Raw genomic sequence first — 57,671 nt, 5'->3', positions numbered from 1 at the left:
TATTGGCAGGTATGATAAATGTCTCACCCTGACCATATTTTTTTAAATCACCTTCAGACGAAACAGATAACCGTTCTTGCGCAACAAAAATCATACTTAAATAAGAGGATTGATATTCAACTTCAGTATTTTCATCATTGAGCATAAGTTGACTTAAATTAAATGCTTTTGTGCCACCATGTGGATATCGTCGAATATTTACTTCGCCTTCAATTTCCGTTGGTGATAATAGTTTCGGAGCAACCTCGCAGTAATCAATCAAACGATGCACTTCATCAAGATCGACGTGTAATTTCGTAGGCCCGATACGTACCACATTATCTGAATTCGACATAATTTCTATATTCTGTCCAGCAAGATAAGCATGGGGGATCCCTGCACTCTGGTAGATCCCCTTACCCACAGGTACATGAACGATGTTCATCATGAACATGGCAACTAAGCCGCGATCGTAGCCACTACGATGCATCAGCACCGCACGACAAGCCCAGTACTCCGGCTGCTGTTGGCAAATGTGGCCACGTGTATATCGCTCTTGGTGAGTATCAATGATTTCACCTAATAGCATATTAATTTCAGACTGCGGCATTCGCATCAATAATTCAAAAGCGGCCTGAACTCCAAACAAGCGCAGCTGATCACACAGTTGCCCAAAAGAGGAATACACTGAGAAACGGTTGATTATCGTCTCTGCTGCCATAAAACCATGTGCTAACCAACAGGGCGTCAACGCGACCATCATCTCAGGCTTATCGTTACGATCTCGATATGTTCGCTCAGATGCCGTTCGTGCAATACCAAGCTTGTCCTGCCTTTCGAACCCTTCTTCAGCCTGAGCTTTAGTCGGGTGTACCTGAATCGCCAGCATTTGATTGACATCGAGGATTTTCATCAAAAAAGGAAGCGGAAATTCCCCTTGCCGTTCCTCTTGCGCTTGCGCCTGTTGGTTCGACTTCAGCCACTCAAGTAACGGCTCCTGCTCACCATTGACCTCTACCAATGATGAATCATCAGGGTGCGCGCCTAACCACCACTCTGCAAAGGGTTTGGAATCCGTATTTTTCACACCGACGAGAGATGGAATAAAATTCATCCCTCCCCAAGCATAGTGGCGAGGCTTACCTAATATCGAATAAGTTCCCATAATCATTACAGCCACATCGTTGAGAAGAAAGGAACAAATGTAATCAGCAACAACGACACAATCATGCCTAAGACGAGAGGAAATGCGCCTTTGAATACTTGAGGTACCGAGGTATTACTTAGCTGATTGGCAATGAACAAATTGCCACCAAAAGGTGGTGTCACAAAACCAATTCCCAAGTTAATAATCATCATAATACCGAACTGATAAACCCCCATTCCGAATTGTTGCAATAGTGGATATAACAGTGGCGTCAGAATAATAATTGCCGCCAGTGTATCCATAAAACAACCGACAAATAATAGGAAAAGGTTAATCATCAGCAATGTCATTAACATCGTACTGACGTTATCTGACATCATACCCGCAACGATTGCCGGTACATCCTGAGAGGTAAGTACTTTACCGAACGCCGTTGCAAAGGTCATCAGGAACATGGCGACAACAGTAATCATGGCGGCTGTTGACAGCACTTTGAATGTATCTTGTATTTTCAAATCTTTATGAACAAATACACCAATAACATACGAATAGAAACACGCTACAGCAGCTGACTCTGTTGGCGTAAAAATACCTGAATAAATACCACCAAGAATAATAACCGGAGTCAAAATGGCCCAGCGTGCGTGTTTAAATGCCGCCCAGCGAGTCTCGAAGGTGCCTTTCTCACGGTGCGCCCCCCAGCCATTTAGACGAGAGATCCACCATGCAGGTACGGCCATTCCAACGGCTAATAAGAAACCAGGAATAATACCGGCTAAGAACATATTGGAAACCGATGTGGCATACTGAGTAAGTGAATAGATGATCATCGGATTACTTGGCGGGATAATGATGGCAATAACACCAGAACACGCCGCGACCCCAGCCGCAAAGCCAGGGTTATAACCTTGCTTTATCATGGCAGGTATCGTGATACTTCCCACCGCAGCAACAGTAGCCGGCGCTGAGCCGGAAAGACCACCAAAGATCACACTTGTCATAATGGTTACAATCGCAAGGCCACCATACATATGACCGAAAAACTCTTCAGACAAGTCCAAAATACGTTGAGCAACGCCACCTGTCGCCATGATGGTTCCAGCCAATACAAACATCGGTATTGCCAAAAGCGGGAAACTGTCTATTGACTGAAAAGTATCTAACGCCATCTCGAATATTTCGAGGCCGAGTAACTTGTTATAAATAATTAAGACAATACCAATTGCTATTGCTACTGGTACTCTGACCATCACCATGGTGATAAAGCCAAAGATTAGCATTAATACCTGTATAGTGGTCATCGCTTACACCTCCTCATGAAGTGCTAGTTTTGTATTTCCAGAGTTTTTATAATCTATTACAGCGGAAATGATTTTTTGAATAATACGAATGCACGTTAAACCAAAAGCAAAAGGTAACATTGAAAGTTGTATCCAATATTCAAATCCCAACGCTTCTGTTTTAGTGCCAAGCATCTGGTGAAACTCAACCGCTTCTAATGCTGCTTGAGTAAATACATATGCAAACATCAAAAATAAAGTATTTGAAACAATATCTAAGATAAGGGTTTTCGTATGTGAAATATCTCTAGGCCATAGATCAATAATAATATGTCTATTTCGTTTTACAGCCCATGGCACTCCGAGGAAAACAATAAATAGCATGAGCATCCTTGCTATTTCATCAGTAAATGCTGATGGCGACATGAAAACGTATCGGTTTAATACTTCAACATTTAAAGAAATCGCAATATAGCCAAGCATTAATGCACAAAAGAACTCTTCAAAGTGCTGGTCAATTTTTTTAATGATGGTCAGTAACATAACTACCTCTACTAATAGTCACCTGCACCGAAGTGCAAGTGACGTTTTTGCAGAATTACTGTGCTGCAGCGGTTTTAATCAACTTGATAAACTCAAGCTCATCATCGCTTAAACCACGTGTTGCTAAAGGTTCAGCGGCTTCAATGGCTGCTCGGCGGAACGAATTTAACTCTTCGTCGGTAGGTTGAATAACCGTCGCACCATTATCCGCAAATGAAGTGAAGGCCAAATCGATTGCATCATAGTGTAGTTGCTTCGTTGTCATTACGGCTTCATCCGCAGCCTGCTGAAGTATTGCCTGCTGCTCTTCTGGTAAACGGTCCCAGAATCTTTTATTAATTACAACAAATGTGGGATGAGCTTGGAAATTAAGGTTATTGAACACCTTAGCTACTTCATTCAAGGCAAACGCTTGAGCTGTTACAGGCGGTATAGCTAGGCCATCAACAATACCTGTTTGTAGGGATGTGTATACTTCTGAAATACCCATTGTGGTACCTGCCGCCCCCCAACTTTCAACGATACCGCGCTCAACAGGGTTGGGGGTAACACGGAATTTCATGCCGGCAACATCATCCATTGTACGAACTTCTTTACCATTGGTAAGGACCCCACGGAATTCGAACGGTGTTGCATAAAGCAGACGAAGGTTCTTCTCGCCTAGAAATGCTTGCAACTTATCTGCAACTTCACCAGAGAGTTGGCCTTCTTGATATAGCAACTCAATACTCTGCTCAGGCCCATCTAGCAAAAATGGCACATCAAATGCTTTAAAAGCATCTGCAACCGTCCCCAAGTTCGCACCTGAAGTTTGTGCTGCATGCACTTGGCTGCCAATCTGGGCTTTCTGCAATAGCTGAGTATCATTGCCTAATGCACCGCCAAAACTCGTCTGAACCGTAATCGCCCCATCAGAGAGTTCTTGTGCTCTTTCCTGAAACGCAATCATTGTCTGAGACATTGGTGTATTTTCTTGCGTTGTATTAGCAATGGTCAAATGAGTGTTCTTAGCAAAGACTGACGTAGAAGTTATTGCCATAGTTAGAGCAGCAGCAAGAACAGTTATAGACCTCTTCATATTATTTCCTTATTCACATTATTTGAATTACATAGTTATTGGTTTGAACTGGCTCATTTGTAATGAGCTCTTTTGTCTGGCTTCCGTTTTTTCTAACTTACCCATTTGCTTGAATGATTTTATCGATGCAGATCACATTAATTAATAATGTGATCTATGTCACCTTGATTTTGTGATCTACAGCAGCAGGACAAAAAACATAACCGTTTGATTTAAAATATTAATATTTATTTAAGTTGATGCCGGTCACTAATTTAAAAAGTGAGGTATTGATCAAACAATGCATTTAGGATGACAATACAGGCTCTGGTTTGAGATTCTGTTGGCTTCCAAATATATTTATTTATGAGGAGCTCGTTTTGAATATTCTATGTATTGGTAATGCCACTTGGGATCGCATATTTAATGTGACTGAAATCCCTTCAGAGGCAACAAAGTACTTTTCAACTTCATATCACGAAATTGGTGGTGGAGTCGCGGCAACAGCTGCCGTGGCAATTGCAACACTTGGGGCAAATGTTTCTTTGGTAGCACGTCTGGGTAATGACAACGTTGGACGTACAATTAAAGAAGATCTTATTAAATGGGGAGTAGACACATCTCTGCTACAGCAATTTGATGACACCATTTCCAGTAACGCTGTAGTACATGTTGATCCTGCTGGTGAGCGTCAAATCACCGTTCATAGGGATCCTAGTTTACCTGTAAACAGTGACTGGATTACTGAATCATTACTTGAAAATGTCGACTGTATTTTATGTGACTGTACCTGGGGTGAAGGTGCAGAAAAACTACTAACCCTAGCCAATAATAAAGGTATCCCATCAGTTATTGACGCTGATTTAGGTGGAGAAACCATGGCCAAGTTAGTTGGTCTAGGTACTGATGTTGCTTTTTCTTACCCTGCACTATGTCAAATGACAGGTGAAACGAACATCGAAAAAGCATTATTAGCAGCGCAACAAAATAGCCAAGGTACCGTATATGTCACCAATGGTGAGCACGGCTGCTATTGGGTTGAAGACAATATTGTTAAGCATGTCTCTGGATATAAGGTAAACGTCGTCGATACCACAGGTGCAGGTGACGTTTTCCACGGCGCTCTGGCCTTTGCCATTGCCAAAAAACTCCGCGGAGAGAATGCCGTTAATTTCGCAAATGCCGTTGCGGCACTCAAATGTACAAAACCTGGAGGCCGAGCCGGTATTCCAGACTACGACCAAGTTATTCACTTTATTAAATCGCATTAAAACAGGATTATATTTATGGCCCTTGTCACACTAAAAGAAGTATTAACTCACGCAAAAATAAATAAATATGCTGTGGGCAGTTTTAATGCTGTTGATTTTAACCTTCTTCGCGGCTTAATTGCTGCAGCGGAAGAAGAAAATTCACCAATTATTATTAATTTAGGTCAAGGTCAATTTAGACTGACTCCACCTGAATTGCTCGCTCCAACTATGGTAAAAATGGCGCAGGAAGCCTCAGTTCCTGTCGTACTACACCTCGATCATGGTAAAGATGTCGAGACCTGTATTCGCGCTTTGCGCCTTGGATTCTCATCAGTAATGTATGACGGTTCAGCATTACCTTTTGAAGAGAATCTAAAGAATACTCAAGAAGTTATTCGCTTTGCTAAATATTATGGGGCATCTGTTGAAGCTGAAATCGGGAAAGTCGGTAATACAGAAACGGGTGATGAAGAAGAAGTTCAGGCTGCTGAAGCACAAACTGAAGATCAGCTCACCAAGCCAGTAGAAGCCAAAGCCTTTGCTGATGGCGCAACAGATCTGGATGCCCTTGCGGTGGCATTTGGTACCGCCCACGGCCTTTACCACGGTGAACCAAAACTTGACTTCGACCGCCTTCGCGAAATTCACAAAACCGTCGATGTACCTCTTGTCATGCACGGGGGATCTGGCTTGGACGATAGCGTTTATCGTGATGCTATTGCCTGTGGCGTGTGCAAGATTAATTACTTCACTAACATGTCGCACGATGTCGGTAAGCAAGTTCAAGCCATGCTGAATAGCAAAGACGAAGCGTATTACCACGAAACTATTCTTTGCGCTATTGAAGCCACTAAACAGCATGCAGCTCGAATTATGCAAGTCTTTGGTAGTAGCGGTCAGGCTGATTAATCCACTGGGTAAATAAAAATTATATTGAGGAAAATATGAAAACAATTCAATTTGAATATGGCCCAGGTTTTATGGCCGCACAATTGCCAGACTCTGCAGACGTATTTATTCCTGGAGAAACAGTCAAAGATCCAGAGGCACTGGTTGACCCTATTTCCGCCACGCGTGACTCAATCCTGAACCCAATTGGTATGCCACCAATCAGTGAGCAGGTTAAGCAAGGTTCAAAGGTTGCTATTGTCTTCCCAGACCGTGTTAAAGGTGGTTGCCACGATACCGCGCATCGCCGAATTTCAATCCCAATCATTTTGGAAGAATGCCGTAAGGCAGGGGTTGAGAAAAAAGATATTTCCCTTATCTGTAGTAATGGTCTGCACCGCAAGAATACAGAAAAAGAGCTGCGTGAAATCTTGGGAGATGAGGTATTCAATGCCTTTTACTGGGAAGGTCAGGTAGTCAACCATGACAGTGAAGACTGGGATAACCTTGTTGACCTAGGTCGAAATGAACATGGCGATAAAGTTGTCATGAACAAAACCGTGTTCGAAGCTGATCTCGCGGTTATGATCGGTCATACCCTCGGGAACCCTTATGGGGGTTACTCGGGCGGCTATAAACACTGTGCGACAGGTATTACTAACTGGGAATGCATTGCCTCACATCACATTCCACGGGTTATGCACCGCGATGACTTCACTCCAGTTTCAAGCAAAAGCCTGATGCGTCAGAAGTTTGATCAAATTGGTAAACATATGGAACTTCGCATGGGTAAGAAGTTCTTTACCTGTGATGCGGTGCTCAATACTTTCTCCCAGCAGCTCTCGGTGTACACCGGTGGCTGTGAAGATATTCAACCATTCTGTTTCGCCGATGCCGACAAACGTACCTATGCCAACTGGGCTGAGAAAAAATACGACATCATGGTCTTTGGTATGCCACAGAACTTCCACTATGGAAACGGCCACGGCACCAACCCCGTACTGATGATGCAGGCCATCGGAGCACAGATCATCCGCCATAAGCGAGTGATGTCTGATAACTGCGTTGTGATCTGCTCTTCACTGTGTAATGGATATTTCCACGATGAAGAATTCCCTTCATACCGTAAGTTATTTGAGCTATTCCAGACGGACTACTGTAATACGCTTGTCGATATCAACAAGCATATCGAATATATCGCCCGTGACGAGGAGATGATCAAACAGTACCGCTTCAATTATGGCTACCACCCTTTCCATGGTTTCTCCATGACATCATGTGGCCATATTGCCGAAATGAATACCAAAGCGGTGTATATCGTTGGTGCTCAGGAACCAGGGCTGGCAAGACAGATGGGAATGAAAACCCGAGCCACTTTCGAAGATGCTTTGGCTGATGCGGTTCGTTACACCGGTGCCAACCCCAATATCCTTGCACTGCCACAGGCATTCACTCGAGCGGCGATGCATTTAGGCAGCAAAGAAGAACTATAACGTAAACAATATTTTCCTTAGTTTGCCACCGTTCCAGCGGTGGCCTTTTTTCCATCCAGATGACAACGCGTGGGGCAAAAATGCATATTCATCTTGATATAATTGGCGGGATTGCTGGAGATATGTTCTCTGCAGCAATGCTAGATGCGCACCCGCATTTAGAGCAACCTCTTCTCGACATGCTCAATTCACTACAGCTTGAAGAGCAAGTGTCAGTAGCACTTAGCCATGGTGAAGATAAAGGACTCAACGGTAAGCGCTTTCGTGTGGACCTGATAGAAAGTTCACACGACCATCACAGCCATCATCATCACCACGATCATAATCATGCTCACCAACACGACCATGATCACCAGCATAATCACGATCACCACCACCATCATGACTGGCAGCACATTCGCCATTACCTGATGAACAGCGCATTGGGCGCTGAAGTAAAAGAAAACGCTATTGGCATATTCAGTTTACTGGCGGCCGCGGAAGCTAAAGTACATAACATGGAGATTGACCATGTTCAGTTTCATGAGGTAGGTGCTTGGGATTGTATTGTTGATATCATTTCGGCAGCCTGGCTCATCCATCATAGCCATGCCACCAGCTGGTCAATGTCTTCATTACCTTGGGGCGGCGGTACGGTTAAATGTGCCCATGGCATCATTCCCGTACCGGCACCGGCAACACTTAACTTGCTAAAAGGCTTCAACTTTATTGATGACGGTGAAGACGGCGAACGTATCACGCCAACAGGCGCAGCTATTTTAGCTTGGTTATCGCCAGAGCAGACAGTTGCAACCGGGAAATTTCAAATGGCAGGCTATGGTTTCGGCACCAGAAAGCTCACGCAGCGCGCCAACGTCGTCAGAGCGAGCTTGATTAAGCCTTCGAAACCTCAATTGAAAGAGCAAATCGCCATCGTTCAGTGTGATATCGATGACATGACAGGCGAGATGCTTGCCAATGCCAGAGAGTCGCTGCGTCAACAGTCCGGAGTATTGGAAATTACAGAAACGGTCGCTCACGGTAAAAAACATCGGCTTATAAGCACACTCACCCTACTATGCCAACCCCATCACCTCAATGAGGTCATCGACGCAATCCTCAGCCAAACGTCCACTCTCGGGGTTAGACACTGGCTTTGTGACAGGGTCAGTCTACCGCGCCTTCACCACCAGATTAGCCATGATGGCAAAGAGTTCAACGTAAAAACCGTCCAACGTCCTGATGGTAGCTACACCAGCAAACTAGAAGCGGATCACCTCAATGAGGCAGGCAACAGCTATCAAAAAAAACAACAGCTAAAACATGCGATAGAACAACATGCTGAGGAGTACAAACTATGAGTATTTCTACAAAATTAAAGGCGTTGCAGGACATATTACAACAAACCGGCAAAGTAACCGTCGCAGTAAGTGGCGGTGTTGATAGCATGACGCTTGCCTACGTGGCTCATAAAACCTTGGGCAACAAGGCCAAAATGGTACATGCGACCTCTTCTGCCGTACCAAGCGCAGATACACGTCGTATCCAGAAATACGCCAAGGAACAAGGATGGCAGCTGGCGTTGGTTCAAGCCGGTGAGATGCAAGATACGGCTTACCGAAATAACCCAGTCAACCGCTGCTATCATTGCAAGTCCGCGCTTTATTCAACCCTGAATTCATTAGATTTTGGCCAAGTGGTGTCCGGTACAAACTTGGACGACCTTAGCGATTACAGGCCGGGGCTGATAGCAGCGAAAGAAAAAGCTATCCGCCATCCATTCGTAGAAGCCGAAATCGACAAAGCCACCATTCGCCAAATTGCCCAGCATTTTCAATTGGCTGATATTGCCTTTCTGCCAGCCTCCCCTTGCCTAGCAAGCCGTGTGGAAACAGGAGTCTTCATCCAACCTGAGCAGCTCGACCTAATCAACCGGGTTGAGACTAGCCTTCGCCAGCAAATCAATGCCGAAAATATCCGCTGTCGTCTGCTCGCCCAGCGACTGGTTTTGCAAATTGATGAAGACAAACTCAGCACACTCCACAAAACGCTGATCGATAGCATCATTGCAGATACAGAATCAATGGCGAACGAAGTTGGCCTGACATTACCGGTAGATGTCGCCCCATACAAACGAGGCAGTGCATTCGTGAGGGTAGCATAATGAGCAATATTACTATGGACTTTGAACGCCGTGCTCGTTGTGGCATTGAAGAAGCGGTTTTCTGTGAAGGTAAAACAGCCGGACAAATTAACACCATCATCAAGATGGCCAACGAACAACAACGCCGATTGTTGCTCACTAGACTTAGCCTGGATAAATTTGAGCAGCTGGAATCTGCTCATCAAGAGCAGCTGATGTTTGACCCTCTAGGACGAACTGCAGTGCTGGGAGACTTGGAGTCTCCCAGCCAAAAGGCAACGGTCGCCATTGTGTCAGGTGGTGCATCTGACGCTGCAGTGTGTAACGAAGTCGCTGTTACCTTGCAATACCACGGTATTCACTTCGAGCGCTATGAAGATATCGGCGTGGCCGCGCTTTGGCGCCTGACCAATCGCTTGGACGAAATACAGCAAGCCCAGATCATTATTGCCGTTGCAGGGATGGAAGCGGCTTTACCTACCGTACTGTCTGGCATGATCGCCAATCCGATCATTGCAGTACCAACTTCCGTTGGCTACGGCGTTAGCGAAGGTGGCCACCTTGCTCTGAAATCCTGTTTAGGCAGCTGCGCAGCCGGATTAACCACGGTCAACATTGACAATGGCTTTGGTGCAGCCTGCGCGGCGATTAAACTCATCAACCAATTCTATCGTTAATACAAAACTTAGCGACTCAACGAGCCCCGCGCACATACCAGGCGCATAGCACCTTCAGGTGTACTGGTTAGGGCCACTTCGGTGGCCCGATTCTTCACCAAGTGACTTTCAATACCACTTAAAAAGCTTATCCGTTACAATATTCAATAATTTGGTTACCAAACAACTATTAAAAGAAGATTAATGTGAAAACAGTCATTTGCATCGGAAACGCAACTTGGGACCAAACTTTTTCGGTCAATACATCGCAACTTCAAGCCGCAAAGTCTTACGCTGAGGGATTCTCGGTCAGTGGAGGGGGTGTCGCCGCCACGGCAGCGGTAGCCATTGCAAATTCGGGTGAGCAGGTCGACTTCATCGGCCGTATGGGTATCGATATGGTTGGTCAACAGATATCAGATGAACTCCTTGCTCATGGTGTCAACATTGAACACTGCCTACGATACGAACAAGTCCAGTCATCAATTGCGACCATCATCCTAGATGAACAGTATTCATCGAAAATCTATGTCTACAACGATCCCTCAATGCCAAAAGACACGTCATCACTCTTTGGTATGGATCTGTCAAACACCGCAGCCATCGTCGCCGACCTGACATGGCCGGAAGGCGCAAAGGTGCTGTTTGAACTTGCCAAGCAAAAAGGTATCCCGACTTTCCTTCGGGTCAGCTACTTTGACAACGCGCTGATTGAGCTTCTAGAACTCGCCGATTGCTGTGTTTTCAACCACCCTTCACTGCTGGCGATGACATCGGACATTCAGCACAAACGGGCTCTGAACAAAGCCATTAAACGTGTCGGTGGATCTGCTGTGGTCACACTCAGCCAGCGCGGCTGTGCTTGGCTACATGAAGGAACCTTTGACAGCCTACCCGGCCACCAGGTCGACGTGGCAGATACGACTGGCGCGGGAGATATTTTCATCGGCATATTGGCGATGCAAATAGGTAAAGGGCTGCCTTTCGAACAATCCATCGACACCGCTAACCATGTGGCCGCACTGAGCTGCGAATTTATGGGAGCCAGACAGCTTTCCGAGTGCGAAAAAGCCCAAGAAGTACTGCGCCACTCTTAATTGTTTAGTTTTCACTTCACGACTGTCCGTAAATATAACCCCTCTAAATAGCCATCTATTTGAGGGGATTTTGTATGGGGTCTTCTCTATGAGCAGTGCTTTTACTTCCTTATCCAACCAAACCTTGGATAATTGCAGTTAGCCCACTTACCAAGCAAAGCAATAACGCAAATACTCTGACTTTTGCCTGAGGCAAATTACTCACAACCTTATTAGCAAGCCAATAACCTAGCAAACCTGCGGGGAGAAGTGGCAGGGTTATAAAAATATGTTCTAGCGTGAAGTGGTCATATAAATAGAGGACAAACAAAGACATCAGTGAGGTAATAACAAAAAATGCAGACAAATTGCCACGTAATTTTGCGGCTTCCTCATGTTGCATTAGCAAGGCCATAGGTGGACCACCTATTGAAGAGCTGGTTCCCATAACTCCAGACATAAAACCAGCAATAAGCATGCGTTTAGGGGTAGGCTTTAATCGATAAGGCAAAGCACTAATACCAACAGCAAGCAGTACCATCCCACCGAGCCAAAGCGATAACGTTGCTCCAGATACGACAGTGAGTAAAAAACCACCGACAAAGGAACCTGGCACCCGACCTATAATTGCAGATTTCAAACCTCCAATTGAAACACTGCTGCGTAACTTAAAAGAATTTATCAAAGAAATAACAAGCGCAACAATGCAAATAGGCGCTGGTACATATTGCGGGGAGATCTGAAACAGTAATGGGGCTGCAACAATCGCTAAACCAAAACCGATAGCCGTTTGCACAAAGGAACCGAGAAAAATCAGAAACGCGGCAAGTAAAACAGTGAACTCAAACATTAATTCATAAAACCCGAAATAAAGAAACAGCGGCTATAACACGACATGCAACATTTTACACTTTCTAATCAGCCAATCTTCTAGCACTTTTCATCCTGCCATTCAATCACCCTATCACAGACATTTCTCAGCAAAGGGTAGCTATGAGAAATGACTAGGGCCCCCATGTTTCTCGCCGCTAGATCCTCCTGTAACACCTGCCATATATCTTGCTGGGTAATCGTATCGAGTTGTGCCGTGATTTCATCACAAATCAAATACTCAGTAGCAGGGGCCAGCGCCCTAACGATATTCAACCTCTGTAGCTCCCCCCCCGAAAGCTGCTTAGGTAACCGTTCTAGCCATTGCGGTTTCACCTGATAACGAGCCAGTACTGCCTCTGATACTGAATAGCTCTCTGCTAAAGACCGAGAAAGGCGCCAGCGGGGATTAAACGCGAACTCAGGAGATTGGCTGACCCATTGAACCGGAGAACCGGTACTGGCTTTTTTCAATGGCTGAGACAGTACTCCATGTGACTGCACAAGCACCCCAGCTAACACCTGCGCCAACGTTGATTTACCACAACCGCTAGGGCCGTATAAACCAACACGCTCACCCGGTTGGATACTGACATCAGGGAAGGATAACCGCTGACGGCCATATTCAAACGCACCATTACGCAGACTTAGCATAGTGGTCCTCGCTTATATCGTGCCAATGCTCTGGGGCAGCTTGCCACAAGGCTTGTGTATATGGGTGACAGTCATTATTCCAACCGGGTTCAATAGTGACATCATCAACCAACTGACCATCTCTAAATACCAACAAGCGCTCTACGTGCCTTGTAAGGGCAACAATATCATGGCTGATAACTATCATTGATTGTCTATTTGCCGCTAATGAAGTCAATAGCGTCAGCAATTGTTCACTTCGAGTATTATCCAAACCAGAAGTAGGCTCATCGGCGATAATAACCTCTTTTCCCTGCACTAAACCTAAAGCTATCAGCGCGCGCTTTGCCATTCCCCCCGATAGCTCACCGGGGTACTTATTTAGCAACGCCTCATCCAATTGGCAATGTTTGATGACCTTACGATATTCATCGTCACTGCGGGACATCTCTGCTAGTTGCCTATTAATTCGTGATGTCGGATTCAGGCAAGCCGCAGATTGAGGGATCAGCGCAATTTCACCGACGGAATCAATGGATCCCCTCATCTCAAACCCTTCAGGACAATAGCCCAGCAGTGCATGCGCAAGAATTGTTTTTCCACTTCCGCTTGCGCCTACTATCCCAACTTTCTCATCGCTATTAACGGTGAATGTAACGCCATCGAGTAAGCAACTTTCCCCGCAACAAATAGCTAATTGATTAACTAACAACATTAGTAGCCCCTTATTTGAGTGACTCGAACTGATGCTTGCCCTATTGATGAAAGCAAGAGCAATACAGCTAGCAAAACCAAGCCTGGGAATACCGCCAACCACCAATTTCCCGATAGCATATAACGACTTGCTTCAGATAGGAGGATACCTATGGAAGGTGTGGTCGGCTCTAAGCCAAAACCGAGAAAGGTCAGCCCCGAAACATGAATCAAAGCATGAGGGATCATCAGCAAGACACCAATCAGGCAGTGGGGGGAAAGGAATGGCAGCACATGATGCCACAGGATAGACCATTTCGGCCGACCAAACTGCCTAGCCAACTGAACAAACTGACACCTTAGTAGTCCGCGCTGCTCCTCCACCAGCAAACGGGTGAGCTTCGGCCAATGAGTCAGGGCAACAGCCCATATGACTCCACTCATCCCTCCCCCCAAAGCAAGCGTCATGATAATCAGCAACAGCAAATGCGGGATGGCCATAAACATATCGATAACCAAAGAAACGCCCCACTCACAGCGTTGATTAAGCCCTGCAACAATCGTCAGCACCAACGCGATAAAACCACTCAGTAGGGCTGAGCCACCGCCAATTTGTATGCTAAGCAGCAGTCCTTTAGCGGTGCGCCCCCACATATCGCGCCCCATGGCATCAGTTCCAAACCAATTATCAACTGATGGCGCCATTAACACCTGATGTAGGTCTATAGCTTGACTCTGTACAGGCAGCACAGAACAATAAAATAAGATACCAATGAAAATAACGGTGAGGATCGTAATATTCTGCTGTAAACGATGAATACTTTTTTCTATTGGATTAGACATGTGCCCTCCCCTCTGGAAGGAGTTTTACACTCACCAAACGGGCAATTCCATTACCGGTAAACACCAATAGCATCGACAACATCGTTACTGCCATAAGGAGCGCTATATCGCCGTTTAACCCGGCAACAACCATTGTCATTCCAATACCGGGAAAATTAAACACTGTTTCAATCAGCGCAGAGCCTCCAAGCAATTCTGACAACCCGGCACATTGCAAAACGATCGCAGGGGTCAGGGTATTTCGTAGCAGGTGCTGACGATATATTACCCACCCTTTTTTACCATGCATCCGGGCATATAAAACATGTTCGCTAGCTAATACCTGAACAGCTTTTTCTCGGGTATGCATCGCGATATGACCCATACCTGTTAGCGATAGAACAATGGTCGGCAGTACCAAGTAAGGCATCTGTTCAATCCAGCTAATAGAATCAGGGGATACGCCAATCGGAGCCCCGCAACATACCGGAGTCCATTGCAGATAAACCCCAAACAGACTTAACGCGAGCAACGCAATCCAAAATGCAGGTGCAGCTGCTGAAACCCAACACACACCACGGATAAACCGGTCAATAGGCCTCCCACGGAAGAAAGCAGCAAAAATGCCGGAGCAATAACCTAATGTAAGAGAGCCTATCCAACCCATAATCATCAGGCGCAGAGTCAAAGGTACTCTCTGCTGTAAAATTTCTGCAACGGGCTGTTGCTGTGAAATAGAATAACCAAGATCCCCTTGTAACAAGTGCCAAAACCAGCTGCCAAATCGTGCTGTAAGGGATTGATCCAATCCTAACTGCGCGGAAAACTGCGCAGTATGTTCGGTGCTCATCGCAAACAAATTTTCACTCGTGTAGTAAAGCACTGGGTCGATAGGAGAAACAGCCAGCAAACTGAAGGTCATGGCCAATACCATGATAACCAATAATAAAAATCGTCCTCCCGTGGCCAAGCTATGGGCTTTATTCCTCATCACTGACATCTCCATTGCCACTGTTCTATGGTACGGGTGACGGGCCAACCATGTTGATGAGGTTCAGGTAGCGGGGTGCCAATATCAAGACATTCATTCACCGCATAAAGGTGGTCAATGTTCACCAACCAACTCCATGGAAGATCTTTCTCTAATTGCTTATAGACCTTGTCCCAGTATGGCTGTGCCGCCTGATAATTTGTGGTTTGTTTAATGGCATTCAATGATGTATCAACCACATTACTGCCATAATAACCCGAGTTGTACCACCCCTCTCCTGCATGCTCACTACCGTATACGAGGAACATCTCGTTAATTGCATGACTGCCAAATCCCATGAGTACAGGGCTTGTCGTCATCACATGTCCAATCTGCGTCCAGCTTGCTCCACGCACTGTCACCTTGATGCCCAGCGGATCGACCATTGCCGCAACCGCCAGTGATAGCTGCTCCCGGAGGCTGTCTCCAGCAGGGTAATAGAGCGTAAAGCTAGCAGTAATATCTTGTTTTACCCTGATGTTACGCTGCTTATCCAAAATCCAGCCAGACTGCTCGAGCATTTGAGTAATGTCACTCGTATCGACGAATTCGCGGTGTTGAAGAGTTGGCCCCCACGGTAAACCGTCAGCAAGAGAGAAAGCTGGGCGGCCGAAGCCTTGCAGAACACTTTCTACCAGCAAATCACGGTCAATAATTTGGTCTACAGCACGGCGAATCGCGATATCAGAGGTGACGTGATTACCTTGTTGCAACGCCGAAGGTGCATTGAAAGGCCAAACGATGCCACGGTTGTCATTAGTCTCAACGGTAACGAGCTGATAGTTATCAGGGACAAGGCGCGCATATCTTTGTGGAATTGAAGCCAAGTGAATTTGGCCACTACGGACCAGTGAAATAAGGCTATCTTCGCTGGCAAATAGGATAATCAGTCTATCAACAGCAGGCAACTGACCGTAATAATAGGGGTTTGTTTCAAGTACTATTTGCTGTCCTTTATCCCAGCGAACAAATCGAAACGGCCCACTGCCCAGTGGTTGCTGACCATAGCTGGGTCCATAAGCCTGTTTCGACACGATACCAACAGAAGCAAGTAAGTCAGCAAATCCTAAATCAGGTGCAGCCAAACGAAAACGTAATGTGTAATTATCTTCGATGATTATTTCGCTAATCATACTGGCATCGTGTAAAGATAAACCCTGTTGAAGCTGACGGTACGTAAAGGCAACATCTTCAGAGGTCAAATTTGAGCCATCACCGAAACGTGCATCCTCTCTTAAAGCAACAGTCCACTCATGACGGTCATCAGAAACCGAAATATGACGGGCTAAATCCGGCTGGAGTGACAAGCCATCTCCTCGCTTTAACAATGTTGACTGAATAAGAGGGTCACCATACCTTCCCCAGCCCATTACCGGATCCAACCCCATTTCAGGCTCTTCACTGAGACCTAAAATCCATTGTTCAGTATTTGTCGCATAAAGCTGGAAAGAAAAAAAGACGCAACAAATTACCGCAAAGATTTGTATAAAATACTTTTTCGATGACATCACACTTTTAATTTTTTAATCGGTAAGTGCAGTTAACACTATCATCAATTCCGTGTTAACGTGAGTGACACAAATCACACAAACAATAAGAGTGATCTATATCACATGAGCAACTCAAAGAAAGAAATTGTCCGATTTTCATTATCCTTTCCCAAACAACTTTATCAGGAAATGATGGATACCCTCGCTGAGCGTCAATATGGCTCTCGCTCTGAATATTTTCGCGATCTATTTCGTGAAAACCGCACAAATGACGACTGGCGAACACCAAACCGTAATGTAGTTGGTGTGTTAAGCATCGTCTACAACCACCACCAGCGGGGGCTCAGTGAAAAAATCAATCACCTTCAGCATGATAGCCGCACTCAGGTTCAATGTACGACGCACGTACACTTACAACAGGAATTATGCCTCGAAAATACGGTGATCATAGGTAAAAGCCCCGATGTACAAGAGCTTGCAAACCAAATTTCCGCCCTAAAAGGTGTTGAACAAGCTCAGTTGATACAACACCTCAATAGGTAATGTGACAGAGATCTCTTTATTTAATTGAGCGACAAAGATCACAAAACAGACCAACCAACACTGATATATTTTCTCCACTTATCCAACCACGATGTGAACAATAGAAATGAAAAAAAACATACTTATCAATTTAAAAAGATTTGAAGTGAACAATGAAAAAGGTGGAGTATGTCCATCAGATAACCCTGTTAAGTGGATAAGAGAAACTATCCAAAGTATTATTAATGCTGGCTGGGGTAAAAATGATAAAATAAACCTCTCCGTATTCGTGCCCGACATTCTCCTACATGCTGCCATCGAACAGTTACATGCCAACCCTGATACGAACATCAGTAATATGTCTATTGGCAGCCAAAGCTGTCACCGCGAAGATGTCACCGTAGGCGGAAATTTCGGTGCCTTTACCTCACATCAGATAGCAGCCACACAGGGAACACTCGGCAGCAAAGCCAGCATTATCGGGCACTGTGAAGAACGCCGCCACCTGAACTTTGTTATCTCTCAATACACTGGCGCAGAAGATTTCTGCAGCGATTCTGCAAACAAGGTCGTGAGTGGAATCATTAGTGAAAAAGCCTGTTGTGCCCTAGAACAGCAAATGAAAGCGGCTATCTGCATTGGCGAAACAGCTGAAGAACGTGGAAACGGGACAGAGGAAGAACAATTAGTACGAGCAAAAAGTACATTAGAAAACCAGATCATTGCCAGCCTCTCCCTAATCCAACCCGAACAACTGAAAGACAACGTACTACTAGCCTATGAACCTGTGTGGGCTATTGGTCCGGGCAAAACACCACCTAACAGCGACTACATTGCCCTTATCACCGACTTCATCAAACAGACGGTAGAAGCCAAGTTCAGCGTATCGCTGCCGGTTGTCTACGGCGGTGGACTGAAAGCTGAAAACGCAGCTATGCTTGCTGATATCAACCAACTTGATGGCGGGTTGATTGCTTTGACCAACTTTACTCAACCAATTGGCTTTCAAGTTGACGAACTTTCAAACATCCTCTCAATTTATACTTCTAATATTCAATAAACTAGAAAATTAATTTTAAAATAGCCCCTCCTAATATCAGAAAATGGAGCGGGCTTTTTTGTAGGTTTTAACTGCCAAACGGTAATCATTAAAATAATGTATAAAGGACTAAGCTCACTAATATAACCATTAACGTAATAATGTAAGTTGTTTTCTCTGATATCTTGCTTAGTAGAGACGCTGCGACAGGTACACCTATGAATGATCCAACAACAAACCAAATTGCGGTATACACATCCGCCTGTCCCCCTTTGGCATAGCCAAGAGCAGCAAAGCCTGATAGGAAAAGTGCCAACACCACAGATGAACCAATCGCTTTCTTGATATCCAAATTTAAGACATTGTTTAACACAGGAAGCAGCAAAACACCGCCACCAACACCGGTTGAGCCGAGAATTGACCCACAAAACATACCTGAAACTAAAGCCTTTTTATCGCTATTATTCACAATTGATGATGTGGGTTTTACTGTTGGTGAGAATTTAAACTTATAAAATACCGATAACAATGAACCAATCATAACGACGGTAACAAGGCTCGTAATAATTGTTTGCGTTGTCTCTTGATGTAATGGGTGCTGATTAAAATAAATAACAACCTGCGTCACCAGCAATGTGACTGGCAAAGCACCAGCAAACAGTATTGAAATTTTCCGCCACGACACATTGTTTGCTTTCACATGAACGATAGATGCATTCACTTTGACCAAAGCGGATATCAAGCTTGCGGTACCCACCGCGAGTACAGGAGGCATACCGCAAAACAACTGGAGCATCGGGATTAATAACACCCCACCTCCAACACCCGTTAGCCCCAGACATAAACCAAAAATACTCCCCAAAGCTATTTTTAGCATTAAGGCCTCTGTTGCTAATACACCCACGAAAAGATCTGCCATATCCATGATATGTGAACCCCAATTAACAGTTGTAATTATATGCTTGTAAACGCTTTCATATTATTTACTTTACGGGATCAGCAAGCTTAGGTTTTATGGTGATGATCATATTTGTTTATCTTATTATCAGGTAAGGTATCCCTAGTGACTTTCTCAGACATAATCTAACAATGGCTATTGATATTCGCAGGCATTTAACTGCCCCCATAGAAACCGTTGGTGTTAGCAAAAAACAAGTCGTTTACCATAATGGCCTGCCTGCTAAGGGGTTTTACTATGTGGAGCAAGGTTTAGTGGGGCTATACCAAGTTTCAGAAAGTGGAAAAGAGTCACTGCTAAGGATCTATGGACCGGGCTCTTACTTTGGCTATCGCTCCCTGTTTACCGCACAAAACTACCCCTCCACAGCCAGAGCGATGTTAGATAGCGTATTGATCCGGGTAAATGTAAACGATTTTAAATCTCTCGACACGACGGCCCCAAATCTAGCCAGTTTCTTAATGCAGGAAGTATGCGCCGAATTAGGCGAAGCTGAAAAGCGCCTCATGCAATTTAATGCCTTCAGTGCCAAGAAACGCATTCTCGATACGATTTTTTATATGTTTCAAACATATCCTCAATATCCTTGGACCTACCGTGAAATTGGTGAATACAGCGGTACAGATACCACGACTGTTATTAGATATTGCAAGACATTGAAAGACACAGGGATTCTTGACAAAAACAGCCGAAAACCGCTTCCAGTAGATCTAAAGCAATTAGCCAGCTACCGAAAATCATTACTGCTCAATTAAGTTATTTATGAAAAACACACAGCAACGTTCTAAAATTGCCTGGCGAAATGAAGGAGAAGCCCCAGACTACCGATTCTCCCTTGCCAACGAGCGCACCTATCTGGCCTGGATACGCACAGCCCTTGCTCTCCTTGCCGGCGCTATCGGTATCGACCAACTCACCCCCGATCTCGCCAACCCTACCGTTCGAATATTGATTTCATCTTTTCTGTGCCTCTGCTCAGGTCTTCTGGCTGTTTTTGCTTACCGCCGCTGGGCACTGAACGAGAAAGCGATGCGCACTAAAGCAGAGCTCCATTACACCGGCTTTCTCAAACTCATCAGCATTATTATGCTGTTTCTCACAGCTGTAGTGATACTGGTCATCACCCTATGAATAAGGATCCAGGCTTACAACCAGAGCGAACTGCTATGTCTTGGCTCAGAACCCAGTTAGTCCTATTTACAATAGGGCTACTATTCCTCAAAGTCACCCAGCAAAGTGTCATCACGTCTTTACCCGTAATGGGTGTTATCGCATTGCTGTCGGCAATATTGGGGATGTTTTACTGCCGCTATCGCTTTACGCAGATATTCGACAATAACACAACAGTTTCAGCCAAAGAGTACTGGGTTAAATCATATCTGTCAGTACTGATTGCACTAATAGCAATTGGTTATTTTGTCTATCTGTGGGCACCAAACACTAAATAGCAATGGCATTTTCTTTGTAGCCATAACCAAAAGTTATCGCTCAAACTTATCTAGGTTATAGCTAATGATTGCGTTATCAAATGTATGGAAAGCGCTCTAAATACCATCAAAAAGCCGTGATCTACCACGACTTTTTTTATTCCTGTCGCTCTACTATGAAAACAAATCACCAAGGCGACGGCTATGAAACAAAAACCAAATATTCTTGTCTTCATGACAGACCAGCAGCGAGGCGATTCAGTCTCCGACCCGAGGATCCACCTTCCCAATATCAGAAAACTGATGGCTGGAGGCTTAACCTTCAGTAACGCGTATTGCCCTTCTCCACATTGTTGTCCTTCTCGGGCAACATTCCTAACAGGGCAGTATCCAACACAGCATGGTGTATGGAATAACGTCTGTGTTCAGAACACCCTTTCTCGATCTTTAAACCCGCAAAGCCAATGTTTTTCTACCCCGCTGGTTGAAAGTGGTTATCGGGCCTTTTTCGCAGGCAAATGGCACGTTTGCTATGACACTGGCCCGGAAGATCATGGATTTGAAGAGCTTTTTGTCACTTGTAATAAAGAGTCCAAGCAAGATCCATCAAGCATTTCAATGTCTCCCGGTTGGGAGATGTACCAACAACTAGCCGCAAACACCATCGCCAAGGAACGCCAACCCGGTGAGATCCTACGTCCTGGCTATCCTGACTACTACCATTACGGCACAACCGATAATCCTTTCAATGATGAAGATGTCATCCATTCTGCGATCGAGAAGCTACGGCAATTACGGCGAAGCAAAGCCCCCTGGTTGATGTATGCCGGAACCTTAGGGCCCCATGACCCCTACTTCGTTCCGCAAGAGTTTATCGATATGTACCAAGATGTAAACATTGAACTGAGTGATATCCACTTCGATACCATGGAGGACAAACCAACCTACAACCGCAAGATCAAAAAACTGTTCGACCAGTTATCATTAGAAGAAAAAAAACAGGCTATACGCCACTACTGGGCCTTCTGCACTTACGAAGACCATTTGCTGGGATTGTTAATGGACGAGCTGGAGTACCATGATTTATCCAATACTCTCGTTGTTGTTACCTCAGACCATGGTGATTACAACGGTGAACATGGCCTGTGGTGCAAGGGCCTACCCGCCTTCAAGGGGGCCTACCATATTCCTTTGGTTATGCATTGGCCACAGGGCATTGTGGATGGAGGACGCGAAATCAAAGAGCTTGTATCACTCGCAGATATTGCACCAACAATTACCGCACTCACCGATACCTCTCTGGATCAAGCGCAGATCGGAAAATCGCTTCTACCCTTTTTGCACAATCAAAAGTCTCAACATCATTCGTACCTTTACACCCAAACGAACGGTAATGAGATATATGGTATTCAACGTGCAGTGTTTAACCATCAATGGAAGTTTGTCCACAACACCTATGATATTGACGAACTCTATGACTTAACCAGTGATCCCTTCGAGATCAATAACTTAGCTAAACACCCAGAATACAGCGGCAAGATCAGGTCGATGTACAAAAAACTTTGGCGTTTTGCAGAACAAGCTAATGATCAGAGCTTGAATCCCTATATCCTAGTGGGTATGGCGCAGTATGGACCCGCAACCGCATTCGAACAAGAATAAGGACATTCCCTATGAACCTCTGGACAGTACTGAGCTTTATTGGCTTTACCGCTATAGTCGCAATCATTTCGTATATAGCCACCAAGCAAGAAGATCTTAAAACCAGTGATGGTTTCTTCCTTGGTGGAAGGAGCCTGACAGGCATATCAATTGGCTTCTCAATCCTGCTGACCAACTGGTCTGCCGAACAATTGATTGGCCTCAATGGACAAGGCTTTTCTGTTGGGCTTTCCAATATGGGATGGGCCGTGACCTCTGCCATTGCGTTTGTCATGATGGCCTGCATTTTTTTGCCATTTTTTATTAAAAAACGTATCACCACCATTCCTGACTATATTGAAAGCCGTTTTGGGCCACTTGCCAGGAATATCATCGCATGGTGTATCTTAATCAACATGGCTGCAATTGCATTACCCACCGTGGTGTATGCTGGGGCTCTTGGCATGAGTAAAATATTTGATATTTCAACACTTTTCAATATGTCTGACTCTGCAGCACTGACGCTCTCCATCATCTTTATCACGGTTATCGGAGGCGTATACGCGATTTTCGGTGGGCTAAAAGCAGTTGTGGTTTCAGACACCATTAATGGTATTGGATTTTTCATCGGCAGTATTCTGGTCCTCGTGCTAGGATTAAGCGCCCTTGGTAATGGCAGCGCCGCGCAAGGTATGGTAGAGCTGGTTACCCGAGAGCCCCAAATGCTCAACGCTGTTACCTCACCGAAAGTCAATGTCCCCTTCGGTGCTATCTTCACTGGTATGCTATTGGTCAATATCTATTGGGCATGTACTAATCAGGTCATTATTCAGCGTGCTCTGGGGGCCAAATCAGTGGCTGAAGGTCAAAAAGGCGTGCTGCTTGCCGGTATTATTAAAATCATCAGTATTGTCATTTTGATTGTACCGGGAATCATTGCCTACCACCTTTATGGGAATGAAGGGATCCGTGGTGATGAAGCCTACCCGCTTCTAGTCAATCGTATGCTGCCACAGGCATTGGTTGGCTTCTTCGGAGCGGTATTGTTTGGGGCTGTTATATCCACCTTTAACTCTACGATCAATTCCTGCTCGACTATCTTTGCCATTAATATCTACAAGCCACTGAAAAAAGGTGAAACAGACAACGCAACCTGCATCCGGGCGGGAAAGTACTTCGGAACTGCATTGGCAATCTTTGCTGCCGTATGTGCACCGTTTATAAAACATGCTCCGCAAGGGCTATACATGTTCATGCAAGAATTTAATGCCCTATTTACTGTCCCAATGCTGTTGATGATACTGGTGGGTATGATATCGAAAAAAGCCACGGCTAGATCAACGATTCCGGGACTAGTCACCTATATGTTGCTATATCTGTTCTTCCGCTTCGGATACACAGGGTGGGAACTGCACTTCCTACACAAAACTGCCATTTACTTTGCCTGTGGCCTAGCCGTGACTATGTACCTGACTCGCAAGTACCCAGCGGCAACCGAACAGGAAATGAAAGACGAAGCGCCTGTTGATATCGAGCATTGGAAGCACCTGCCACTAGCATCTATCTCAACCATCGTTTTGATGATCGCCACCTATGCAATTGCTTCACCAATTGGTGTCGTTGCTCCCCTAGAGGATATTCCACGGAATTTAACCTTGATCACCCTTGTTTCTCTTATCAGTATCTATGTATTGAACAAAGCCTTCTCACTCTGGCAAGGCAAGCAGAAGAAAGATACAGCAAAAAAATTGATCACAGATCATTAATTTAGCATGAGGGCTGTGAAGCCCTCTTCATTCCCGCGGGTTATTAATATGCCCAGTAGGATAACTTGATACCCTAAGAAAATTCTTATTGAGGTCGCCTGCTAATACCATGGAAAAACAGCTACTGCATTTTAAAGAAGCAGCACTTCATGGCTGCATCACCCAAGCGTCATACTATTTAGGGGTCTCCCAGCCGGCAATCAGCAAGAGCATAAAACTGCTGGAAAATAAGTACCAAACCACCTTAATAGAACGCCATGGTAGGGGGATTGAGCTTACTCAATCAGGACAATTACTATTAGATCGCGTACAGCGCATTGAGCGAGAGCTGATATCTTACCAGCATGATCTCAACCTGCTTGGATCAGCACACCAATCATTACGCATCGGTGCCGGTCCAGCATGGGAACCACTTATCACTTATCTCCTGCCTAAGTTTATCCTCACCTATCCCAACGTAAAGTTATCGATAAAGGCTGGACCTATCTGCGAACTAATACAACCTGTACTCGAAGGTGAGTTGGATTTAGCATTGGGAGGTGAAGACGGTGCGCTTCTGGTACAAAACAACGAACTAGCCTTCACGCCACTGACCTCGGCCCATCTATGCCTACTCGTTAGGGCCAACCACCCCTTGGCAAACCAAGAAATCAATGAGTTACAACCACTCACCCATTTTCCCTGGATTGCCTTCCAGCAATCAGAGGGGATACTCAACCATATAAACAAACTGTTAGAGCGGCAAGGAGCAAGCCAGGTCAATTATGTCCTTGAAACGGACTTTCTCGATATGGCTATTAAACTCGTCGATGAATCTGACTTTTTGTTGTGTATATCGAGCCAACTCGCCAAACATATCAAAAACCCACGCCTAACTACCCTAAACGTCAATTATTCAATCTGGTATTACCATCTCGGCATCTGGGAAAGAACCCAAACTCAGGACAATCCCCTCGCAGTAGAATTTAAAAGAAGAGTCAGGAAAAATGCAGGACTTATCCGCTCACCGAGAAGTTAATGGAGAAAATAACGGCGTATCCATCGGGGAATTGTCGAGTACCACCTAACAGTTTCATTTGCCGATAAAGACAATGTGTTGGAGAGAAGCTCTAATAGAAATTTAGAATAATCGTCATAAAAAAAGCCTCAGCATTTCTGCTGAGGCTTTCTTATGTAGATGGTGCCCCGGGCCGGACTTGAACCGGCACAACGCGAACGTCGAGGGATTTTAAATCCCTTGTGTCTACCAATTCCACCACCAGGGCACGCAATTCTTTGCGATGCGCTAACTGAAAAGTTAAACACCATCTTTATCTTACCGCTTGTTGCCTCACCGTAAGATTTTAATCTGGAGCGACACACGAGGTTCGAACTCGTGACCTCAACCTTGGCAAGGTTGCGCTCTACCAACTGAGCTAGTGTCGCATTGGTCTTTTGGGCTTTGCCCTGAAGACGAGATGTACTTTAACCGATTACAGAAATGAGTCAACGCGTTTTTTTAGTCTTTTGATTCAACTGGATAAAACTCGATCAACACCCTGCAATATGTCACATTTTTCAACCAACGGATTACAATTTTCTAAGTGACTCTATTTTCTGAGTAACCCGAAACAAACAGCCCGGCGCTATTGGCCGGGCTGCACAGTTTTTTATTATCTAATTAAGCCTTTGCTTTTGCTTCTGGGTGAGCAGGTAAGCGAATAGAGATAATCGTTGTCAGAACCAAGAAAGCGACTGACACCCACAAGCACGCAGCCAAACCTGCCATTTGATAAATCAAACCAGAGAGTACAGTACCAATCAGACGCCCCATGGCATTGGCCATGTAGTAGAAACCGACATCCAGTGATACACCGTCATCTTTGGCATAACTTACAATCAAATAAGAGTGCAATGAAGAGTTAACGGCAAAGACTGCACCAAATATCAACAAACCAACAACGATAGTTAATTCCGGCTGCCAGTTGAACTGAACGCCCAGTGCTACCGCAATAGTAATAAGACTAAGCAGTCCTGCCCACCCCATCGCAGCGCGGCCATCAGGCACTGTGCCTTTGGCTTTACCGGTAATTTTCGGTGCAATGCCCTGAACGAAACCATAAGCGATAACCCACAATGCTAGGAAACCGCCCACCATGGTGTGGTCCCAATCAAAGACCTGACTCAGATAGATCGGCAACGCGACAACAAACCATACATCCCTTGCGCCAAACAGGAACATGCGGGCAGCAGAGAGAATGTTGATACTTGGGCTTTTGGAGAAAATCTGCTTGAACTTGATTTTGTTCTTTGCCTTGCCCATGTCTTTTTCAAGCGACACAAGGCTCAAGATAAGGACTAGCGCCAAAACAGCAGCCATCGCCAATACTGCGCCTTTGAAACCGATAACCGCCAATAACAGGCCACCGAGGAAGAAACCTGCACCTTTAAGGGCATTCTTCGATCCGGTCAGAATAGCAATCCATTTGTACAATGCCCCTTGTTGTTCACCGGGAACCAAGGTCTTGATGGCACTCTTGGCACTCATCTTATTCAAGTCTTTGGCGATACCAGAAACAGCTTGTGCCAACATTACCCAAGGGACTGTCAGGTAAGCCGACGGAACCGCGAGCATCACCAATGCGCCAACCTGCATTGCCAAACCGATATTCATGGTGCGGTTTAAGCCCAGCTTAGCCCCTAACCATCCACCAATTAAGTTGGTAACCACCCCAAAGAATTCATAGAACAAGAAGAGAGAGGCGATCTGAAGGGAGCTGTAACCCAACTGGTGGAAATGCAGCACAACCAACATACGCAGTGCGCCGTCGGTTATAGTGAAGTTCCAGTAATTGAATGTCACCAGCATGTACTGGCGAACGTCTTTGGAGAGGTTGGCAATAGCCGAAATCATGCAATAACTCACATCTTCTGTTTGTTGCTAAGGCCAACCCACTATGCGTTTAGCGTGGGTTGGCCCACTAGAGAACGCTTTAACTTACACCAAGCCAACTTTACGGATCAGCTCAGAGGTACGTGTTGCGTAACCCATTTCATTGTCGTACCAAGCGTACACTTTCACCATGCGATCATTTACCACCATAGTTGAAAGCGCATCAACAATGGTAGAACGCTGATCGCCTTTGTAATCGATAGACACTAGCGGACGGTCTTCGAAACCAAGAATACCCGCAAGCTCATTTTCTGAGGCTTCTTTAAGCGCAGCATTCACTTCTTCAGCAGTAGCATCACGGCTCAAGTCAAAAATAATATCTGTCAGAGAAGCATTCGCCAGCGGTACGCGAACAGCGTGACCGTTAATCTTACCTTCTAGCTCAGGGAAGATATCAACAATAGCCTTAGCTGAACCGGTTGTGGTTGGGATAAGACTCATGCCACAAGCACGGGCACGGCGTAGATCTTTATGCGGCGCATCAAGAATAGTCTGGGTGTTGGTCAGATCATGGATAGTCGTGAACGACGACTGCTCAATGCCAAACTTCTCGTGTATAACCTTAACAACAGGTGCAATACAGTTAGTAGTACACGATGCTGCTGTCACAATCTGGTGCTTATCTGCATCAAACAGGTAGTCGTTCACACCTACGACCACATTCAGCACGCTGTCATCTTTTACCGGTGCAGAAACAACAACACGCTTAACACCCTGTGCCAGGTACTTGTTCAAAAATTCCATTTCACGGTGAACACCGGTTGCTTCCAAGACAACGTCACAACCAGACCAATCTACCGCATCGATGTCACGCTCTTGGGTACAGCTGATCACAGCGTCGCCAATCTGCATTGATTGTCCGTCGGAAGAAACAGCATGATGCCAACGGCCTTGAACTGAGTCGAACTCTAACAGGTGAGCTAATGTTTTAGCATCACCCGCTACATCATTGATCTGAACAAACTCTACTTCGTTCCAGTCAAACGCTGCACGCAACGCCAAACGACCAATACGACCAAAACCGTTAATACCTACTTTGATAGCCATAATCCACTTTCCTTAAACTGCTCGCTACAATATACGATAATTCATATATACGGTATAGCGAATATACTAGCCAGTTCCGAACTACTTTTCCAGATCTTTTTCCGATTATTTATCGCATCGCAGATATAAAAATGCCCTGCATGGCAGGGCATTAAATTTGGAGTGCGATGACTACAACGGTTTACTTGTACTGTTGGATGTAGTCAATATGCGGTTGACGCTGGAAAGCACCAGGGCGAAGCGCTTGGATCTTCTCAATAGTCGAACTCAATTCTGCCCCGCGAGATAGCATGATACGCGCAGCAATCAGACCGGTACGACCAGAACCGCCCATGCAGTGAACAGCAATAGCATCACCGTTATCCAACATCGCCTGAGCCGCCTTGTTCGCTTCAGGGAAGTTGGCATCAAACTGGGCACCCGGTGCACAATCATCTTCAATTGGAAGATGGAACCAGCGCATACCTAGACCACGGCACTCTTCTGCCAATGCTTCCAAACCACCTTCAGGTAGGTCTTCTGGCTCCAATGCCGTTAATACTGCAGCTGCGCCAGCTTCTTTCAATTGCACAAGAGAATCATGCAGTGATACTTCTTTAGTACCTGGACACGGGGTCAGAAGCAGCGTGCCGCTGTCATCTAAAGGCAACGTCCAGAATGGGTGTGTGTTTGACATATTTGCACCTATAAATAAGTAACTTAGTTCTAATTAATCTCTTTAACCGCTCGGTCTCAGTAGTACCAAACTAAGTAATCTAGCCAAGCGATTTAATAAACATAGGAAGTTGAATGACTAACTCAGTTTGCTGAAGCCCGGCTTTTTTCGTTCACTACGCTGGCTGAGTTTGATCTTCTCACCATTGATCATACCGGGATTACCATTTCTCACAGTCGCAAGTATATGGCGGATCCAGACCGGAAGTTGGCTAGCAAGGTGATAAAAGATCCATTGCCCTTCCCGCTGGGTTTCCAACACACCACCGTCGCGCAGCAAAGCGAGATGTCGGGATACTTTCGGCTGACTAACATCAAGCACTTCGACGAGATCGCCAACGGTAAGCGCTTGCTCGTCTTCAATCATCATCAAAATACGAAGGCGCAGAGGATCGCTGAGCACCTTGAAAAACTCCACCGGACCGATTACCGAGTCTTGCTCTTCCCCATTTAGCATCAGGAACAAGGCGATTCGGTTTTCAAGGCCATCAAGCGTGTCACGGAAAGGCTGATCACCACGCTGTGGCTTTGGATCTTTGAAATCCCAATGAAGAAGTGCATCTGAATCCGGGAACAAGGCACATTCATTACTGGCTTTGTCACACAGGGTGATCACCGTATCGAAATGCTGCCCTTCGAGATCTGCAGCCGAGCAACTCTTCAAGTTATCGCTGTTGATGCCGCGCTCGGCCAATACACGGTATACACGAGGATCCACTTCCTCTGGTGCCATCCCTGCACTAACAACTTGGTAATGCTCACCCGCCATATGCCGCATTGCGGCTTCTGCTAACTGAGAACGGGCTGAGTTTCCGGTACATAAAAATAAGATACGTTTCATGTGACTCGCGGCAACTATTTATATATGGAATTCATTATATATGCTTTCCTTTATATGTAAATCCTTTGAGCAATGAAACGGCGCTGAATCATTCACGTTACACGGTATTGGCTAGGACCCATTTACTCACTTTCGTCGCTACAGCTGGATGATTGAGCAAATCGAGATGATCAACGCCTCCGATCACCCACTTATGTTCAGCTGGGTAGTTCAGCGCCAATACTCCTTTCGAGCTCTCAGCCAGCGCACTGGACACAGGTACGAGACCATCCCCCAGCTTCCGGTTGTTCTCATCCTGAATATTCTTGCCAAGGCAAGACGCAATAGCATAACACTGCACCGTATCAGGCAGTGTTGGGCGTTGGATCAGTGCAGTGCTGGTGGCTGTATCCTGCTCCGTTTGCTTGAACGGTATAGTAGGCGCCTGCCAATCTTCGTGGACGATGTAACCCCGGCTAAGATCCTTACTGCCACTACTTCGAATCTCACCCAATTTTTTCAGAAACTTCAGCTGCGGTGTGGCAGAGACCTGTTCATCGATCCAACAGGCAAGCTTAGCCAGCGGTGCACCATTATGCGGGGTGCCTAGGGTGATGAATGTACGTAGCACTGTCAGCCACTGCAACTGGTTGAGCCCTGCATAATAACAAGCGCTGCGGGTTACCAGTCCCCCCATGCTGTGACCAATGATCACCAGTTCTTTCACTTCACATGGCCAAGCCTGGACTAACTTTTCTAAACGGAACGCAAACTCTTCACCGTTAAGGGAAATATGATTGCCCGTGTTGTACCACAAATAGACAGGGGTATAACCCGCATTAATAAATTGCTTGCCGTGATCATGCCCCTTTCTGACCCAACCTTTGTCTGCCATACACCAACCATGGACACACAAAACAATGCGACTCGACGCCTCTGGCAATTGCGCTTCGAGCTCTGCCGGATCATCACTTAGATGCTGGGTATGATCAGTAAACACCATCGGTATAGCAAAGCGACTATTCCTTTGGAGCAAATGATCGCCGACCAAACCGTTGAAACTTGCTAACAACGCATCACTCTGCGCTGGCGGTAATCCATGCTCAAGCAACTCGACAACACGTTGTTTAGCAAGCTCCGAGTTTTCTATCACTTTGCTAGAAATATCTTCCTTGAGGCTTTTGAGCTTTTCGCTCCATTCATCTTTAGAAATCATTACTACCTCAAATAAACTTCCTTCTATTTGTCTGATATTAAGCATATGGATTAGAATTAACAACCGATTTTGGCTGGGATAGGAACTGGTATTTCCAGTTATAAAAACAAAACAGATAAGGGAATATAAAATCAATTAACCGAATATAATAGAATAAAAAATTAGAATATTCATACTAATGTGTTAATTACATAAAAAATGGCACAATGAAATTAAGTTCACCGTGCCAGTCTATTTATTCTTTAACCTATTTAAGCAACACAATCTTTAACCGTTGCTGTCGTTGTCTTATTAACTGAAATATCATCTAAAATCATATCGGCGGCTTTTTCTCCAATCATAATGGTTGGCGCATTAGTATTACCCCCAACCAGCGTTGGCATAATCGACGCATCGACAACCCGTAAACCTTGAACCCCGTGAACACGTAGCCGATCATCAACCACAGCCTGTGTATCATGCCCCATTTTGCAAGTGCCAACAGGATGATAGATAGACTCGGCCTTTTGCCTGATAAACTCCGCCAGTTGCTCATCCGACTGTACCTCTTTTCCAGGAAAAACCTCTTTGCCACGGTAGTGGTTAAAACCACTTTGCTTCAAGATTTGCCGTGACAGTTTGATGGCTTTTAGCATAACTTCCATGTCTTCAGGGTGACTTAAGTAATTGGCTGTAATACGTGGCGGCTCCAACGGGTCATCACTGACTAATCCCAAACTACCACGGCTTTTCGGACGCAGATTACACGCATGAAGTGAGTAGCCATGCTTGACGGTTTGCCATAGGTTTAAGCCATGGTTATCCAGGTAACAAGGGGAAAAGTGAAACTGAACATCCGGCTTATCAAGTTCAGGGGATGTCTTGGCAAAGCCACCGGCTTCAGCAATATTGGTGGTAAAGTTTCCCTTCCTAAACAATAGGTAATCAAAAATCCCCTTAATCGACCGGGTTAACGCAACAGGCGAAAAACCGACGGAGTGGAAGGTGCGTTCACGGGTGACCACCAATACATCAAGGTGATCTTGAAGGTTCTTACCGACTCCCGGCAAGTGATGTTTCACTTCAATACCATGCCCTTCCAACTCTTGCCGGTCACCAATTCCAGATAACATTAGTAACTGCGGACTATTGATTGCCCCACCGCTGAGGATGACCTCTCGCCTTGCCGTGATCTGTTGCCGCTCACCCGCTTTAAGGTACTCAATACCTAAGGCTTTCTCCTCTTTAATCAACACCTTGGTGGTAGTTGCATCCGTGATAACCGTTAGATTTGGTCGCTGCTCTGCCGGTCTTAAATAGCCCACAGCCGAGCTACAGCGCTGGCCATTTTTTTGCGTGACCTGATAATAGCCAACACCTTCTTGTTCTTTGCCATTGAAGTCTGTTGATATCTGGTGTCCCGCCTGCTCTGCCGCATTGATAAAGGCATCAGACAGCGGATTATTTATTCTAAGATCAGAGACATACAACGGCCCATCCGCTCCATGGTAGTCATCTCCACCGCGCTCTTGGGTCTCGGATTTCCGGAAGTATGGCAACACCTCATCGTAACTCCAGCCTTGATTACCCAGCGATGCCCATTCATCATAATCACTGGCATGGCCGCGGATATAGCACATCGCATTCGAGGATGAGCTTCCTCCCAGCGTCTTCCCCCTAGGCCAAAACAATTTGCGGCTTTTCAAGTTTGGCTCTTGGTCTGTGTAATAGCGCCAGTTCATTTTCTTTGAATGCATCATCCCTATGATACCCAGAGGGACATGAACAACCGGGCTACTATCTTTTGGGCCGGCCTCAATGAGGCAGACTGTTATAGAAGGGTCGGACGATAATCTATTTGCAAGCACGCATCCTGCCGAGCCGGCCCCTACAATAATGAAGTCATACATAACATTCCCTCAATACAATATCCTTATTCAGCCAGCCAATTATTTAATCCAGTCTTTATCATCTAATTTTAAGTATTGTTTAATCATAGTGTAGTTTAATTCTTTGATGACAAATACATCACATGTTTACATTTATTTTTTCGATAAAAATAAAAAGTGATCCATATTAAACTTTTTGCATTTAGTGCAAGACAAGAACTCAGACCAGTGTGAATATGTATCTGTTAAAGGAATAAAGCTATTACTAGCGTTTTCTGAATTCATAAAACCTAACGGTTTTCTCTCATCCATTGATTGGATAATTAGAGTTTTCATCAATTATCTCGGCACACTATTTTGTGCTGGCTAGGAACAAGTAAAGGAACACATCATGGCAGATTTAAAAGCGAGTTTTGAACAAGCTCAAGTTGACGTAAAAGCACTGACTAAGCGCCCATCTAACGACGAGCTACTTGCACTCTACTCGCTGTTCAAGCAAGCAACAGACGGTGACGTTAAAGGCAAGCGTCCAGGCATGTTCGATTTCAAAGGCGGCGCAAAATACGACGCTTGGGAAAAACTAAAAGGTATGGATGCTGAAACTGCAATGCAACAATATGTCGACAAAGTTGGCGAACTGTCTGCAGCTTACGCATAAGTCACACCTATATCGCTCCCAACTTTCTGGAAAGGCCGCTATGCGGCCTTTTTTATTGCTCTTTGAAACTACATTGCCTCAGCCAGATCAAGCGAGAGTCTGTCATCTAAACCCAAGAAAAAAGGCCTGCATACGCAGGCCTTACTGTTCATTTTCAAGGTTCTTTGACTAACCGCTAAGTGTTATTAGCTTGCACTCTTAGTCTTTCTTACCCTGATTTTTTTGGGCGCTTGGTTAAGATCGTCTTGGTTAGTCGCCGGGATTTCCGGGTCAATATCAACCGTTGCTGATAACATTTCAGTTAATTTCGCCAACTGTTTTTCAAGCTGTTCAACTTTACGCTGCTTTTCCTGATAGAGCTTTTCAAACTCGTCATCCTCTGGTGTCAGCGAATCCTGCGCAGCTTCTACAGCAAGTTCGACCGCTAATGACTCATCATGCTGGTATCCCAACTGTTCAGCGACAGCCTGTGCAGCCGTTTCCATCACTTCTTGCTCGATTTCAGCAAAGGCATCACACATATAGTCAGTGATCACCTCAAAGCCCGGTAGCGATTGGTTACAAGCCACCAGCGAGAAGTACATCATGTCAGCATTACTGAAGAAGGTGATATTCAGCGTCTGCCCCGGCATCAGCAATGAAACTGGGTACTGCTCACGTACCTTGGCCCCCATGAAGTAAAGCTCTTCTTTGGCACCAGGTACATTGGATATCAACAAATTACTAGCAGGTGGAATAAAGTTGTTCAGGCCAAACTTGCCACTGAACAAAGAAACACCATTTACAAGCAACGAGTAATTGATGTACGCATCCGGTGAGATATTCAGCGCTTCATTTTTCAAATCCGTCGTCGCATGCTGAATCGATTCCAGACGCTCAAGCGGTGACAAGCCCTGTTTACCCAACTCAACGTGGCCAATCGACATCTTATTGCCGGATTTCCCTTCTTCACCCGCCGTACGTAGGTTGATTGGCATCATCGCTACCAATGGCTTACGGATAGGGATCGCACGGTCATTCAGATAGCGGTTAAGCGCGATATCACTGATGGTAAACAGGATATCGTTCATTGACGCCCCAGTGATCCGGCTGATGTGCTTCAGTTGAGAGATAGAGAAATGACCGAGACTAACAGCACGACTACGTTTAGGGCTCAGATTAAACGGCGTTTTGGGGGCCGTGAACGGGACTTTCAAGTCACAATCGGCAAGGTTCACCGCTTTTAGCGCCAACTTGCTGCCTAAGCGGAACATTGATGGGATCAGCGAAATCTGTTTGGTAGCAGCCACCGCCGTTTTCATCACCATATCGGTAAGGTGAGTTTCCTCACGGCGCTGGCGCGAAGTTTTTCTCAAGTCACACTGCCACAGAGGCTTCGTGAATGACTCTTCAACCGATGTTGCACAGCTTTGGGTAAAGATCTTACTGGCTCTTACACCGTCAGCCATCGAATGGTGAACTTTCAGTACCAGCGCAACTCGATTATTTTCTAGACCACCAATCACCCAAACTTCCCACATTGGGCGGCTACGATCCAATACCTGGCTATGTAAGCGCCCGACGACCTTCTGTAGTTGCTGCTCGTTTCCAGGGGAAGGCAGCATGGTGATGCGAAGGTGATCTTCCAAGTTAACTTGGTTAACCGTACTCCAACTAGGGCGGCCTGTCAGAGACCAGTTAAGTTTCCAGTTAAATGGTGGCACCATTTCCGGTTGCTGCAGGAAATTGGCGTAAAGTTCTTGGGCGTAGGTCCCTGCATGATCTTCTGGTGGGTCAAGAATAACCAAACCAGTAACATGCATTGGGGTTTTTGCCGTTTCAAAGGCAATGAAGCTGAAATCCAGCAGAGACAAACTCGGCATAAATCTTTTCCTTTTTTGCGTTGTGGCATGGTCTGATTGATGGCGTAACTTCTGATAGTTACCGAAGAGAATTAGCACCACCAATCAAGGTCTGTCCCTTTGCCATTGTCGCTTAATGTGTACAGTCCGTTACTTTGCAGCCAGCTTTTCTACAATCTCTTGCAGGTGATCGACTTTCTTCTCAAAGTTACTCATACGATCGCGGTCAATACCGCATGTCGCATTAAAGCCGCGGTTGAATTGTGATTCAGCCTGGCCAAACAATCCGCGCTTCGTCTCTTGAATACGCTCAACCATTTCAGTTTCCACGTCACTGCCTTTAGAAACCAAATCTTGCAATTGCTTGGTCATCATATGCTGTGCCATACCAACTTGCTCGGTACCTTTGCTATATGCACCAAGCCCTGCCCAAATCACAGTGCGAACTGAAGATTCACCCATCTGGGTGGCCGATTTAACACTACCAATAAGTTTTTTAGGGTTAATCATCATTTTATCCTCAACAAATCAGAGAGATGTAGTACCCAAATAACTTGGGAATACTCGATGCTTCAACCCTACCAAGTAGAATTAGATCAATCTTTCTAATTCAAGAAAGGAATTGGTAAGTCGCTCACACATCTTCTCACACGAGAAAATCGCTGGTTCTACGACGTCTGAACACAGTAGCAATGCTGACTACGCATACGCGTGACAAAAGTCCCAAAACAAAACAACCAATCAATTTTGGGGCTTTTTTGTCCAAAAATAGAGTGAACGCTCTAAGTTCAGGGGTAACAATGGGGAGATAACAACAATAAGAACCTATATGAATAATATCGAACAAGGAATGCACTATGTCAGTTTTAGAAATCGTAGATTCATCATACCCAACCCCACCCCTTGAAGCGTCTGTTCACACCACAAAGACTCCCGCTACTGTCGTTGCTACAGCAGATGAGATGGTTGATCAGATCATTGCCACTGTGGGTAAGAATATTGTTCTGGGTGCCCCGCTTGCTATCGGTAAACCTGTAAGCTTTGTTAATGCGCTTTATCAGCGGGCAAAGAAAGATCCAAGTATTAACCTACGTATCGAAACCGGGATCACCCTTGAGAAGCCTGTTGGCAAAAGCAAAATCGAACGCGGCTTCCTAGAACCTTTTGTTGCCCGTGAGTTTGCTGATGTTCCAGACATCGACTACGTCATGGATCTTCGCGCCGGTAAAGTACCAAGCAACGTCACCATCAGCGAATTCTTCTTCAAAGCTGGCAGTTTCATGAACTCGCCACAACAACAGAACTACACCTCAACTAACTACACTCACGCCGTTCGTGATTTGCTGGATAAAGGCGTCAATGTTATCGGCCAGTTAGTGGCTGCTCGCACTGTTGATGGCGTTACGACCTACAGTTTATGCAGTAACTCAGATCTCGCTCTGGACTTTATCCCTGAGATCGAAAAGCTCAATGCACAAGGCCGGAATATCGCCATTATTGGCGAAGTAAACAGCAATATGCCATTCATGCAAAACCATGCTGAGGTGGCCAGCTCAGATTTTGATTTCATTTTAGATGGCAACAGCCAACCCGATCACAAAGACTACCAACTGTTTGCCGCCCCTCACGCCAGTATCTCAGCTGAAGATCATATGATTGGCCTGTATTCCAGTGCCCTGATCAAAGATGGCGGTACCCTGCAAGTGGGTATTGGTTCGCTCAGTAGTGCACTTAGCTATAGCGCCTTGGTACGTCACCAGAAAAACCGCATCTACAACAAGATGCTGTCTGAGCTAAACATTTACGAAAAATTCCCAATTTGTAAAGAAGTGGGTGATACTGGTGTATTCGACCAAGGGCTTTACGGTTGTAGCGAGCTGATGGTCGATGGCTTTGTTCACCTATACCGAGCAGGGATCTTGAAGCGTGAAGTATTCGAAGATCTCACTATCCAGCGCCTGCTCAATGACGGCTTGATTAACCATGAAGTCTCTGTAATCACTTTGCTCGCGTTACTAGAGCGAGAAGCAATTTCAGCTGAATTAACAGACGCGGATGTGAGTTATCTTAAACGCTTTGGTATTTTCAACGACAAGGTTGAGTACGTCGACGGTAAATTGGTCACCAATGACGGCACCAGCAAAGCCAACATCCAAGACAAAGATGCCCTGGAATGGATCACCAAGTACGCACTCGGCCAGCGTCTCAAGGGCGGTACGGTAATGCACGGTGCCTTCTTCATTGGCCCGAAAGACTTCTACCAAGAACTGAATAACTTCACACAAGAAGATCATGACAAGTTCTGCATGACAAGTGTGAATTACGTCAATGATTTATATGATCACTTCCTAGGTAACCAGCAACTAAAACAAGCTCAGCGCCAGCATGCTCGCTTTATGAACTCAGGCATGATGGTAACACTGGATGGCTCAGTGGTCTCTGATGCACTTGAAAACGGTCAAGTCGTTAGCGGTGTTGGCGGACAGTACAACTTTGTCGCCCAGTCAGGGCAAATGCGTGAGTCCCGTTCTATCATCAAGATCCGCAGTTGTTCATTCCGAAACGGAAAACTGCGCTCGAACATCCTGTTCAACTACGGCCACAACACCATTCCACGCCAGTTGCGTGATATTGTGGTAACAGAATACGGTATTGCCAATCTCCGAAGCAAGCCTGACCACGTGGTATACACAGAGCTGATCAAGATTGCCGACTCACGCTTCCAGCAGCAGCTACTAGAAGAAGCCAAGGCAGCAGGTAAAGTGGCCAAGGATTACCAAATCCCGAAAGAGTTCGCCAACAACACCCCAGAAGCCATTCAAGCTTTCTACAAGAAGTACACCGATCAAGATATTTTCGGGCCATTCCCATTTGGCTGTAGCTTTACCGAACAAGAATTGAAACTGGGCAAAGCCCTAAAAGCGTTGAAGTCTAAATGCGCAACGCCAACAGGCAAGCTAAAAGCAATCGCCCAATCTTTGTCTGCACCTAAAGCAGGCCATGATGTAGACATTCTGCTTAAGCGTGTGGGACTCGACAAGCCAGAGAACCTTCAAGAGAAAATTACTCGCAAGTTAGTGATCGCTGAACTAGTGAAGTGATCGTTGCGTTAATAAAGACTGGGTCCTCTACGGCCCAGTCTTCTTATATAGCAATAGAAAGCAATGAGGTATTCAATGTCGAAGAAAAGCAAGGAAATGGCGCTATGTCCGTACGCCGCTGTATGGGGGTGCCCAAAGTGTCCAGTTAAGAAAGTCTGCCCAGGAAAAACGACCATCGGCGATCAGCCGATAAAACGTAAGGAAGATTCAGACAAATAGACCGCAATTCTATCTCCCAGATGCTGCCCTACCAGCATCTGGGATTCATACAATCCCTGTCTCCAGTACTCTCTCACCATTACTGTCTCATCGATTATAAACTGCTAAAAATCTTATTATTTCTTCTAGCACATCATTTCCATTTCTGACTATGATTAAAATAAAACCACCCATAAACAATCAATGAGGCGGTGGATATCTGAGAGGGGGAATCCATGGAAATGATGAAAGCCATTCTGTTCGGTATTATCTTGTCATTAACCGTCGGGCCAATCGCCATTTTGGTACTCAACAATGGGATGCACCATGGTTATATGGCAGCGGTTCGCAGTGCTGCTGGAGCAGCTCTGGCAGACTATTGCTACGCATTGATCAGCTTCGTATCCGGCAGTTTACTGATCAGCCAACTCGACCAATACCACTATCAGATCATTCTGCTCTCATCTTGGGTACTCATTTTCATGGGCTTCTACATGATGTTCAATGCCATGAAAAATACCAAGCTGCTAGCAAAGGTGCATCGGCCTGCCAAAAGGCTCGGGTTCCGTTCAGCCTTTTACCTCACCCTTGCCAACCCGATTGCCATCATCGCCTTATCGGCATTTATTGGCCACTCTACCGAGCAAGTGGATTTGATTTTTGCCATGCAGCTTGCCGGTGCCATCTTTTTGGGTAGCTTGATCGTCCAGTGCTTGCTTGCCCTTTCCGGATTTGCATTCAAAGATGATGACAGCATCACCTTTCCCTTCTACCTGCAATTGTTAGGCGGGCTGGTCATTTGCCTGTTTGGGGTCAATAACTTTATCGAGCTCGCCAGTTAGCTGGCTATTGCTGCGCAGGATGTCTCGCTGCAATATGCACCCTGTTTCTTCCAGCCGCTTTTGCCTGATAAAGTAACCGGTCTGCGTCATGTGCCAATGACTCTAAGCAACCAGAACGCTTAGATTGGGCAATACCTGCGCTGGTTGAGAGCACAATCTGGTGGCCATCCACCTCAAAAGGGGTGTCTGCAATTTTCCGACGTATTGCTTCAGCCATCGCAGAAACCTCGTCCCGACTCCGGTTAACAACCAGTACACAGAACTCCTCACCGCCTAAGCGAAACACCCAAGGCTCACCCGCTATAGCTTGGATCCGCTTCGCAACCTGTCTAAGTACGGTATCTCCAGCCAGATGCCCATACGTGTCATTGACCTGCTTGAAATGATCGATATCGAAAGCGATGAAATGAATGTGGTGGTTCGAGCCGTTATACTTGGCAAATTCTTGCTCTAACGCCAACCTATTGAAAGTGGACGTTAACGAATCACGGAGCGCCAGATGCTGAAGGCTAATAGTCGCTTGCTGCCGGTGCTTTTCGTAATAATGTGAGATTGCCCAAATACTGGTATAGCTAGCGACATAATTGACGATCATATTTGGGTTGAATAGGCCGAACTGCAGCTTCCAAAACATCAAAGCTAAAATAACGAACAGCAGTATCCCACTCCACATTGCGCCTAAGCGTACCCCGAGCAGAAAGTAGAAAATGGTCGATAGTAATAATGTCCAAAACAGCAGCCCACTATCAATACGACTGGCAATGCACCCCCATACTACAAGCACACTTAAATAGAAGATGTACGCTTCAACCACACGATGCTCACTCGTGCATTCACTGTGGCCAGCATTCCTTTGTTCATGCTGATTGGTGTAAAGCCAGAAATACAAACCCGCTGATGACGCCGAAAACCCGGCAAGGGCTACCGCATAAAAGTGTCTTTCATGGATAAACCAATTGATCCCCGATAAAACTATCGCCAGTCCACCCACAACGATAAACAGGCAATTTAGCACTCTGATTTTTAGTTTTCTTTCTTCATCAAAAACTGAATACGACATCCACACCCCAAACAGTACAACATACCGTAACTTCGGGTAATTTATCTTATCCTCTCCTTGCTGACAACCTTTATACCCAAGTTACTTGGACATATACAGAACACCAACCTATAAAAATGACATTTCTTTCACACCGTCCGCTTTAACGTACAAAACATCGGCGATAACAAACAGAAACGAGGTCCTATGAAGCCAACTCAATTTCTCTTACCACTGCTAACAGCCACCCTATTGACTGCCTGTGAAGATGGAGACGGCGCCTCTGGCTCAGCCCCGAGCCAGCCCTATACTGACTTTTTCTCAGCCCTACCAACAGAAACAATTCATCCCGCTGAAAACCCGTTTAATCAACAAAAATTTGAGCTAGGCGAAGCGTTATTTTGGGACCCTATCCTCTCGGGCGATAAGAATGTCGCCTGTGCTAGCTGCCACCACCCTGCGTTCGGTTGGGCTGATGGGCGGGCGTTGTCAATCGGTACTGACGGCAAAGGACTAGGACCCGATCGTAGCGGTACGCAAATAACCCCCAAACATGCTCCGACAATTATGAATGTCGCCTTTACCGGCCTTGCTGCTGGGGAAAACACCGATACATTTGTCGCCAACGGCTATTTCTGGGATTTGCGAGTAGACACACTTGAGCAGCAAGCGCTTGAACCCGTCAAGAACCAGATCGAAATGCGCGGGGAACGCTTTTCTGAGGATCAAATCTTGCCGGAGGTCGTCAGCAGGCTAGCGAAAATCCCTGAGTATATTGATATGTTTAGCTACGCCTTTCCTGACGAAATAACGTCTGCCGACGATATCAATGAAGGCCACATCGCCAAAGCGTTAGCCAGTTTTCAGCGTGAAGTCTTCTCACCTAACAGCCGTTTTGATGAATTTATTGCTGGCAATGAATCAGCCCTATCTAATCAGGAAATTACCGGCTTGAATAAGTTTATCAACGGAGGATGCGCCCGCTGCCACTCGGGCCCACTCTTGGCCGATAACCAGTTACGCTCCGATCAGATCGTCACCAATTTCGAAGCGGTACGCACACCAAGCTTGAGAAATATCTCCAAAACTGCTCCTTATATGCACTTGGGAGATGTCGCAACCTTAGATGGTGCAGTCGCCTTGTATGAAGATAGGGGGGATTTGCAAGTGACGATGGAAGATGATGATGTCGGGGATATTTCAGCGTTCTTGCGCAGTTTAGATAATGATGGGTTTTACCAAGAAATTCCAACTCGAGTACCTAGTGGCCTGCCAGTCGGCGGAGATATCTAAACTCGCATCTTCCTACCCATAGGAAGAACAAGCCAAGCTGACACTAACTAAACAGCAAGAAAAAAGGCCTAGCGTTTCCGCTAGGCCTTTTGTTATGGAGGCGCGTCCCGGAGTCGAACCGAGGTCCACGGATTTGCAATCCGCTGCATAGCCACTCTGCCAACGCGCCAAATTGTCTAAACTCACCCACTGGGTGGTTGGTCCGGTTGCTGCCACCTACAAGGTACCAGAACCTGAAATATGGAGGCGCGTCCCGGAGTCGAACCGAGGTCCACGGATTTGCAATCCGCTGCATAGCCACTCTGCCAACGCGCCAAATTGTCCAAATTCACCCACTGGGTGGTTGGTCCGGTTGCTGCCACCCAAAAGGTACCAGAACCTGAAATATGGAGGCGCGTCCCGGAGTCGAACCGAGGTCCACGGATTTGCAATCCGCTGCATAGCCACTCTGCCAACGCGCCAAACTGTGCAAACTCACCCTCTAGGCGGTTTGTCTGGTTGCTGAACCCCACAAGGTACCAGAACCTGAAATATGGAGGCGCGTCCCGGAGTCGAACCGAGGTCCACGGATTTGCAATCCGCTGCATAGCCACTCTGCCAACGCGCCAAACTGTCCAAACTCACCCACTGGGCGGTTTGTCTGGTTACTGCCACCTATAAGGCACCAAAACCTAAAATATGGAGGCGCGTCCCGGAGTCGAACCGAGGTCCACGGATTTGCAATCCGCTGCATAGCCACTCTGCCAACGCGCCAAACTGTCCAAACTCACCCTCTAGGCGGTTTGTCCGGTTACTGATACCCACAAGGCACCAAAACCTGAAATATGGAGGCGCGTCCCGGAGTCGAACCGAGGTCCACGGATTTGCAATCCGCTGCATAGCCACTCTGCCAACGCGCCATCTTTTCTAACTAATTACCGCTTTATTTCGGCTAATGCCGCTGCGGTACGGAGGTGTAATTTACTGATTTTCAGGGATGAGTCAAACAAAAATACAATAACTTGCCTCAACTGAACAAATTCCAACACATCAAGCCAAAAAAACGACCTCTTTCGTATGGAATACCATCAATTGAAAAGCTTCCTCGGTTCCCCGTTTTACTAAACGTGCTGTGGACAACCAGCAAAAAGCCCACCAGGGGTGGGCTTATCATAAGCACAAAGCAGAGGCGACTCGCCTCAGTTATTCACTCACTAATTCAACCGCTTCGCGTACCAAGCGACCAATCTCGTCCCAATCACCGTTTTCAATCAGCTTTGGTGCCACCATCCAGGTACCACCACAGCAAATGACCCGATCAATGGCTAAGTAATCACGTATATTAGCCTTACCGATCCCTCCCGTAGGCATGAAGGACACATCCACGTAAGGTGCCAGCAGCGACTTGACCATGTTGATGCCACCTGATGCTTCAGCCGGGAAAAACTTCAAGAATGTCAGCCCCAGCTCCAACGCCTGCTCAACTTGGCTTGGGTTATTAACACCCGGTACCATCGGGATCCCTTGCTCTTGGCAATAACGAACCGTATTCGGATTAAGGCCAGGCGCAACCACAAACTCCGAGCCAGCCTCTTTGGCACGGTCAACCTGTTCTGCATTCAGCACAGTACCAGCACCGATACACATCTCAGGATACGCATCACGCATCAAGCGGATGGCTTCAGCCGCAGCTTCCGTGCGAAATGTGACTTCCGCAACCGGCAGGCCATTTTCGACTAGAGTCTTAGCCAAAGGCACAGCCTGAGACACATCGTTAATTTGAATAACCGGGATAACTTTGAAGGCTTTTAATTTTTCAATGATCTGCTGAGACATGTTTCAATGTTCCTATTTATATTTTATCTTTTACATTAAATCTTTCATTGCATCCACTGGGATAATCGCCCCGGGGTGCTGAATAACAATTGAAGCCAAGTGGTGCCCTAATTCGGCAGATGCCGATTCACTACCACCGCTTAAACGGCCGGCCAAATACCCCGCGGCAAAAGAATCACCGGCAGCACAGGTATCAATGACTTTATCCACTTTGTTTGCCGCAATGTAAGACTCATGCGGCTCGGCAGATTGTAACTGGCTAACGACCAGACAAGGATCGCTGCCACGCTTGATCACCACTTCCTGACAGCCAAAGGATTGGCAACGGTCAATGATATTCGTCTGCCCCCAAACCAAATGATCATCGTCTTCAGTGATCAAGGCAATATCCACGAACGGCAGGACTTGTGAATACCAGTACTGGGCTTGCTTTGACGTCCATAACTGAGGGCGGAAGTTATTATCGAATAACACTTTCCCGCCTTTTTCCTTGTGTTTTTGCAGTAAGGTAATCAAAGTTGCTTTGGCATCTTCCGCTAAGATCGCCAAGCTGATCCCACTGATATACAAGGCATCGAATTCATGATTTTCGATGGCTTTCTCAAGCGGTGATGTGCCGCCAGCAAAATAAAATTTCGCTGCACTGTCATTGCGCCAGTAATGGAAGTGACGCTCACCGCTTGGCTCGGTTTCCACCAAATAAAGGCCCGGTAACTTATTCTGTAATTTACACACCATCGACGTTTCGATATTTTCATGCACCCAAGCATTCAACATATCTTGGCTGATGTTATCGATGCCCAAGGCCGTTGCGTAACTGACAGCGATATCACGGCTCGTGCCCAGACGTGACAAGTAAAGCGCTGTATTTAGCGTATCGCCACCAAATGTCCGTTGTAGCGGTTGACCACTGAGTTCAACCATACACTCACCAAAAAAAGCAATTTTCACACTGCCACCTTTTTATTTATTCGAACTGTATTTAAAGCGTAATTGAAGATGCAGGCCTTACATCACAACAAAGGCCTGCATTTTGACGAGTTTTAGAAGATTATTTTGCAGTGGCTGGTTCAGCGTTGATGCCTTGCTCTTCAGGCTTTTCCATCGCTGCACGCTCTGCATCAAGAATCGCCTTGGCCTCTTCCTTGGAAACCGCATTGGCTGGCGTTACTAGGCTCACCGCTACACCGGCAATCAAAGCCGTTGTCACTGATGGGATCACCGGGTTACCCCAGAATGCCGTCCAGTCTGCATTGAACATGATAGAGAACGATGCTGCCGAAGCTCCTGCCAAGGTAGCCAGTGCACCCTGCCAGTTATAGCGGCCCCAGAAGCGACCCAACATACCGCACACGAACATGCCGGACATTACCGTTGAAATCATCTTGGTGATATAGCTGATAATGTCATTTGAGGTCAGGGCGAACAACAGTGCCAAACCGATGCAGATGACCAAAGCGATACGTGAGTATGTCACCATCTTGTCTTTTGACGGTACCTTACCAGTAAACATGATGTAGATATCACGCAGCAAGATAGAGACACCGGCAATCGCATCAGAACTTGCGCTCGACATAGTCGCTGATAGGCCAGCAATCAGAACAATCATGCCGATGCCAACCGGAAGTACCGTGGCTGCAACATACGGGAATGCAAAGTTCGCATTATTCAATTCAGGGTTAATCGCATGTGCTGACATACCGATAACCGCAGGGATAATTGAGAAGAACAAGTACAGTACACCCGACATCACGAACGAGCGGCGGATAGTCGAGACATCCTTACCAGAGTAAATACGCTGGCGGAAAGAAGGCGTTGCCAAGATACCTACACCCACAACCAGTGCCAGTGAGATACCCGGGATCATGCCAAGTTTTTGCAAACCTAGGAAGCTGATCGATGAAGGTTCCATTGCCGCATACAGGTTGTCTAGGCCACCAATGTGGTCGACAGACATCACAGCCATCAAAATGAAGCCACCAAAGAGGATAACGGCCTGAATGGTATCAGTCCACACTACCGCGGTGTACCCACCGATAACGACGTATATGGTGAAAGCAGCGGCAATAATCAATTTCGCCGTGTTGATGTCAATATCTGCAATCCAGGCAAGGTACATACCGCCACCTAGAATGTGGGCACCCAACCAGCCGATAGAAGCCGTAAAGATCAGAATACCCACGACATTTTTGACAACTTTGTTAGCACCAACATAGTAAGACAGCTCTTCACTCATGGTCATGAAGTTCAGCTTACGTACTGGGGCAAACCAGTATGCGAGCAATAAAATACCCAGTGCACCACCGATGCCATATAGTGCACCCGCCCAGCCATTGTTATAGCCAAAGCCAACAGCGCCCATACTCGAGCCCGTACCCACCATGGTGGCTACTGTGGTACCCAGTACCAAAAATAGCGGAAGACCACGACCTCCAAGTAGAAAGTCTTCGCCTGATTTCTGGTTACGCGATACAAACCATCCTAACCAGATTAAAAAAACCACATACGCACCGAAACCGGTGAGAAAGAGTGTACTGTTCATCCCATACCTCTTATAATCCGTCATTGCTTTTATTTGCTTGGGGATAGTCTCATCACTTACTACCCCATGAATTACTGAACATTCAGTATTTTGCTTTTTTTAGGGTTGGTACTTTGCCAACCTTTTTTCTTTGGCCTTCCGGCTCTTGTTGTAATAGCTCGCCAACGTCCGTTGTGGCCTGCGCCTCTTAACCAGCGCTATTGACCTGCGTCTATCAAGTAGGCTTCTGCTGACCCCGCGACTTTATTGTTTATATGCGGGGCCCGAAGATAATGCCTGAATTAACGGCGATCTTCGCGGTAGCACGTCACATCGACTTCAACTTTTACGTCAACAACCAAGTCACATACCATGCAGATACGTGCCGGTGGGTGCTCACCGAAGAACTCTTTGAACACCTTGTTGAATGACTGGAAGTAACGCGAATCTGTCAGTACCACTTTCACGTGTACGACATGTTCCAAGCCGTAGCCTGCTTCTTCCATGATATCGACACAGTTCTGAATCGCTAGGCGCGACTGATCAACGATGCCACCTTCAACTACTTCGCCGTCTGTCATTGGTGTTTGACCAGAGACATACAGGAAACCACCCGCCTGAGTTGCACGTGCAAAAGGTAGGTGCTGACCGCCAGTGCCTGTACCGCCTTCGATGCCGTAGCGTGTGATAGTCATAATTTCTTTCTCCAACGTTGTGTTACTTAGTTCAATTTACTGTCCCAGGGTATTTAATCCTGGTGACGGTGTAAGAAGCGACCATGGCGGTTTTCACTCACCTGACCGTCTTGATAACTGATGCAGCCATTAACCATGACTACGTCAATCCCTTTCGCTGCTGCAATCGGATTTTCGAAACTTGCAACATCGATAATGGTGTTCGGGTCAAACATCACGATATCGGCATATGCCCCCTCGCGAATTTCCCCCCTGTCTTTCAGGCAGTAGCGCTTGGCCGACATACCTGTCATTTTGTGAATCGCCTGCCCTAAAGAGAACAACTGGCGTTCACGGCTGTAGTAGCCCAGAACCCGTGGAAACGATCCCCATAGACGCGGATGTGGGTGTGGATCATTTGGCAGGCCATCTGAACCCACCATGGTGAGCCGGTATTTCAGGACCCGCTCGACATCAGCTTCATCCATGCAATGGTACACCGCCCCTGCCGGTTGCAATTGCTTGGCTGCTTCCATTAAAGGCAGCGCCATTTCTTCGGCAATCTGCTTGAGCATCTTCCCGGCATGCTGCGGGTAGCTCTCTGACCAAGTGATAAAAATGTCGATCTCATCAGTCACTTGCTTCAGGTCTAGTGTTGATGAGCTGGCTGAATACGGGTAACAATCGCACGCGACATCTTGGTGCTTGGCGGTTTTTTCCATCAAGTCGAGTACTTCAACAGTACGGCCCCAGTTTCCCGCTCCGGCGCATTTCAAGTGAGAGATCACCACGGGTACTTTGCCGTGTTTGCCTGTCGTAAAGGCTTCTTCCATAGCCTCGAGGATCTGCTCGAACTCGGTACGCATATGAGTGGTATAGATGCCATCGAACTCAGCAAGCTCTTCAGCAAGGGCCATCACCTCTTCGGTTGGAGCCTGTTTTGCAGAGGCGTAAGCCAACCCTGAGCTTAATCCCAATGCACCCTGCGACATTGCATCGTGGAGCTTGGCTTTCATTACCGCGATCTCTTCGCTCGATGCTGCCCGGTACAAATCATCCATTTCGTTGTTGCGCAAAGTGGTATGGCCCACCAACGCAGCAACATTCACAGCAGGTTGAGCGGCTGTGACGGCCTTGGCATAAGAAGCAAAGGTTGGGTATTTAAAGTCCTGCTTCTTACCCAACAGGTTCATCGGATCCGGTGGATCGCCAGCTAAAATTGTTGGCGATGCGCTGATCCCACAATTACCGACGATGACACTGGTTACCCCCTGACTGATCTTCGGCAGACAATCGGGATAGCGGATCACATTGGTATCATCATGGGTATGAACATCAATAAAGCCCGGCGCCAGTGCCTTGCCTTGTCCATCAATGATCTCAGCGGCTTCACACCCGGCAAGATCCCCTATAGCTGCAATACGATCCCCTGTAATAGCAACATCTGCGTTGTAAGGCTCACTACCCGAGCCATCAACAACTTGAACATTTCGGAAAACGGTATCGAACTGCATGAAACTTCCTTCTTTATGACGCTAATTCTTCACAACCGTTAACCCGAACTGTTCGGCCTAGGTTGTGTTAATCGCCGAGAGGCTGTCTATCCTCTCCACCACGATGGCTGTCTAGTGCCAACTTCAAGCGGCGCAGCTTATCGCGGGTTCGGCGCTTATGGCTTAAAGCCAACTCCGTGGACAACACATCAATCAACGCCATCATGGCGTAACGTGAAGCCGACGGTTTGTAAATAAAATCGGTTTCCTTGGTCACTATTGGCAATACCAAATCACTGACTTCAGCCAATGGCGACTCTTTCGGCGTGATTGAAATCACCTTCAAACCGTATTGCTTGGCAATCGATGCTGGCTCAACCACTTCTGGTGTGTAGCCAGTAGCGGATATCACCACCATCACATCATTGGCATCGGCGGTTGAAGCCACCATTCTTGCCAGCAAGCCATCGTTGTATGCTGTTACCGGGTAGCCCAAGCGGAACAAGCGGAACTGCAACTCCTGCGATAGCATGGTTGAACCCCCCCCCATACCGACGGCCAAAATTTGGCGAGCGTTTTGCAAAATGTCGACGGCGGTCGCAATGTCCTGCTCATCGACAACCTTGCGGTTTATGTTGATCACGTTTTTGATCGACTCATAAACCCCTTGGATCCCCGACTGATCTGGCGATTCATGAATGAAGCGCTGACCAATTGCCAATGACTGCGCCAATTTGAGCTTCAAATCGCGCACATTCTTACAGCCTACGGCTTTGGCGAAACGGGTGATCGTCGCTTCACTCACCCCAGCTTCTTCTGCCATCTGGGTAATGCTATACCCCGAGGCAGCAGCCAAATCGTCACTCAGCAACATGGCGACTTTCTTCTCGGCTTCACGCAATTGCGAGAAGCGTTCAGTAATTCTTGAAACAATATCAACTTCGATTGTCACGGCTTTCACCTTTCTCTCGACAGGGCAAATAGTAATTTCAGGGCAGGTTAAAAACAGTGAGAAACACCACAAATCGACCAGCAATGTTTGATACTTTCTAACACCGATAATATTATCACTACGCCAAAAGGCAGTAACAACAAGCCCTGAGGGCTATGTTAGGAGAATAATAAATGACCCAAGCAAATAAAAAGCATGTTAGTAAATACCAAGACGTCCATCACAAAAAATTTCCCGTAGGTACAAAAGGGATATGGGTGGATGAAAAAACGGAGGGGAAATACAGCCTAATTAACGAGGAGATCAGCCTACCTGCAGCGGTTATCAAGCAACAATCCATCAATAACAACCTTAACTGGATGCAACAGTTTGCTGACCACCACAGCGTGAAGTTATCGCCGCATGGCAAAACAACCATGACCCCAGCTTTCTTTGAGCAACAACTTAAAGCTGGTGCTTGGGGCCTCACGGTCGCGACAGCGCCTCATGCTGAAGTTGCCGCAACTGCGGGTGCCAAGCACATCATGATGGCAAACCAGCTGGTTGGTAAGGCCAACATGGCGATGATTAAGCGGCTGTTAACGCAATATGATGTGAGCTTCTATTGTTGCGTAGACTCCCAAGCCAATGCCGAGCAACTGTCTGAATACTTTGCAGGCTCAGGCGTTACTGTCCAGGTACTGATCGAATTCGGTGTCGAAGGCGGACGCTGTGGTTGCCGCACACCAGAACAGGTGGTCTCGTTGGCACAATGCATTGACGCATTGCCGGGCATTACCCTTGCTGGTATCGAAGTATATGAAGGCGTGATCCATGGCGATAACGCCGAGCAGGCTATCCGTAATTTCTTGGCAACGACTGTAAAAACGGTCGAGCAACTCAAGGAAAATGGGTTAATCCAGCTTGATAGACCAATAGTGACCGGTGCGGGATCTGCTTGGTATGACGTGGTGGCCGAAAGTTTCACTGACTGCCAGCACTTGTTGGCGATCATCCGCCCTGGGTGTTACTTGATCCACGACACCGGTATCTACCAAGACGCCCAAAACAATGTTATGGCAAGAGCGCAAACTAACCAAGGTTATGCATGTGATCTTGGTGGTGATCTTGAATCAGCGCTGGAGGTATGGGCCTATGTGATCTCCCGTCCAGAGCCGGGCAAAGCGGTGATTGGACTTGGCAAACGCGACGTGGCTTTTGATGCTGGCCTGCCAATTCCTGAGCGAGGCTACCGCGATGGAAAAAGTATTGAGGTAGGCGGTTTGGAAGCCACTGCAATTATGGATCAGCACACATTCGTCACCGTGCCGGAAGGTCGTGAGCTTCATGTGGGTGATGTGATTGCCTTTTCCACCTCTCATCCGTGCCTAACATTTGATAAGTGGAAATACATCTGTATTGCCGATGAGGAACACCAAGTAACCAGTGTGGTGGAAACCAGCTTCTAGCGGAGATGCATCCCGTTTAGAACAACAAGCCCATGAACTAGGCCCACAGCCGCGTTGATTACTTTCCCATCATCGCGGCGGTTATAATTCAGGCAGCAATGCGCCTATTGCTGCCTATTCATTCACATGCACAACATAACCAACTAAAACCCTGTTTTTTATAGGGTTTATAATTAATAATCCTTTGCCAGACATCTTGAGATGTGTATTATCCCTATATCATTTCACGTGCCACAAAGGATTAGGCCTGTTTATGAATTTCACTTATCTTATCGAAGGTACGCTATTTGGTTTGATCGTACTGCTTCTCGGCTTAGCAGGCGGTTCCTTCTTTACCATGGCGACAGTAAAACCCACTAACGGGAACAGCATTGTTGAATCTCGTATCGAATTCGGATTTTACGGCGTGGCCAGCTTGGTCTTCGCTGGCCTGCTTACGGGCATCCTCAGCTAACATTTCCTTAGTTTTATATGTCTCACTCAAGCTTGATAAAGCTCTAGCGGCAGCCCATCCGGATCTTGGAAGAACGTATACGTTTTGCCTGTATATTCGTCGATCCGGATTGCTTCTACTTCTATTCCTCTTGATTCTAAATACCCAGCCACTTGCTCAACCGAGTCCACGACAAACGCTAAATGGCGCAGTCCTCTCGCCTCTGGAAAACTCGGTCTTTCTGGCGGATTAGGGAACGAAAACAGCTCTATCTGGCTGTTATCTGGTAGTTGCAGATCCAATTTCCATGAGTCTCTTGCCTCGCGGTAGTGCTCAGCCAAGACAGTTAAGCCAAGAATATCAACGTAGAATGCTCTCGAGCGGCGATAGTCCGAACAGATAATCGCAGCGTGATGAATCGCCTTTAACATGAATAACCCTTTATTAATCATTAATCTAAGTAAGCAATTTTCACTGTCTCACGCCATCACCACAAACGCAACGGAGCAGTACTATCTACCAGCAAAGCAAATAAATACAATGTATTTTCATGTCATCTATTTACACACTAGTGTTTTATTTATATGTTGTAACTGATTTCGATATTTACGTTCAGGATAACACCATGTTTAAACCTACTTGCCAGCTTTCAGTTTGCAAGCCTGTGAAGATGACAGGCGGAACGTTTGTATCGCGCGAAATTATTGCTGCTATTCTAGTGATTATTAACTAGGCTGGCGGCTATTCACCCGTCAGCCAGGCTGACGGGGAGCAATGTCTTAACCTACCTGTTTTTCTTCAGCCTTTCTGACGGTCCATAACAAAAACTGAGTAATATCAGAGGACTTGTCCGAATGAATAAACACAACACCCTTGCAATAGGCCTAATGACTTTTGCGATGTTTCTCGGCGCTGGGAACATCATCTTTCCGCCTTTACTGGGCCTGCAAGCCGGTACCCATTACTTGCCAGCTATGCTTGGCTTTCTTATCACCGCAGTAGGCCTACCCGCACTGACGTTAGTCGTTCTTGGTCGCCTTAGCCACAGCCAGCAGCTTACCGCAGCCCTGCCAAAGCCAATGGCCACGGGTTTCTGGGTATTGCTGTTTACCGCCATCGGTCCAGCGTTTGGTATGCCGCGTGCAGTCACAGTCGCCTATGAAATGGGTATCGCGCCATTTACTAATGGCGATCTCCTACTGCCCTTCTCGCTGATTTTTGTGGCAGTTACCCTACTCCTCGCTTTCCAACGGGGCAAGCTAGTCGACTACATTGGCAAAGTCATGACTCCCTTGCTGGTTTTACTTCTCGCCGTATTAGCCGTTGCCGCTTGTGTCGCACCTGTTAGTCCGATGACCCTGCCAAGTGGTGATTACCAACACCAAGCCGTAACTCAAGGGCTTATTCAAGGTTATATGACCATGGATGCAATTGCCGCCGTTGGCTTTGGTTGGGTGATCATCAAAACTATTCAAGATAAAAGCGTGAGTCAGGATCAGGGCGTGAGCTCACGTGGGGCCTTATTCTCCAGCACCGTAAAAGTCACCCTGATCTATGCCGTGCTTATGTCCGCCTGCTATCTCGCAATGGGCTATGTCGGAGCCACTTCTTCGGCAGTCGCAAGCGGCGCAACCAACGGCGGAGAAATCCTAACCAACTATGTCGCGAGCCTATTTGGCATCTACGGTCAGTATCTACTTGCCGTCATCATCATCATGGCCTGTCTGACTACCACCGTTGGCCTAACCAATGCGTGTGCCGAGTACTATCAGCAAACCTTTAATGCGCCATTCTCGGTAACAACTGTGATCGTGTGTGCACTTACCGGCCTGATTGCCAACTTCGGCCTAGAGCAGATTCTGGAAGTCAGCCTACCGGTTATTTTGGTACTTTGCCCGGTTGCCATTGCTTTAGTCATTACGGCCTTGGTGGTTAAGTCTTCGCCGTTCCAGCGAACTATTTTTGTCGCAACCGTCTCAGTCACGCTGGTGTTTGGCACCATCGATACCCTGCATATCCTTGGTTTGATTCCGGCTCAATGGGAAGCGGTACTGAGCCAATTCATGCCTCTCTATGCGGCCCATGCGAGCTGGCTGCTGCCGTGTTTGACCACCCTGCTCTTTAGCCTGTTAGCCAATGCTTCGCTTACTCGACGAGTAAAAACAGTAACAACCAATTCAGCGAAATAGACATAAGATCCACGATCACGTCGCTAAAAAACCAAAAAAGCCGCTACTTCACAAACAGTAGCGGCTTTATCTTAACCCGCAGTTTTAGTCATTTAATGCACTGATTACACCTCAGTAAAATAGCTCCACCAGCAGATAAAAAACCACAAAGCTCATCCAATACCAATATAAATACCAAGCAACCCAAGCCTGACAGCTCAATAATTAAGCGTGATTCATTTTTGTGACTTTTTTCACTTTTCCTGTTTACAGTCCAGAAAAATGCTTATATGTTGTATACCGAAGTGACATCAAGTTGCTTAGAGATACTCGTTGTTCGCATTAGGAAATAAAGCACTATGCTAAACCTTAATAATCAAACCGCTGCTACTACCGTTTTGGCTCGTGCCAAGCGTGCGGTTTTGCGTACAACACAATCAGTCGTCTCTGTCGTCGTCCTAGTCATCGTTATCTAGGCTGGCGGCTATTTCCGTCAGCCAGGCTGACGGAGAATCAACATATCACCACGTTTATCTTCCCAGCCCCTGACGGTCCCAAAAATTAAAAGCAAACACAGGGCTCGTCCAATGAAGACTAACGATACACTCGCCATCGGGTTGATGACCTTCGCCATGTTCCTCGGCGCTGGCAACATCATTTTTCCACCTTTCCTCGGCTTGGAAGCCGGTACACAGCTACTACCAGCAATGGCTGGGTTTCTGATCACAGCTGTCGGCCTACCAGCCCTAACCCTGATTGTTTTTGGCCGCTTAAGCGACAGCAAGCAACTGACCAACCCACTACCAAACTGGCTCGCCACCCTTATTTGGGTAGCCCTACTTACCGCCGTTGGCCCAGCATTCAGTATGCCCCGTGCCGTAACGGTGGCCTATGAGATGGGCATCAACCCGTTTGTCGATAGCAATCAGCTACCTCTTTTTTCCCTCATTTTCTGTAGCTTGACCCTATTGCTGGCCTTCCATCCGGGAAAACTTGTCGATTTCATTGGCAAGATCATGACACCGATGCTGATCATCATGTTGTGCACACTAGCTATCACCGCGGTTATCAACCCGCTGTCTGCGCCGCAGCCTCCTCAAGGCGAATATGTTGATTTCGCCTTTACCCAAGGATTGGTGCAAGGTTATATGACCATGGATGCGATCGCCGCTGTTGGTTTTGGCTGGGTGGTCATCAAAGCGATTAATAGCAAGGGGGTAACTGACAAGATAGCGGTTGGTAAGTCTACCTTCCATGTTGCCCTGATTTATATCATCTTGATGGGGGCATGTTATCTGGCAATGGGCTATGTCGGTGCCACATCGAGCCCTATTGCCTCCGAAGCAACCAATGGCGGGGAGCTGCTAACTCTTTTTGTTGCCTACCACTTTGGCGAATATGGGCAACTACTGCTGGCAGCCATTATCATCATGGCCTGTTTAACCACCACCGTCGGCCTAACCAACGCCTGTACTGAGTATTACCAGCAAACCTTTGGGGTACCCTTCCGCCGTACTGCTACCATTGTTGTTCTGCTGACCGGTATTATCGCCAATGTCGGACTTGAGCAAATTCTGGCTCTGAGCCTACCGGCTATCCTGATGCTTTGCCCTGTCGCTATTGCCTTGATTTTGTGTGCCTTGTTCTACCCGGGCCAAAAAAAGTACCGGAGCACATACATAGCAGCCATTGCTACCGCTTTCGTCTTCGGCAGTATTGATGCCGCCAGCATCCTTGATGTCGTACCGAGTGCGTTGGACAAGAGTTTTAATGACTGGCTTCCGCTTTACTCTGCCAATGCCAGCTGGCTGTTGCCGTGTGGCGTGATCCTACTTTCAAGAAAATTGGCGTACTCTCGTAAGCAACAACTCTCCATCGTAAATCATTAAACACAAAAGGGGAGTCTCCTTTGGAGGCTCCCCAACGTTTACCCCGCTATAGCCCGCAATTCGTGACGAATGCTCTACTCGTCTTCAATATGGCTAAGGTTAACTTCGGTCGTAAACTTAACTGTCCTTAGGGAAATTGACGTGTGGAATTTTCTAATATTCAGATCTTTACGCAATGAGCCTTCGATAAAGTTTTCATATTCTGCAATGCCACGCACCTGAACAATAAGCAAAAAGTCATAGCTCCCTGAAATTTGATAGCACTGACTGACTTCTGGGTACTTCAATATTGAGCGGCGGAAGCTGTGGTAAACATCTCCCCTATCGCTGTCCATTTCAATGGAAACCACGAAGGTCATCATATTTCCAATAAGCTCAGGGTTGATGAGCGACACATCACCAATAATCGCCCCTTCTTGCCGCAGCCGCTTTACTCGCTTGAGACAAGCAGGAGGAGAAAGTCCGACTTCTTCAGCTAAATCAACATTCGCGATTCTATTGTTCTTTTGCAAAATCATGAGGATTTTGCGATCTATCCGGTCTAAATCCATAATTTCTTCAATGCCCCAAAATGCAAAACATTTTCCTCATTATTTAATGACAAAAGAAATATTTGATACTCATTTTACCATTTAAGAAATACTATTAATCACGCATTTCTTATCATATCACCCTTCAGAAAATTCGATAGGACACAAGAATGGGACGCGTCACCAAAGAGCTTATCCAGTTAGGCCGCGACATAGTTTCAACCACAGTTTCATTGTTTAAGATAATGATCCCAGTGATTATTTTGATCAAAATAGCGGATGAACTCGGTGCAGTAACACTACTCGGTGAACTCCTTGAGCCACTGATGGGGGTACTCGGATTACCCAGTTCCATGGCACTGGTTTGGGCTACCACTATGCTTACCAACCTTTATGCTGGGTTACTGGTGCTCATCAACACCGATGCCACACTTACCGTTGCTCAGGTTACTGTATTAAGTAGCTTACTCTTAATTAGCCACGGGCTACCTATCGAAGGGATGATATCTAAAAAAGCCGGTGTACCCATGTGGGCAGTACTAACGTTACGGATTGGCGGTGGTGTTACCTTTGCGTGGCTTCAAAATGTTTATTACGAATATTCCGCCACAAATCAACATACCGCCCAGATCCTTTGGCAAAACGAACCGATTATTGGCGACAGTTACCTGCAATGGGCCATGAGCCAAGCCCAAAGCCTGTTCAGCATCTTTCTGGTTATCGCTGTACTTATCACCCTACTCCGACTGCTGAAACTTCTAAAAATCGAACAATTAATGTCACTTGTAATGATGCCCTTCTTGAAGATTTTAAAAGTCAGTAAGGATGCTGCCAACTTAGCGGTTATCGGCATTACATTAGGTCTATCCTATGGCGGGGGTCTTATTATTAACGAAAGCAAAAAAGGAAATTTAACCGCAAAAGATGCGTTAATCACTGTTTTGTTGCTCAACCTGCTACACAGCATTATCGAGGATACTGCCTTAGTGCTGCTTATCGGTGCTGACTTGAATATGGTTCTCTGGGGTCGGATTGTTTTCTCGGTCTGCGTGATGGCGATCATTTCTCATGTGCATACGCTGCTTTCAAGCAGAAAGGAAAAGCAAGAGTTACATTCTTAGTCGATGATTGAGCAGTGACTCCGACATACCCAAGTAACGACTCTAGTTACTTGGGTATGAAGGTATAAGAGACCGGGGATGGTATTAACCTCTATTGTTTAACGAGCTCGCTGCTGGCGCCGAATAGTTACCCAAATGATTGAGCCAAATAAACCAAGCAATAAGAAGGGGCCTCCCCACAACAGGTAGGTTTGTGGGTTCAAGCGTGGTTTGTACAACACGAAATCGCCAAATCGGGATGTCATGTATTCAATCACATCTTCGTCACTGTCACCGTCATTAACCATTTGATAGACCTTGAGTCGCAAGTCTTTCGCCACCGGAGAGTTAGACTCAATCAGGTTCTGGTTCTGGCACTGAGGACAACGTAAGCGGCGCGACAGTTCGATAGCCCGCCGCTGCTCGGCTGAAGAGCGAAACTGGAAGGTCTCGACTGACTCAACCAGCTCCGTATCAGCGGCTACAAAAATTTGATCTGTTTGTGCGACTGCCGATACGCTCACGACCAATAAACACATGCTGATAGCCACCAACAATGACTTCATTCGGCTAATCACTTCCTTACCCATTCGTTCTCTTTTCCTGTTGCAAAAACTCGATCACGGGTACGAATTCCCGTTTCCATACGTCTTCATCCAATGCCCCTAGGTAGCGGTAGCGGATCATGCCATGG

Annotated in this window: 54 protein-coding genes and 8 tRNA genes (1 of these 62 running past the window's edge); 25 read left to right on the top strand and 37 right to left on the bottom strand. The window is 46.4% G+C overall.

The features are described from left to right. The 4 genes in view from manA to L4D79_RS28145 are tightly spaced (at most 55 nt apart) and all read right to left on the bottom strand, a layout consistent with a single transcriptional unit that may run on beyond the window. Positions 1-1,150: the 5' portion of a mannose-6-phosphate isomerase, class I gene (gene manA / locus L4D79_RS28160; protein WP_428656812.1), read on the bottom strand. It extends 74 nt beyond the left edge of the window; the window shows 1,150 of its 1,224 coding nt (coding positions 1-1,150); its start codon is at positions 1,148-1,150; its stop codon lies off the left edge, out of view. Beyond that, positions 1,150-2,427, bottom strand: a complete 1,278-nt coding sequence (locus L4D79_RS28155) for a TRAP transporter large permease (RefSeq protein WP_428656809.1) — start codon at positions 2,425-2,427, stop codon at positions 1,150-1,152. Before L4D79_RS28155 ends, manA begins: the two co-directional genes overlap by 1 nt. Positions 2,428-2,430: 3 nt before the next feature. Next, positions 2,431-2,949, bottom strand: coding sequence for a TRAP transporter small permease (locus L4D79_RS28150; protein WP_428656807.1), 519 nt, complete (start codon positions 2,947-2,949; stop codon positions 2,431-2,433). A gap of 55 nt (positions 2,950-3,004) precedes the next feature. Beyond that, positions 3,005-4,027, bottom strand: a complete 1,023-nt coding sequence (locus L4D79_RS28145) for a TRAP transporter substrate-binding protein (RefSeq protein WP_428656805.1) — start codon at positions 4,025-4,027, stop codon at positions 3,005-3,007. A 359-nt stretch (positions 4,028-4,386) separates the two neighbouring features. Here L4D79_RS28145 and L4D79_RS28140 point away from each other — a divergent pair, with 359 nt between their 5' ends. The 7 genes from L4D79_RS28140 (at position 4,387) to L4D79_RS28110 (ending at position 11,515) form a co-directional block, all read left to right on the top strand. Next, positions 4,387-5,277, top strand: coding sequence for a PfkB family carbohydrate kinase (locus tag L4D79_RS28140; RefSeq protein ID WP_428656803.1), 891 nt, complete (start codon positions 4,387-4,389; stop codon positions 5,275-5,277). Positions 5,278-5,292: 15 nt separating this feature from the next. Continuing rightward, positions 5,293-6,168 carry a class II fructose-bisphosphate aldolase gene (locus L4D79_RS28135; RefSeq protein ID WP_428656800.1) on the top strand — a complete coding sequence of 292 codons (876 nt, stop codon included), beginning with the start codon at positions 5,293-5,295 and terminating at the stop codon, positions 6,166-6,168. A gap of 35 nt (positions 6,169-6,203) precedes the next feature. Then, a complete protein-coding gene (locus L4D79_RS28130; protein ID WP_428656798.1) occupies positions 6,204-7,640 on the top strand; it encodes a lactate racemase domain-containing protein in 1,437 nt (478 codons plus the stop codon). 80 nt (positions 7,641-7,720) lie between these two features. Continuing rightward, positions 7,721-8,980, top strand: a complete 1,260-nt coding sequence (gene larC / locus L4D79_RS28125; RefSeq protein WP_428656796.1) for a nickel pincer cofactor biosynthesis protein LarC — start codon at positions 7,721-7,723, stop codon at positions 8,978-8,980. Beyond that, positions 8,977-9,783 (top strand): ATP-dependent sacrificial sulfur transferase LarE, encoded by an 807-nt coding sequence (gene larE / locus L4D79_RS28120; protein WP_428656794.1) that lies wholly within the window; start codon positions 8,977-8,979, stop codon positions 9,781-9,783. Before larC ends, larE begins: the two co-directional genes overlap by 4 nt. Beyond that, positions 9,783-10,439, top strand: a complete 657-nt coding sequence (larB, locus tag L4D79_RS28115) for a nickel pincer cofactor biosynthesis protein LarB (protein ID WP_428656792.1) — start codon at positions 9,783-9,785, stop codon at positions 10,437-10,439. Before larE ends, larB begins: the two co-directional genes overlap by 1 nt. Positions 10,440-10,624: 185 nt before the next feature. Further along, entirely contained in the window at positions 10,625-11,515 is an 891-nt protein-coding gene (locus tag L4D79_RS28110) for a PfkB family carbohydrate kinase (protein WP_428656789.1), read from the top strand. A gap of 109 nt (positions 11,516-11,624) precedes the next feature. Here L4D79_RS28110 and L4D79_RS28105 read toward each other — a convergent pair whose 3' ends face one another. The 6 genes from L4D79_RS28105 to L4D79_RS28080 all read right to left on the bottom strand — a co-directional run bounded on the left by L4D79_RS28105 (position 11,625) and on the right by L4D79_RS28080 (position 16,930). After that, on the bottom strand, positions 11,625-12,344 hold the full coding sequence (locus L4D79_RS28105; protein WP_428656787.1) for a sulfite exporter TauE/SafE family protein: 720 nt from the start codon (positions 12,342-12,344) through the stop codon (positions 11,625-11,627). Positions 12,345-12,424: 80 nt separating this feature from the next. Further along, entirely contained in the window at positions 12,425-13,018 is a 594-nt protein-coding gene (locus L4D79_RS28100; RefSeq protein ID WP_428656784.1) for an ATP-binding cassette domain-containing protein, read from the bottom strand. Next, positions 13,002-13,712 (bottom strand): ATP-binding cassette domain-containing protein, encoded by a 711-nt coding sequence (locus L4D79_RS28095; RefSeq protein WP_428656781.1) that lies wholly within the window; start codon positions 13,710-13,712, stop codon positions 13,002-13,004. Before L4D79_RS28095 ends, L4D79_RS28100 begins: the two co-directional genes overlap by 17 nt. Continuing rightward, positions 13,712-14,533, bottom strand: a complete 822-nt coding sequence (locus L4D79_RS28090) for an ABC transporter permease (RefSeq protein WP_428656779.1) — start codon at positions 14,531-14,533, stop codon at positions 13,712-13,714. The genes L4D79_RS28095 and L4D79_RS28090 overlap by 1 nt, the downstream gene beginning before the upstream one ends. Continuing rightward, entirely contained in the window at positions 14,526-15,503 is a 978-nt protein-coding gene (locus L4D79_RS28085; protein ID WP_428656855.1) for an ABC transporter permease, read from the bottom strand. Before L4D79_RS28085 ends, L4D79_RS28090 begins: the two co-directional genes overlap by 8 nt. Beyond that, on the bottom strand, positions 15,503-16,930 hold the full coding sequence (locus tag L4D79_RS28080; protein WP_428656776.1) for an ABC transporter substrate-binding protein: 1,428 nt from the start codon (positions 16,928-16,930) through the stop codon (positions 15,503-15,505). The genes L4D79_RS28085 and L4D79_RS28080 overlap by 1 nt, the downstream gene beginning before the upstream one ends. 225 nt (positions 16,931-17,155) lie before the next feature. Here L4D79_RS28080 and nikR point away from each other — a divergent pair, with 225 nt between their 5' ends. Next, positions 17,156-17,575 carry a nickel-responsive transcriptional regulator NikR gene (gene nikR / locus L4D79_RS28075; RefSeq protein WP_428656774.1) on the top strand — a complete coding sequence of 140 codons (420 nt, stop codon included), beginning with the start codon at positions 17,156-17,158 and terminating at the stop codon, positions 17,573-17,575. A gap of 106 nt (positions 17,576-17,681) precedes the next feature. Continuing rightward, the gene (locus L4D79_RS28070; protein WP_428656772.1) at positions 17,682-18,614 is read left to right on the top strand and encodes a triose-phosphate isomerase; all 933 of its coding nucleotides are present in this window, start codon (positions 17,682-17,684) and stop codon (positions 18,612-18,614) included. Positions 18,615-18,702: 88 nt separating this feature from the next. Here L4D79_RS28070 and L4D79_RS28065 read toward each other — a convergent pair whose 3' ends face one another. Beyond that, on the bottom strand, positions 18,703-19,518 hold the full coding sequence (locus L4D79_RS28065; RefSeq protein ID WP_428656770.1) for a sulfite exporter TauE/SafE family protein: 816 nt from the start codon (positions 19,516-19,518) through the stop codon (positions 18,703-18,705). Between the two features lie 164 nt (positions 19,519-19,682). On the opposite strand from L4D79_RS28065, the gene L4D79_RS28060 reads away from it, so the two are divergent. From L4D79_RS28060 to L4D79_RS28035, 6 genes are all read left to right on the top strand, one after another. Beyond that, positions 19,683-20,306 (top strand): Crp/Fnr family transcriptional regulator, encoded by a 624-nt coding sequence (locus L4D79_RS28060; protein ID WP_428656767.1) that lies wholly within the window; start codon positions 19,683-19,685, stop codon positions 20,304-20,306. Between the two features lie 7 nt (positions 20,307-20,313). Next, complete coding sequence (locus tag L4D79_RS28055; RefSeq protein ID WP_428656765.1) at positions 20,314-20,682, top strand: YidH family protein; 369 nt, start codon at positions 20,314-20,316, stop codon at positions 20,680-20,682. Then, positions 20,679-20,999 (top strand): DUF202 domain-containing protein, encoded by a 321-nt coding sequence (locus tag L4D79_RS28050; RefSeq protein ID WP_428656763.1) that lies wholly within the window; start codon positions 20,679-20,681, stop codon positions 20,997-20,999. Before L4D79_RS28055 ends, L4D79_RS28050 begins: the two co-directional genes overlap by 4 nt. A gap of 183 nt (positions 21,000-21,182) precedes the next feature. Beyond that, a complete protein-coding gene (locus L4D79_RS28045) occupies positions 21,183-22,640 on the top strand; it encodes a sulfatase-like hydrolase/transferase (protein WP_428656761.1) in 1,458 nt (485 codons plus the stop codon). 11 nt (positions 22,641-22,651) lie between these two features. Next, positions 22,652-24,385 (top strand): solute:sodium symporter family transporter, encoded by a 1,734-nt coding sequence (locus tag L4D79_RS28040; protein ID WP_428656758.1) that lies wholly within the window; start codon positions 22,652-22,654, stop codon positions 24,383-24,385. Between the two features lie 109 nt (positions 24,386-24,494). Beyond that, on the top strand, positions 24,495-25,403 hold the full coding sequence (locus L4D79_RS28035; RefSeq protein ID WP_428656756.1) for a LysR family transcriptional regulator: 909 nt from the start codon (positions 24,495-24,497) through the stop codon (positions 25,401-25,403). Positions 25,404-25,563: 160 nt separating this feature from the next. On the opposite strand, the gene L4D79_RS28030 is transcribed toward L4D79_RS28035, so the two are convergent. From L4D79_RS28030 to L4D79_RS27995, 8 genes are all read right to left on the bottom strand, one after another. Beyond that, positions 25,564-25,650: transfer RNA gene (locus L4D79_RS28030), tRNA-Leu, on the bottom strand. An 84-nt stretch (positions 25,651-25,734) separates the two neighbouring features. Then, positions 25,735-25,810 (bottom strand) — tRNA-Gly (locus L4D79_RS28025). Between the two features lie 235 nt (positions 25,811-26,045). After that, entirely contained in the window at positions 26,046-27,278 is a 1,233-nt protein-coding gene (gene arsJ, locus L4D79_RS28020; protein ID WP_428656754.1) for an organoarsenical effux MFS transporter ArsJ, read from the bottom strand. Positions 27,279-27,362: 84 nt separating this feature from the next. Next, positions 27,363-28,364 carry an ArsJ-associated glyceraldehyde-3-phosphate dehydrogenase gene (locus L4D79_RS28015; RefSeq protein WP_428656752.1) on the bottom strand — a complete coding sequence of 334 codons (1,002 nt, stop codon included), beginning with the start codon at positions 28,362-28,364 and terminating at the stop codon, positions 27,363-27,365. 181 nt (positions 28,365-28,545) lie between these two features. After that, positions 28,546-29,040, bottom strand: coding sequence for a phosphatase domain-containing putative toxin (locus tag L4D79_RS28010; RefSeq protein ID WP_428656750.1), 495 nt, complete (start codon positions 29,038-29,040; stop codon positions 28,546-28,548). Between the two features lie 117 nt (positions 29,041-29,157). Continuing rightward, on the bottom strand, positions 29,158-29,919 hold the full coding sequence (locus L4D79_RS28005) for a metalloregulator ArsR/SmtB family transcription factor (protein WP_428656748.1): 762 nt from the start codon (positions 29,917-29,919) through the stop codon (positions 29,158-29,160). Positions 29,920-30,016: 97 nt separating this feature from the next. Then, positions 30,017-31,114 (bottom strand): PGAP1-like alpha/beta domain-containing protein, encoded by a 1,098-nt coding sequence (locus tag L4D79_RS28000; RefSeq protein WP_428656745.1) that lies wholly within the window; start codon positions 31,112-31,114, stop codon positions 30,017-30,019. A gap of 251 nt (positions 31,115-31,365) precedes the next feature. After that, entirely contained in the window at positions 31,366-33,003 is a 1,638-nt protein-coding gene (locus L4D79_RS27995) for a GMC family oxidoreductase (protein WP_428656742.1), read from the bottom strand. A gap of 370 nt (positions 33,004-33,373) precedes the next feature. Here L4D79_RS27995 and L4D79_RS27990 point away from each other — a divergent pair, with 370 nt between their 5' ends. Continuing rightward, entirely contained in the window at positions 33,374-33,640 is a 267-nt protein-coding gene (locus L4D79_RS27990) for an acyl-CoA-binding protein (RefSeq protein ID WP_428656739.1), read from the top strand. Between the two features lie 185 nt (positions 33,641-33,825). On the opposite strand, the gene L4D79_RS27985 is transcribed toward L4D79_RS27990, so the two are convergent. Both L4D79_RS27985 and L4D79_RS27980 read right to left on the bottom strand, forming a co-directional pair. Beyond that, positions 33,826-35,502: a wax ester/triacylglycerol synthase family O-acyltransferase gene (locus L4D79_RS27985; RefSeq protein ID WP_428656736.1), complete on the bottom strand. Its 1,677-nt coding sequence runs from the start codon at positions 35,500-35,502 to the stop codon at positions 33,826-33,828. Positions 35,503-35,631: 129 nt separating this feature from the next. After that, on the bottom strand, positions 35,632-35,991 hold the full coding sequence (locus L4D79_RS27980) for a phasin-related domain-containing protein (RefSeq protein WP_428656734.1): 360 nt from the start codon (positions 35,989-35,991) through the stop codon (positions 35,632-35,634). 347 nt (positions 35,992-36,338) lie between these two features. On the opposite strand from L4D79_RS27980, the gene L4D79_RS27975 reads away from it, so the two are divergent. The 3 genes from L4D79_RS27975 to L4D79_RS27965 all read left to right on the top strand — a co-directional run bounded on the left by L4D79_RS27975 (position 36,339) and on the right by L4D79_RS27965 (position 39,622). Further along, entirely contained in the window at positions 36,339-38,582 is a 2,244-nt protein-coding gene (locus L4D79_RS27975; protein ID WP_428656732.1) for an acetyl-CoA hydrolase/transferase C-terminal domain-containing protein, read from the top strand. Between the two features lie 75 nt (positions 38,583-38,657). Next, complete coding sequence (locus L4D79_RS27970; RefSeq protein ID WP_428656730.1) at positions 38,658-38,801, top strand: hypothetical protein; 144 nt, start codon at positions 38,658-38,660, stop codon at positions 38,799-38,801. Between the two features lie 215 nt (positions 38,802-39,016). Beyond that, positions 39,017-39,622: a LysE family translocator gene (locus L4D79_RS27965; RefSeq protein WP_428656728.1), complete on the top strand. Its 606-nt coding sequence runs from the start codon at positions 39,017-39,019 to the stop codon at positions 39,620-39,622. Between the two features lie 4 nt (positions 39,623-39,626). Here L4D79_RS27965 and L4D79_RS27960 read toward each other — a convergent pair whose 3' ends face one another. After that, positions 39,627-40,682 carry a GGDEF domain-containing protein gene (locus L4D79_RS27960; RefSeq protein ID WP_428656726.1) on the bottom strand — a complete coding sequence of 352 codons (1,056 nt, stop codon included), beginning with the start codon at positions 40,680-40,682 and terminating at the stop codon, positions 39,627-39,629. A 186-nt stretch (positions 40,683-40,868) separates the two neighbouring features. Between L4D79_RS27960 and L4D79_RS27955 the strand changes: the two genes are divergently transcribed. After that, positions 40,869-41,954, top strand: a complete 1,086-nt coding sequence (locus L4D79_RS27955) for a cytochrome-c peroxidase (RefSeq protein WP_428656723.1) — start codon at positions 40,869-40,871, stop codon at positions 41,952-41,954. 95 nt (positions 41,955-42,049) lie between these two features. On the opposite strand, the gene L4D79_RS27950 is transcribed toward L4D79_RS27955, so the two are convergent. The 12 genes from L4D79_RS27950 to L4D79_RS27895 all read right to left on the bottom strand — a co-directional run bounded on the left by L4D79_RS27950 (position 42,050) and on the right by L4D79_RS27895 (position 49,409). Next, positions 42,050-42,123, bottom strand: a tRNA-Cys gene (locus tag L4D79_RS27950). Between the two features lie 72 nt (positions 42,124-42,195). Further along, positions 42,196-42,269: transfer RNA gene (locus L4D79_RS27945), tRNA-Cys, on the bottom strand. Positions 42,270-42,341: 72 nt separating this feature from the next. After that, positions 42,342-42,415 (bottom strand) — tRNA-Cys (locus L4D79_RS27940). 72 nt (positions 42,416-42,487) lie between these two features. After that, positions 42,488-42,561 (bottom strand) — tRNA-Cys (locus tag L4D79_RS27935). A 72-nt stretch (positions 42,562-42,633) separates the two neighbouring features. After that, positions 42,634-42,707, bottom strand: a tRNA-Cys gene (locus L4D79_RS27930). A gap of 72 nt (positions 42,708-42,779) precedes the next feature. Beyond that, positions 42,780-42,853 (bottom strand) — tRNA-Cys (locus L4D79_RS27925). 283 nt (positions 42,854-43,136) lie between these two features. Continuing rightward, positions 43,137-43,769, bottom strand: coding sequence for a bifunctional 4-hydroxy-2-oxoglutarate aldolase/2-dehydro-3-deoxy-phosphogluconate aldolase (locus tag L4D79_RS27920; RefSeq protein WP_428656720.1), 633 nt, complete (start codon positions 43,767-43,769; stop codon positions 43,137-43,139). Between the two features lie 30 nt (positions 43,770-43,799). Next, positions 43,800-44,693, bottom strand: a complete 894-nt coding sequence (locus L4D79_RS27915; RefSeq protein ID WP_428656853.1) for a sugar kinase — start codon at positions 44,691-44,693, stop codon at positions 43,800-43,802. A gap of 127 nt (positions 44,694-44,820) precedes the next feature. Next, positions 44,821-46,311, bottom strand: a complete 1,491-nt coding sequence (locus L4D79_RS27910) for a sodium:solute symporter family protein (protein ID WP_428656718.1) — start codon at positions 46,309-46,311, stop codon at positions 44,821-44,823. A gap of 281 nt (positions 46,312-46,592) precedes the next feature. Beyond that, the gene (locus L4D79_RS27905) at positions 46,593-46,985 is read right to left on the bottom strand and encodes a RidA family protein (RefSeq protein WP_107348617.1); all 393 of its coding nucleotides are present in this window, start codon (positions 46,983-46,985) and stop codon (positions 46,593-46,595) included. Positions 46,986-47,038: 53 nt separating this feature from the next. After that, the gene (locus L4D79_RS27900) at positions 47,039-48,478 is read right to left on the bottom strand and encodes an N-acyl-D-amino-acid deacylase family protein (protein ID WP_428656715.1); all 1,440 of its coding nucleotides are present in this window, start codon (positions 48,476-48,478) and stop codon (positions 47,039-47,041) included. A 67-nt stretch (positions 48,479-48,545) separates the two neighbouring features. Then, positions 48,546-49,409: a MurR/RpiR family transcriptional regulator gene (locus tag L4D79_RS27895; RefSeq protein WP_428656713.1), complete on the bottom strand. Its 864-nt coding sequence runs from the start codon at positions 49,407-49,409 to the stop codon at positions 48,546-48,548. 173 nt (positions 49,410-49,582) lie between these two features. Here L4D79_RS27895 and L4D79_RS27890 point away from each other — a divergent pair, with 173 nt between their 5' ends. Together L4D79_RS27890 and L4D79_RS27885 are read left to right on the top strand one after the other, a co-directional pair. Further along, the gene (locus L4D79_RS27890) at positions 49,583-50,857 is read left to right on the top strand and encodes an amino acid deaminase (protein WP_428656710.1); all 1,275 of its coding nucleotides are present in this window, start codon (positions 49,583-49,585) and stop codon (positions 50,855-50,857) included. A gap of 253 nt (positions 50,858-51,110) precedes the next feature. After that, entirely contained in the window at positions 51,111-51,311 is a 201-nt protein-coding gene (locus L4D79_RS27885; protein ID WP_428656708.1) for a hypothetical protein, read from the top strand. Between the two features lie 26 nt (positions 51,312-51,337). On the opposite strand, the gene gloA2 is transcribed toward L4D79_RS27885, so the two are convergent. Continuing rightward, positions 51,338-51,721, bottom strand: a complete 384-nt coding sequence (gloA2, locus tag L4D79_RS27880) for an SMU1112c/YaeR family gloxylase I-like metalloprotein (RefSeq protein ID WP_428656705.1) — start codon at positions 51,719-51,721, stop codon at positions 51,338-51,340. A gap of 423 nt (positions 51,722-52,144) precedes the next feature. On the opposite strand from gloA2, the gene brnQ (L4D79_RS27875) reads away from it, so the two are divergent. Both brnQ (L4D79_RS27875) and brnQ (L4D79_RS27870) read left to right on the top strand, forming a co-directional pair. After that, the gene (brnQ, locus tag L4D79_RS27875; protein ID WP_428656702.1) at positions 52,145-53,479 is read left to right on the top strand and encodes a branched-chain amino acid transport system II carrier protein; all 1,335 of its coding nucleotides are present in this window, start codon (positions 52,145-52,147) and stop codon (positions 53,477-53,479) included. A gap of 566 nt (positions 53,480-54,045) precedes the next feature. Continuing rightward, on the top strand, positions 54,046-55,347 hold the full coding sequence (brnQ, locus tag L4D79_RS27870) for a branched-chain amino acid transport system II carrier protein (RefSeq protein WP_428656699.1): 1,302 nt from the start codon (positions 54,046-54,048) through the stop codon (positions 55,345-55,347). Positions 55,348-55,421: 74 nt separating this feature from the next. On the opposite strand, the gene L4D79_RS27865 is transcribed toward brnQ (L4D79_RS27870), so the two are convergent. Then, the gene (locus L4D79_RS27865; protein ID WP_428656696.1) at positions 55,422-55,898 is read right to left on the bottom strand and encodes an Lrp/AsnC family transcriptional regulator; all 477 of its coding nucleotides are present in this window, start codon (positions 55,896-55,898) and stop codon (positions 55,422-55,424) included. Between the two features lie 149 nt (positions 55,899-56,047). On the opposite strand from L4D79_RS27865, the gene L4D79_RS27860 reads away from it, so the two are divergent. Continuing rightward, positions 56,048-56,998: a hypothetical protein gene (locus L4D79_RS27860; RefSeq protein WP_428656693.1), complete on the top strand. Its 951-nt coding sequence runs from the start codon at positions 56,048-56,050 to the stop codon at positions 56,996-56,998. 98 nt (positions 56,999-57,096) lie between these two features. On the opposite strand, the gene nrfF is transcribed toward L4D79_RS27860, so the two are convergent. After that, positions 57,097-57,567, bottom strand: a complete 471-nt coding sequence (gene nrfF / locus L4D79_RS27855) for a heme lyase NrfEFG subunit NrfF (protein WP_428656690.1) — start codon at positions 57,565-57,567, stop codon at positions 57,097-57,099. Positions 57,568-57,671: the final 104 nt, after the last annotated feature.

This window comes from Photobacterium satsumensis, assembly GCF_050336935.1.
GTDB classification, from domain to species: Bacteria; Pseudomonadota; Gammaproteobacteria; order Enterobacterales; family Vibrionaceae; genus Photobacterium; species Photobacterium satsumensis.
This window is presented reverse-complemented; position numbering and strand designations above follow the sequence as displayed.

Excerpts from the sequence above, each read along its gene's own strand:
- L4D79_RS28155 (WP_428656809.1), bottom strand. The coding sequence starts at position 2,427 with ATGACCACTATACAGGTATTAATGCTAATCTTTGGCTTTATCACCATG.
- L4D79_RS28150 (WP_428656807.1), bottom strand. The coding sequence starts at position 2,949 with ATGTTACTGACCATCATTAAAAAAATTGACCAGCACTTTGAAGAGTTC.
- L4D79_RS28145 (WP_428656805.1), bottom strand. The coding sequence starts at position 4,027 with ATGAAGAGGTCTATAACTGTTCTTGCTGCTGCTCTAACTATGGCAATA.
- L4D79_RS28135 (WP_428656800.1), top strand. The coding sequence starts at position 5,293 with ATGGCCCTTGTCACACTAAAAGAAGTATTAACTCACGCAAAAATAAAT.
- L4D79_RS28130 (WP_428656798.1), top strand. The coding sequence starts at position 6,204 with ATGAAAACAATTCAATTTGAATATGGCCCAGGTTTTATGGCCGCACAA.
- larC (WP_428656796.1), top strand. The coding sequence starts at position 7,721 with ATGCATATTCATCTTGATATAATTGGCGGGATTGCTGGAGATATGTTC.
- larE (WP_428656794.1), top strand. The coding sequence starts at position 8,977 with ATGAGTATTTCTACAAAATTAAAGGCGTTGCAGGACATATTACAACAA.
- larB (WP_428656792.1), top strand. The coding sequence starts at position 9,783 with ATGAGCAATATTACTATGGACTTTGAACGCCGTGCTCGTTGTGGCATT.
- L4D79_RS28105 (WP_428656787.1), bottom strand. The coding sequence starts at position 12,344 with ATGTTTGAGTTCACTGTTTTACTTGCCGCGTTTCTGATTTTTCTCGGT.
- L4D79_RS28100 (WP_428656784.1), bottom strand. The coding sequence starts at position 13,018 with ATGCTAAGTCTGCGTAATGGTGCGTTTGAATATGGCCGTCAGCGGTTA.
- L4D79_RS28095 (WP_428656781.1), bottom strand. The coding sequence starts at position 13,712 with ATGTTGTTAGTTAATCAATTAGCTATTTGTTGCGGGGAAAGTTGCTTA.
- L4D79_RS28090 (WP_428656779.1), bottom strand. The coding sequence starts at position 14,533 with ATGTCTAATCCAATAGAAAAAAGTATTCATCGTTTACAGCAGAATATT.
- L4D79_RS28085 (WP_428656855.1), bottom strand. The coding sequence starts at position 15,503 with ATGAGGAATAAAGCCCATAGCTTGGCCACGGGAGGACGATTTTTATTA.
- L4D79_RS28080 (WP_428656776.1), bottom strand. The coding sequence starts at position 16,930 with ATGGGGTTGGATCCGGTAATGGGCTGGGGAAGGTATGGTGACCCTCTT.
- nikR (WP_428656774.1), top strand. The coding sequence starts at position 17,156 with ATGAGCAACTCAAAGAAAGAAATTGTCCGATTTTCATTATCCTTTCCC.
- L4D79_RS28070 (WP_428656772.1), top strand. The coding sequence starts at position 17,682 with ATGAAAAAAAACATACTTATCAATTTAAAAAGATTTGAAGTGAACAAT.
- L4D79_RS28065 (WP_428656770.1), bottom strand. The coding sequence starts at position 19,518 with ATGGATATGGCAGATCTTTTCGTGGGTGTATTAGCAACAGAGGCCTTA.
- L4D79_RS28060 (WP_428656767.1), top strand. The coding sequence starts at position 19,683 with ATGGCTATTGATATTCGCAGGCATTTAACTGCCCCCATAGAAACCGTT.
- L4D79_RS28055 (WP_428656765.1), top strand. The coding sequence starts at position 20,314 with ATGAAAAACACACAGCAACGTTCTAAAATTGCCTGGCGAAATGAAGGA.
- L4D79_RS28050 (WP_428656763.1), top strand. The coding sequence starts at position 20,679 with ATGAATAAGGATCCAGGCTTACAACCAGAGCGAACTGCTATGTCTTGG.
- L4D79_RS28045 (WP_428656761.1), top strand. The coding sequence starts at position 21,183 with ATGAAACAAAAACCAAATATTCTTGTCTTCATGACAGACCAGCAGCGA.
- L4D79_RS28040 (WP_428656758.1), top strand. The coding sequence starts at position 22,652 with ATGAACCTCTGGACAGTACTGAGCTTTATTGGCTTTACCGCTATAGTC.
- L4D79_RS28035 (WP_428656756.1), top strand. The coding sequence starts at position 24,495 with ATGGAAAAACAGCTACTGCATTTTAAAGAAGCAGCACTTCATGGCTGC.
- arsJ (WP_428656754.1), bottom strand. The coding sequence starts at position 27,278 with ATGATTTCGGCTATTGCCAACCTCTCCAAAGACGTTCGCCAGTACATG.
- L4D79_RS28015 (WP_428656752.1), bottom strand. The coding sequence starts at position 28,364 with ATGGCTATCAAAGTAGGTATTAACGGTTTTGGTCGTATTGGTCGTTTG.
- L4D79_RS28010 (WP_428656750.1), bottom strand. The coding sequence starts at position 29,040 with ATGTCAAACACACACCCATTCTGGACGTTGCCTTTAGATGACAGCGGC.
- L4D79_RS28005 (WP_428656748.1), bottom strand. The coding sequence starts at position 29,919 with ATGAAACGTATCTTATTTTTATGTACCGGAAACTCAGCCCGTTCTCAG.
- L4D79_RS28000 (WP_428656745.1), bottom strand. The coding sequence starts at position 31,114 with ATGATTTCTAAAGATGAATGGAGCGAAAAGCTCAAAAGCCTCAAGGAA.
- L4D79_RS27995 (WP_428656742.1), bottom strand. The coding sequence starts at position 33,003 with ATGTATGACTTCATTATTGTAGGGGCCGGCTCGGCAGGATGCGTGCTT.
- L4D79_RS27990 (WP_428656739.1), top strand. The coding sequence starts at position 33,374 with ATGGCAGATTTAAAAGCGAGTTTTGAACAAGCTCAAGTTGACGTAAAA.
- L4D79_RS27985 (WP_428656736.1), bottom strand. The coding sequence starts at position 35,502 with ATGCCGAGTTTGTCTCTGCTGGATTTCAGCTTCATTGCCTTTGAAACG.
- L4D79_RS27980 (WP_428656734.1), bottom strand. The coding sequence starts at position 35,991 with ATGATTAACCCTAAAAAACTTATTGGTAGTGTTAAATCGGCCACCCAG.
- L4D79_RS27975 (WP_428656732.1), top strand. The coding sequence starts at position 36,339 with ATGTCAGTTTTAGAAATCGTAGATTCATCATACCCAACCCCACCCCTT.
- L4D79_RS27970 (WP_428656730.1), top strand. The coding sequence starts at position 38,658 with ATGTCGAAGAAAAGCAAGGAAATGGCGCTATGTCCGTACGCCGCTGTA.
- L4D79_RS27965 (WP_428656728.1), top strand. The coding sequence starts at position 39,017 with ATGGAAATGATGAAAGCCATTCTGTTCGGTATTATCTTGTCATTAACC.
- L4D79_RS27960 (WP_428656726.1), bottom strand. The coding sequence starts at position 40,682 with ATGTCGTATTCAGTTTTTGATGAAGAAAGAAAACTAAAAATCAGAGTG.
- L4D79_RS27955 (WP_428656723.1), top strand. The coding sequence starts at position 40,869 with ATGAAGCCAACTCAATTTCTCTTACCACTGCTAACAGCCACCCTATTG.
- L4D79_RS27920 (WP_428656720.1), bottom strand. The coding sequence starts at position 43,769 with ATGTCTCAGCAGATCATTGAAAAATTAAAAGCCTTCAAAGTTATCCCG.
- L4D79_RS27915 (WP_428656853.1), bottom strand. The coding sequence starts at position 44,693 with ATGGTTGAACTCAGTGGTCAACCGCTACAACGGACATTTGGTGGCGAT.
- L4D79_RS27910 (WP_428656718.1), bottom strand. The coding sequence starts at position 46,311 with ATGAACAGTACACTCTTTCTCACCGGTTTCGGTGCGTATGTGGTTTTT.
- L4D79_RS27905 (WP_107348617.1), bottom strand. The coding sequence starts at position 46,985 with ATGACTATCACACGCTACGGCATCGAAGGCGGTACAGGCACTGGCGGT.
- L4D79_RS27900 (WP_428656715.1), bottom strand. The coding sequence starts at position 48,478 with ATGCAGTTCGATACCGTTTTCCGAAATGTTCAAGTTGTTGATGGCTCG.
- L4D79_RS27890 (WP_428656710.1), top strand. The coding sequence starts at position 49,583 with ATGACCCAAGCAAATAAAAAGCATGTTAGTAAATACCAAGACGTCCAT.
- L4D79_RS27885 (WP_428656708.1), top strand. The coding sequence starts at position 51,111 with ATGAATTTCACTTATCTTATCGAAGGTACGCTATTTGGTTTGATCGTA.
- gloA2 (WP_428656705.1), bottom strand. The coding sequence starts at position 51,721 with ATGTTAAAGGCGATTCATCACGCTGCGATTATCTGTTCGGACTATCGC.
- brnQ (WP_428656702.1), top strand. The coding sequence starts at position 52,145 with ATGAATAAACACAACACCCTTGCAATAGGCCTAATGACTTTTGCGATG.
- brnQ (WP_428656699.1), top strand. The coding sequence starts at position 54,046 with ATGAAGACTAACGATACACTCGCCATCGGGTTGATGACCTTCGCCATG.
- L4D79_RS27865 (WP_428656696.1), bottom strand. The coding sequence starts at position 55,898 with ATGGATTTAGACCGGATAGATCGCAAAATCCTCATGATTTTGCAAAAG.
- L4D79_RS27860 (WP_428656693.1), top strand. The coding sequence starts at position 56,048 with ATGGGACGCGTCACCAAAGAGCTTATCCAGTTAGGCCGCGACATAGTT.
- nrfF (WP_428656690.1), bottom strand. The coding sequence starts at position 57,567 with ATGGGTAAGGAAGTGATTAGCCGAATGAAGTCATTGTTGGTGGCTATC.